Genomic DNA, 57,671 nt, shown 5'->3' with positions numbered 1-57,671 from the left:
GAAAAGTTAAACTTACTTTCGCCAAAAAACCACCTATTGCCGGTCCTATCATGAATCCTAAAGACATCGAGGCACCAAGAAAGCCCATCCCTTTTCCACGTTCTTCAATAGTAGTAATATCGGCTACAAAAGCCATCGTCGCTGGGATTAAAAATGCTCCACCAATACCGCTTATAAATCGTGCGGCATACAACATCCATTCGTGTGTTGCCAAACCGAACCATAATTGGGAAGCAGAAAATACAATTAATCCAACAATAATCATTTTTTTTCGTCCAAATGTATCGGATAGATCACCTGCTAATGGTGAAAATAAAAATTGTCCTAATGCAAATGATGCAATAATGAATCCTAAAGCTTGGCCTGCTACACCAAACGTTTCTAAATACTGTGGCATGACGGGAATAACCAGTCCTATGCCTGCCATCGCGATAAACATATTAAACATTAATATATAAAGAGCAAAATTAGATGATTTTTTCGCCATATGATTCCTGCTTTCTTAAATTACTTAGTATGCGTCTATCGATTCTACCATATTCGGGTGAGAATAAAAACTTTCGGAACACGAATAATTATTAATTGTTAATTTGGAAAACAGGAAATAGAGCCACCTGCAATAGGCGACTCTATTTATTAGTTAGAACTCATTTTAAACTTTAAAAATAACTCGTTATAAACTCCAAGCATTTCAAAACCTAGATTATTGTATACTTCTAAATTATCTCTGACTTCTTCGGAAGGATAAAAACGTTCATCTGATGTTACTTCTTCATCCATTAATTCGATCGCTGCTGCATTTGGAATAGAATATCCAACATAATCCGCATTTTGTGCAGCGACTTCCGCATCTAGCATAAAGTTTATAAAGGCATGCGCTCCATCTACATTCGCTGCGGTTTTTGGAATCACCATATTATCGAAGAAAAAGTTAGAGCCTTCTTCTGGAACAGCATAGTCTAGCTCTTCGTTTTCCCACATCATGTCAGCTGCTTGACCGGACCATGTTAGGGCTACAGGAGCCTCTTCATTGACCATAAGCTGGGTGACTTCATCTCCTATGATTGCTTTGACGTTAGGAGTTAGTTTACTTAACTTAGCAGAAGCTTCGGCTAATTCGTTTTCATTCGTTGAGTTTAATGAATAACCTAAGCTGTTTAAACCCATCCCAATCACTTCGCGGGCACTATCGACTAATAATACCTGTCCTTTTAAAGATGGATCCCAAAGAGCATCCCAGCTTTTGAATGTTTGACCGTCAAGTAAAGAAGGGTTATATACAATTCCTACCGTTCCCCAAAAATACGGAATAGAAAACTCGTTTTTTGGATCAAATGATAAATCTAAAAAGTAAGGGTCGATATTTTCTAAATTTGGAATCTTCGAGTGATCAATTGGTAGGAGTAATTCATTTTCTTTCATTTTTTCAATCGCATACTCAGATGGAACGGCAATATCATACGAAGTTCCACCTTGTTCAATTTTCGTCATCATCGCTTCGTTTGAATCGAATGTTTCGTAGACAACACGATATCCTGATTGTTCTTCAAATTGTGCGAGTAAATCCGGGTCAATATATTCTCCCCAGTTGAAAATTGTTACCGTATCACTACTTGCTTTACCTGAACTTTTATTCAAATAGTCATTTACAAAAAACAAAGCGATACATACCACAATAATTGCAACGGCTGCTCTTATAATGTCTTTCATTTTCTCACCCCCATTCCTACAGGGTTTTTCCCTCTTTGGCTAATAAAGTAATAGCCTACTACAAGAAGCAATGTCACGATAAAGATAATTCCAGATAATGCATTGATCGTTAATGTAATACCAGCACGTGCCATCGAGTAAATTTCCACAGATAACGTACTAAATCCATTTCCTGTTACAAAGAAAGTAACGGCAAAATCATCAAGTGAATACGTAAGTGCCATGAAGAACCCTGCAAAAATCCCAGGTTTAATAAAAGGTATAATGACTCTTCTTAAAATTTCTCCTTTTGTCGCACCAAGATCTGCCGCTGCATCTATTAAAGAGCTATTCATCTCCTGCAACTTCGGCAACACCATTAATACAACAATCGGAATACTAAAGGCAATATGCGAGATCAATACGGATGCAAATCCTAACTTAACACCAATCATTGTAAATAAGATTAAGAACGAAGCCCCAATCACAACATCAGGACTAACGATTAACACATTGTTTAAAGATAATAAAGAATTTCGTATAGACTTGTTGCGCATATACACAATTCCAATCGAACCAAATACTCCGATGATCGTTGCGATTAAAGCAGAGAGAAGTGCAACGATGACAGTGTTGATCAGAATCATGATCAGTCGAGTATCGGAAAATACAGCACTATAATGTTCCCAAGTAAACGATTCAAAATTATTCATGCTGCCACCACTATTGAATGAATAAAAGATCAAATATAATATTGGGGCATATAAGATAATGAAAATAAGGGTTAGATAAATTTTCGCTGCGTTACCAGTTCTTTCCATTAGAAGTAGCCCCCTTATCTCGTTGACCAGTAATGATCATGACAATAATCATAAATATGATTAAGAATACGGCAATGGTTGAACCCATTCCCCAGTTTTGCGTAACTAAAAATTGTTGCTCAATAGCTGTACCTAGGGTAATTACTTTATTCCCAGCGATTAATCGAGTAATCATGAATAAGGAAAGGGAAGGGATAAACACCGCTTGAATCCCAGCTTTTACCCCATTTGTCGTTAATGGAAAAATAACTTTTGTAAAAGTTGTCCAACTAGATGCACCTAAATCTCTACTCGCATCAATTAACGATGGATTCAATTTATCTAGTGCATTAAAGATAGGCAAAATCATAAATGGTATAAAAATATAAACTGAGACAAAAATGAAACTAAAGTCTGTAAATAGAATTTGTGTTTCCCCAAAACCAAACACATTTAAAAAGGCGTTAATCGGACCGTATAACCCAAAAATTCCAATGAATGCATACGTTTTTAACAACAAGTTAATCCACGATGGAATAATGATTAATAACAGCCACAATTGTTTATGCTTTGTTTTTGTCAGCAAATAAGCTGTTGGGTATGCAACAATTAAAGAAAAGACCGTAATAAGAAATGCGTACCAAAAAGAGCTTATTGTTAACTTTAAATAAATAGAAGTGAAGAAGTTTTTATAATTGTCTAGCGTAAAATTTCCGCTTAAATCGAAGAGTGAGTAATAAGCAATCAAAGCAATAGGTGCAATGACAAATAATAAAATCCAAGCAAAATACGGTATTAAATAAAACGTTTTAGTATTTTTAGTTTGCATATGCGTCTTCTCCGTAAGACTCTAGTCGCTTATCAAATTCTTCTTCAGTTTCATTTAGGCGCATAACATGAATTGCTTCTGGATCAAAATCTAGCCCAATAAATGCGCCAACTTCTGCTTTTTTCGTTGAGTGGACTAGCCATTCATTTCCTTCGTCATCGTATGTAGAAAGTTCATAGTGAACACCTCTAAATAATTGAGTATCTACTTTTACTTTCATTTTCCCTTTTTCGACAGAGGTAATTTCTAAATCTTCTGGACGTATCACTATATCGATATTTTCGTTTGGATTTAGCCCTTGGTCGACACATTCAAATTCCTTTCCGCCAATTCGTACGCGGAAATCGGCAACCATCGTGCCAGAAACAATGTTGGATTCTCCAATAAAATCTGCAACAAATCGATTGATCGGTTCATCGTAAATGTCCATTGGTGTTCCACTTTGTTCAATATTACCTGCATTGAGCACGAAAATTTCATCGGACATAGCCAAGGCTTCTTCTTGGTCATGCGTAACAAAGATAAACGTTTTGCCTAATCGTTGTTGAAGCTCACGAAGCTCGTATTGCATTTCCGAACGGAGCTTTAAGTCCAAAGCAGAAAGGGGCTCATCAAGTAAAATAATTTCAGGATCATTAACGATTGCTCGAGCAATTGCTACACGCTGTCTTTGACCACCAGACATTTCCGCTATTTCTCTATTTTCATAACCTGATAAATTTACAAATTTTAGTGCTTCTAATACTTTTTCTTGAATCTCTTTTTTTCCTAGTTTTTTAATACGAAGACCAAAAGCTACATTTTCAAACACATTTAAGTGAGGGAATAGCGCATAGTCTTGGAATACTGTATTTACTTGGCGTTCATTTGCAGGAACATTATTAATTAACTTTCCATTAAAATAAATATTTCCGCCAGAAGGTTGCATAAATCCTGCGATTAATCGTAAAATAGTCGTTTTTCCACAACCAGATGGACCAAGTAGTGTATAGAATTTGCCACGCTCTAATTCAAAGTTAATATCCGTTAATACGGTTGTTTCTGCATCATAATATTTTGTGACATTCTCAAAACGAATGATAGGTGTCTCTAACATAATATACCTCCAATATGTGTATTGTAAGAAAACATTGATACATTACCTAGTATTAGTCTAGTTTTAGTCTTTTGATTGGAGCGGAAGGGCGGCGACTCCAGCGGAGGCCAACAGGATGTTGGTCGCGAAGGCGCCTGTGCCCACAGGATGTGGGTCATGCAATCGTTGCCGCAAAAGTTCTTTTGCGACGAGCTTGCGCGGGAGCAAGGACGTGGCGAACTTAGCCTTCTTTCCTCTGTTGAGACAGATTAGACATCACAACGTATGCGTTAGCGGCGGTGATGGCTCATCGCTCACCCCGCGGAAAGCGTCCGCCCTGTAGCGGAAATCCCAGTGGAATCTTATCGTCTTACTCCTCCGCAGGATTACCACTATGTCGCGAACTTAGACTGTTTACATATGATAGGTACTTTCTGCATTTCTTATAAATAGGAATTTGTTACAACATAGATTACTTGCGTTTCATAGTCTGAAGCATTTTTCAATAGATGATGATCTGCTGCTTCGAAGTAGAGAGATTCTCCCTTTGAAGCAAAGTATTGCTGCTTGCCAAGTATTAATTCGACGCGACCTTGTAAAACATATATAAACGTTTCTGAAAGGGAAGGTTCAAATTGTTTGAATTGACCGTTTTGACCTAGTGTGATGAGGACTGGTTCCATTTCATTTTCATTGGACTCAGAGATGAGCCAGTGTAGTTGATAGTTTTTATCATCGTCTACGTAAATCTTTTGTTCTTCTTTTTCGAAAACGACTTTTGTCCGCACTTGTTCGTCATCAAAAAAGTCTTTAGGTTTAGAACCAAGTACATTTAAAATAGAAAAAAGTGTTTCAATAGAAGGGGAGTTAATATCCCTTTCTAGCTGGGATATAAATCCCTTGCTTAAATCAGTTCTTTCCCCTAATTCTTCTTGTGTTAAACCTTTCTTCAGTCGTAAACGTTTAATCTTTTTTCCGATTTGCAATATTATTCTCCTCCTTCGAGAAAAACAAAGTTTATTTTAACACAACTTTATGTTTACTTTAACAACTTATTTGAATAAATTCAAAAAAAGTTCGTTTTGTCCTTTGCGGTTTTTATAACAATGCATATACTAGCTATGGACAAAAAGGAAAAAGGGGAGGATTATTTGCGATTAAGAGAGGAGTTACCAGAGTTTTCAAGTGACATGGAATGGTTGAACGGAAGTGTAACAAAAGAAAAATTAATTGGGGAAGTACCCTTATTAGTACATTTTTGGTCAGTTAGTTGCCATTTATGTGAGAATACTTACGGGATTATAAATAGATGGAAAAAGACATATGGCGACAAATTTCAGTTAGTTGGGATCCATATGCCAATCACCAAAGAAGATGTTGATAAAACTTTAATAAAGCAGAAAGCTAAACGAATGAATATGACTAATTCAATATACCTAGATCATGATTTAGTTGTATCAGATAGATTCCAAAATAGAATTGTTCCATCTTTTTATCTGTTTGATAAGAAAGGATTGCTTCGCCATATACAATCTGGCGAGAGTGGTTTTAGAATGCTAGAAAAAAGGTTAGTACTTCTAATGAAAGATCAGTAAATGGAATGGGTTATTGAAGTATCTAATTTTTGGAACAGTATGTTAAACTAAGTGCATCCGATTTGTAAGCAGGAGGCACTATTATGCAAAAAGAATTTGTAGTAATTGGTTTAGGACGATTTGGAGGAAGTATCGTTCGAGAGTTAATTGATCAAGGTGCAGATGTAATGGCCATTGATAAAGCATCAGAACGAGTAGACGAATTTGCTACAATTGCAACACAGTCAGTAGTGGCAGATACAACAGATGAAGCAGTGTTAAAATCCCTTGGTATTCGAAATTTTGAGCATGTAATTGTTGCAATTGGTGACGATATCCAATCAAGCATATTAACAACGCTTATGTTAAAAGAAATTGGTGTAAAGAAAATTACTGTAAAAGCACAAAATGATTATCATGAAAAAGTGTTGCGCAAAATTGGTGCAGATCAAGTTGTGCATCCTGAACGAGATATGGGAATTCGTATCGCGAATAATATCCTGTCGCAAAATGTACTTGATTACTTAGAACTTTCTGATGAGCATTCGATTATGGAAATTAAAGTGAACGAAAAGATTGCCGGAAAATCATTAGTTGACTTAGATATTCGAGCAAGATACGGAATTAATATCGTAGCTATTAAACGGGGAAATAATATCAATGTATCACCACCTGCTGATGAGAAGCTTCAGTTAAATGATGTACTTATTATGATTGGTGCAGATGTCGATATTAACCGATTTGAAAAGAAAGTTTTATCATAAAAAATGCCAGAGGGAGCAACTCCCTCTGGCATTTTGTTATGTTTATAAAACGTTTATACTTCCATAATAATCGGTAAGATCATTGGACGACGTTTTGTTTTTTCGTATAAATAAGGGCTTAGAACATCGGTAATTTCATTTTTCAATTCAGCCCACTCCGCTGGTTTATCTTGTAGCGTAAAACGTAAATGTTTGTTTAACATTTGTTGGGCTTCATTTATCATTGTACCAGATTCACGCATGTACACAAATCCACGTGAAATGATATCAGGACCAGAAACAATTTTCTTTCTTTCCATATCTGCACTAACAACGACAATTACTAATCCTTCTTCCGAAAGAATTCGACGATCTCGAAGAACAATATTTCCAATATCTCCAATACCACTACCGTCAATATAAACATCTCCTGATGGAATTCGTCCAGCAACATGAGCTTCATTCGCACTTAAAGCTAGCACATCTCCGTTTTCCATAATGAATGTATGATCAGGATGCACATCACAGTCTACAGCAAGTTCTGTATGGATTTTTAACATACGGTACTCTCCGTGAATCGGCATAAAGAATTTTGGTTTCATTAATCGTAACATCAGTTTTTGTTCTTCTTGAGAACCGTGACCAGATGTATGAATATTATTGAGTGAACCATGAATTACTTCTGCTCCTGCGCGGAATAGTAAGTTAATAGTACGATTGACACTTGCTCTATTTCCTGGAATCGGTGAAGAAGAAAATACTACCGTATCACCAGGTTGAATTTGGATTTGACGATGAGTACCGTTAGCAATTCGTGAAAGAGCTGCCATTGGCTCACCTTGACTGCCTGTACATAATATTAATACTTCATTGGCAGGTAATCGATTTAACGCACTTGCATCAACAAATGTTTCTTTAGGCGCCGTAATATATCCAAGCTCACGACCAATTGTAATCGCGTTATCCATACTTCGACCAAAAACAGCGATTTTGCGGTTGTGTTGTACAGCCGAATCGGTTACTTGTTGTAGTCTATGAATGTTGGATGCAAACGTAGCGAAAATAATGCGACCATTTACTTTACGGAAAATAGAATCCATACTTTCGCCGACTTTACGTTCAGACATTGTGAAATTTGGAATTTCAGCATTTGTACTATCTGATAGTAAGCAAAGAACCCCGTCACGACCGATTTCAGCCATTTTTGTTAAGTTAGCAGGCTCCCCAACTGGTGTAAAATCAAATTTAAAATCACCTGTGTGAACGATGTTACCCGGTGGAGTTTTGACTACGATTCCAAATGCATCCGGAATACTATGTGTAGTTCTGAAAAAACTAACTGCCGTTTTTCTAAATTTTACTACGTCCTCTTCTTCAATCACATGCATTTTTGTTTGACGAAGTAAGCCATGTTCTTCTAACTTATTGCGAAGTAAACCTAATGCAAGTTTTCCACCATATACTGGAACATTCAGTTGTTTCAATAAATAAGGAATACCACCGATATGATCTTCGTGGCCGTGTGTGATAAATAAACCTTTAATCTTATCCACATTTTTCACTAGATACGTGTAATCTGGAATAACATAATCAATACCTAATAGATCATCTTCTGGAAACTTAATCCCTGCGTCTATTAAAATAATCTCATCTTGAAATTGAACGCCGTACGTATTTTTGCCGATTTCACCTAGTCCGCCGAGGGCGAAAACAGCAGTTTGATCATTTTTTACAAATTTCATAAGTTATCTCTTCTCTACTTTATAATTCGGGCTTGCTTGTTCGTACTCTAAGTGATTACCTTCAAGCAATTGAATTAGTTCGATATTATATTTGCGATCTTTTAGAATTGAACGTACTTCACGCTCAGATTCAGCCTCTACATATAAACTCTTTGTGTTTTCGCGAACTGATACTTCTAATGCATTTTCTTGATAATAAACTTTATAAATCATATTATACTCTCCTTTTTCACGTTCAAAATAAATCAATTCTCTTTATATTATCACGCTACTTCTTTAAAATAAAGAAAAGCCCTCCATTTTTAGAAGGGCAAGTAATTTATGCGATCGTTTTATTTCTGAGCATTCCACCGAGTCGTCTTAACCATTTCCTTCTTAGACGTTTCAACATGGTAACTCACTCCTTACAATATATTATATACGAAAAATGGAAATGTGTAAAGGATTCTAACTGAAAAGTCAAATAATTAACATTGCGGATAGGAGTTTTTTTAATGGTAAATAAAGTTTTATTTTTTGATATTGATGGAACAATTTTAGATAGTGATAAAAATATTCCGATAGGTGTTGTTGAAGCTATTCAACAAGCAAGAGAAAATGGACATGAAATTGTTATTTCAACTGGGAGAGCTCCATTTACCGCAAAATCTATTTTAGAGCAACTTAAAATAGATTCGTTCATATGCTACAATGGTCAAATCGTACAGTTCCAAGGTGAGATTATTCATAAAGGAATTATTGATACAATGGAACTACAACATCTCACTGATTTTGCGATGGAAAGAGATCAACCATTAGTTTATATGGATGATGTAGAATTTGTATCGAATGTCCCAGATCACGATGATGTATACGAAAGCATCTCTTCCTTGAAAATTGCCTTGCCTAGAACGGAAGAAAACTTCTTTTTAACAAATGATATTCACCAAGCGCTCATCTTTTGCAATATGGAAGTACAAAAAGAATACGAAAAAGCTTTTCCAAACTTAAAGTTTGTTCGTTGGCATCGCATATCTTGTGATGTCCTTCCACAAGGTGTTTCAAAAGCAAAAGGAATTGAATTATTACTGCGCCATTTGAATAAAACTCCAGACGATGCCATTGCCTTTGGTGACGGTTTTAATGATATAGAGATGCTCGAATATGTAGGTACTGGCGTTGCAATGGGTAACGCGGTAGAAGAATTAAAAAGATGCGCGACATTTGTCACGGAGCATGTTTCAGAAAATGGCTTAGTGAATGCCATGAAAAAATTACAATTAATCTAGAGGAGTTATTATGAACGAATTAACAAAAAAGTTTGTACTGATATATGGAGATGTGTTTGTAGACTATATTGCAGATGATCAAACAAATAAACAATTTACAAAGTATTTAGGTGGGGCGACGGTAAATGTAGCAGCCGGCGTTGCTAGATTAGGGGCGTCTTCCTCTTTTATAACAGTTTCAGGAGACGATGAAACGTCAGAATTTGTAAGAAGTGAGTTAATAGCAGAAGGAGTAGATTTAACTTTCGCTCAAATCGTACCAGAAAAACGGGTAAGTGGAGTGTATGTGCATTTAACGGAAAATAATGACCGGCACTTCCATACATATGTTGATGAAACACCCGATTTACAAGTGAATTTTTCTACATTGAAACAGGAAGTTTTTCAACAAGCTTCTATTTTTCATTTTTGTTCGGGTACATTATTTCATCCCACGGCACGTCAGACGACTCGGGATATAGTAAATCAAATGGAAAAATCTCATGTGCTGTTATCTTTCGATGCAAATATTCGTCCACTAAGATGGGAAAGTGAAGAACTTTGCAGAAAAATCATTAGTTCCTTTTTTCATCAAGTAGATATTTTAAAGTTAACAGAAGAGGAGCTTTTCTTTTTAACTGAAACAAAGACAAGAGAAGAAGGGATTCGCAAACTTCGTGATTTTCAAATTCCAATCGTCCTTATTACAGTTGGAGCAGAAGGTACATATATTGTAATCGATGACGAGACAATCCATGTAGAAGTGAAAAAGGTGATCCCAGTAGATACAACTGGTGCCGGGGATGCTTTTATGGCAGGTATCCTTTCAAAAATAAATATGAATGGAAAACCTAATACAAAAGAAGAGTGGATTGACTATGTCTCATTTGGCAACAGACTCGGAGCAATTTGTGCAACAAAACCGGGAGCTCTTTCTGCAATGCCTAGAGCAGCTGAGTTATAACAAAAAGCCTGTGTTACTTTTTTGAGTAACACAGGCTTTTTGCTTAGGACTTTGCGCTTTTGTTATTACACACGGTCATACGGAACGGAATTTGGTATTTCTGCGTATGGATTTACTTTATTAATATGGTCATAAAACATAATTCCATTTAAATGGTCTAGCTCATGTTGAAATGCAATTGCTACTAAGCCTTTTAACCGTTTTTTAAATGGTGTACCATCTGGATAAAAGCCAGTTACGGTAATTCGTGCGTGTCTTGGAACATAACCCTCAATCACTTCGTCTACAGAAAGACAACCTTCACCAGAATTGATGTAAGTGTTCTCAACCGAATGGCTAATTATTTTTGGGTTAACTGCAACAAAGCTAACGTCCCCATCCTCTGTGTTAGGAATATGGACCGCGAACATCCTCTTTTCGGCGTTCACTTGGGGAGCAGCAAGCCCTATTCCAGGACGTAATTTATACATCTCCACCATTTTATCATCTTGACTATTGATCACATATTCCAATAAATCATTCGCAAGCTGTATATCAACTTCTGATAAAGGAAAAGTCATTTCTGGTGTTTTTTTACGTAGTGCCGGATGACCGTCTCTTACAATATCTTTCATTAAAATCATCTTTATCGTCCTTTCACACTGTACAAGTTTCATCGTTCCTATTCCTATTATATCGAAAAAATCATCATTTGCTAAACAAAAAAGCCATTTGTACGGTTGAATTTAGAGGCTAGAACAATTATAGTGAAATGATTAGAGGAGGTTGCGTGATGAAAAAATGGAAATACGTAATTCCTTTATGCTTTGTATTACTTCTATCTGCGTGTTCTTTTGGTCAAACAACAGAAGATAAATTGTCCAATATCTTAACGGAAATATACAATTTAGAAGCAGATTATAGAGATGTACAAACGCAGTTAGCTGAAACGGAACAAAAAGAACAAGCTAATTTTCAAAGCATGATGGAGTTAACGAAAGACCAAAAAGAAGAGCTTACGAAACAAGTGGAAGAAACAGCTCAACTTTTAGAGGAAAGACTTGTATTAGTGGAAAAAGAAGCAGCTTCTATTAAGAGTGCCTCTGAAAAATTAACAGATATTGATGCGCTTATTTCAGAATCGGACGAAGCATCGGAAAAAGAAAGTATTCAAAAAATCGAGGAAGCATTAAAAAATCGATATACTGCATACAGCGATTTAACAGAACAATATAATGCACTTGCTAGTTTACAAGAGAAGCTTTATAAAATGTTAATTCATGAAGCAGCCGAAGTAACGACAATTCAGGCACAAGTCGATGAAGTAAATAAACAAAACGAAGTAGTTCAACAATCAGTAGAAACATTCAATGAACTTACAGCCGAGCTTAATAAAATAAAAGAAGAAGTATTTACTTCACTTCAAAAAGAAAATTAATAAAGAGAATAGTAGAGCAACAGCAAAAAATAGAGTATGGGAAATTTACGATTGATTCCTATACTCTATTTTTTTATTCTTTTGGAAATATGGTCTGTGGATAATTTCCTCCTTATACCATTAAGGTATGTCACTGTTTAGGGGTAATGCGTCGTCAGCATTCTAAAAAGTGTCCGCTATGATTTTCGCTGCAGGCGGACGTTTTCGCGGGGTGAGTGATGAACCATTATCGACGCTACGCGTACGATGTGATGGCTCCACTGTCTCAACAGAGGAACGAAGGCTAAGTGCGCCAAATCAAAAGGAAGGCAATCTAAGTTCGCCACGTCCTGCTCCTGCGCAAGCTCGTCGCAAAAGAACTTTTGCGGCAACGATTGCATGACCCACATCCCGTGGGCACAGGCGTCTTCGTGACCAACATCCTGTTGGCCTCCGCTGGAGTCGCCGCGCTTCCGCTCCAATCCACTTAAATTGCTAGCAATCAGAGTCACTGTTTTAAATTCAATCTTATGTACTATTTCTTGAAAATAAAATCCAATAATTGGTTAAGTGAGACATAACATGCTGTGAACGCGACAAACTATCTTCCGAACACGACAAAATACATCTCGAAAGCGACAAATACGCCGCTGAACAAGACAAACAGGTCTAGCGGAGATGCTAGTTGGACGTTGATAAATATAATGCTCTATTCAATGTGACTATTAATTAATAGTCACATTGAATAGAGCTTTTTACAACGTATTATCTCTATATTGCGTAAATTATCCTTTGTGAGAAGCGTCGAAAAAAGAGATAAACTTAAAGGCTACGAAGCATTTTATATGTTATTAGAGAAGTGAAAACTAGAGCTTTTGTTTCTTTTTGGACGACCAACAGCTTCTATGAATTTATGAAACTGATATAGTACAGACATAAATACCGACTAATACAGATTGTAATAGATTTAATATTCTATTAAAAAATAATCATTGATTTTAGATGATTGACCGAAGATTTATTCTTGAGTATACTGAAAAGGAAAGATAGTTGTATCACTTATAAAATGAAAAATTTTAATACAGAAGAAAAGGAGAGTTGCTATTATGGCTGCAAACAAGTCGCCGCAGTTAGACCCAATGAAAACGCTTCAAGAAATTGAAGAGAAGTTTGAAATGTTCCAGATTTTAAACGAGGAAGGGAAAATTGTAAACGAAGAAGCAAATCCTAACTTATCAGATGAAGAATTAGTTGAATTAATGAGTCGAATGGTGTTCACACGAATTTTAGACCAACGTTCTATTTCGCTAAACCGCCAAGGCCGTCTCGGATTCTATGCACCTACTGCTGGACAAGAAGCTTCTCAACTTGCATCTCAATTTGCACTAGAAAAAGAAGACTTTATCTTACCAGGTTACCGTGATGTACCTCAAATCGTATGGCATGGCCTACCTTTATGGCAAGCATTCTTATTCTCTCGTGGACATTTCATGGGGAACCAAATTCCAGAAGGCGTAAATGTTTTCCCACCACAAATTATTATTGGTGCACAATTCATCCAAGCAGCTGGGGTAGCACTTGGAATGCAAAAACGCGGGAAGAAAGCGATTGCAATTACGTACACAGGAGACGGTGGTTCATCTCAAGGTGATTTCTACGAAGGTATTAACTTTGCAGGTGCATTCCGTTCGCCAGCAGTATTCATCGTACAAAATAACCAATATGCTATTTCCACACCACGTGAGTTGCAAACGTCTGCAAAAACAATTGCACAAAAAGGAATAGCAGCAGGAATTCCAAGTATCCAAGTAGACGGAATGGATCCACTAGCTGTTTACGTTGCAACAAAAGATGCAAGAGATCGTGCGATTAATGGAGAAGGTCCAAGCTTGATCGAAACAGTATGTTACCGATTTGGTCCTCATACGATGGCTGGGGATGACCCAACTCGTTACCGTACTTCGGATACAGATTCTATTTGGGAAAAGAGAGACCCACTAGTTCGTTTCCGTACGTATCTTGAAGCAAAAGGTATTTGGAATGAAGCAAAAGAAGAAGAAATCATTGAAAAAGCAAAAGAAGAAATAAAAGAAGCGATTAAAAAAGCTGATGCTGCACCAAAACAAAAAGTAACAGACTTGATCAATATTATGTATGAAGAAAATCCATATAATTTAGATGAGCAATTAGCTTACTATACTGAGAAGGAGTCGAAGTAACCGATGGCACAATTAACGATGATTCAAGCAATTACGGAAGCACTCCGTACCGAGCTTAAAAATGATGAAAACGTTCTAGTCTTCGGTGAAGACGTTGGCGTTAACGGAGGAGTATTCCGTGCGACTGAAGGGTTACAAAAAGAATTCGGTGAAGATCGTGTATTTGATACACCGTTAGCTGAATCTGGAATTGGTGGACTTGCAGTAGGATTAGCACTACAAGGATTCCGTCCAGTTCCTGAAATTCAATTCTTTGGTTTTGTATTCGAAGTAATGGACTCTATAAGTGGACAACTTGCTCGTATGCGTTTCCGTACAGGAGGGGCATTTAATGCACCTGTTACAATCCGTTCTCCTTTTGGTGGAGGGGTTCATACACCCGAAATGCATGCCGATAGCTTAGAATTACTAATGACATCGACACCAGGTGTAAAAGTAGTTATACCATCTACGCCATACGATGCAAAAGGTTTATTAATCTCTGCAATTCGCGATAACGATCCTGTCATTTTCTTAGAGCATATGAAATTATATCGTTCTTTCCGTGGAGAAGTTCCGGAAGAGGAATATACAATTCCACTAGGAAAAGCAGATGTAAAACGTGAAGGTACAGATCTAACAATCATTTCCTATGGTGCAATGGTTCATGAAAGTTTAAAAGCTGCTGAAGAGTTAGAAAAAGAAGGACATTCTGTAGAAGTGATTGACTTACGTACAATTCAACCACTTGATATTGAAACAATTATCGCATCTGTTGAAAAAACAAACCGTGCAATCGTTGTTCAAGAAGCACAAAAACAAGCAGGTATTGCTGCCAATGTAGTAGCTGAAATTACGGAAAGAGCTATTTTAAGTTTAGAAGCTCCAGTTTTACGTGTTGCGGCTCCTGATACTGTTTATCCATTCTCTCAAGCAGAAACGGTTTGGTTACCTGGTGTTAAGGATATAGTAGAAACAGCTAAAAAAGTTTTAACATTCTAAACTAAAATTCAAAATAGAAAGGGTGAATACTGTGGGATTTGAATTTCGATTACCAGATATCGGTGAAGGTATACACGAAGGCGAAATCGTAAAATGGTTTGTAAAAGCTGGCGATGAAGTACAAGAAGACGATATTTTATGTGAAGTACAAAATGATAAAGCAGTTGTAGAAATTCCTTCTCCTGTAAAAGGGAAAGTAACAGATGTTTTAGTAAGTGAAGGAACAGTTGCAGTTGTTGGAGATGTACTTATTAAAATTGATGCTCCTGGATATGAGGATCTTCAATTTAAAGGACAGGAAAGCGAATCAAATGAAGCTACTGAAGCACAAGTACAAGCTACTGCTGAAGCCGGTCAAAAAATTGAAAAAGAAACAGTAGAAGCTCCTAAAACTGAAGCATCTACCGAACAACCTAAAGGTGAATCACGTGTAGTTGCGATGCCTTCTGTTCGTAAATTTGCCCGTGATAAAGAAGTAAATATTGCAGATGTAACAGGTTCGGGAAAAAATGGTCGTATCCTAAAAGAAGATATCGAAGCATTTTTAGCAGGAGATCAAAAAACTGCGGAGGTTACTGCTTCAGAAGAAACTTCAGAACTAATCACAACAGAGTCGAAAGCAAATGAAAAAGTTGCTGCTCCTGTAGTGATGGAAGGAGAGTTCCCTGAAACACGCGAGAAACTTTCACCAATGCGTAAAGCAATCGCAAAAGCAATGGTACACTCTAAACATACAGCTCCACATGTAACATTAATGGATGAAGTAGATGTGACAGAACTTGTTGCACATCGTAAAAAATTCAAAGAGATTGCAGCGGAGAAAAATATTAAATTAACTTACTTACCTTATGTAGTAAAAGCACTAGTTAGCACGTTAAGAGAATTCCCGCAACTCAATACATCCTATGATGATGAAACAAATGAAGTTATTCAAAAACATTATTTCAACATCGGTATTGCAGCTGATACGGATAAAGGATTACTCGTACCTGTTATTAAAAACGCAGACCGCAAATCTGTATTTGCTGTTTCAGACGAAATTAATGCACTTGCTACAAAAGCTCGTGACGGTAAATTAGCTGCAGCAGAAATGAAAGGTGCGTCTTGCTCCATTACGAATATTGGTTCTGCAGGAGGACAATGGTTTACGCCAGTAATTAACCATCCGGAGGTTGCAATTCTCGGAATTGGTCGAATTTCAGAAAAACCAATAATAAAAAATAGTGAAATAATAGCCGCTCCTGTGTTAGCATTATCATTGAGCTTTGATCATCGAATGATCGATGGCGCGACTGCGCAACATGCGTTGAACCATATCAAACGTTTGCTTAGCAGTCCAGAACTATTATTAATGGAGGCGTAAAAAATGGTAGTTGGAGATTTCCCGATCGAAACAGATACTTTAGTAATTGGTTCAGGCCCTGGAGGATATGTGGCTGCAATTCGTGCTGCACAAACTGGACAAAAAGTTGTAGTAGTAGAAAAAGAGTATATTGGTGGAGTTTGTCTAAACGTGGGATGTATCCCTTCCAAAGCTTTGATCTCTGTTGGTCACCGTTTTGAGCAAGCGCAACATGCAGATGACATGGGTATTACAGCAACTGACGTGAAAATTGACTTTTCAAAAGCACAAGCTTTCAAAGATGGCGTTGTAAAAAAATTAACTAGCGGTGTTTCAGGATTATTAAAAGGAAACAATATCGACGTAGTTATGGGGGAAGCGTATTTTGTTGATGCAAATACTGTTCGAGTAATGGATGAAAATTCAGCTCAAACGTATAAATTCAAACATGCAATTATTGCAACTGGATCTCGTCCAGTAGAAATTCCTACATTTAAATATTCAAAACGTGTAATTAACTCAACTGGGGCTCTAAGCTTACCTGAAATTCCAGGGAAATTAGTTGTAATCGGTGGAGGATACATTGGTACTGAGCTAGGTTCGGCTTTTGCTAACTTAGGTTCAAATGTAACAATTATCGAAGGCGGCAACGATATTTTAGCTGGATTCGAAAAGCAAATGACAACTATTGTCAAAAAAGGCTTAAAGAAAAAAGGCGTAGAAATTGCAGTTAAAGCTTCTGCAAAAGGCGTAGAAGAATCTGATAATGGCGTAGTAGTTACATATGAAGTTGGCGGAGAAGAGAAGAAAGTGGAAGCTGACTATGTATTAGTAACTGTAGGTCGTCGTCCGAACACGGATGAAATTGGATTAGAAGAACTAGGTATTAAATTTAGTGAACGTGGATTATTAGAAGTAGACAAGCAATGCCGTACAAGCATTGAGAATATCTTTGCTATTGGTGATATTGTTGCGGGTCCGCAACTTGCACATAAAGCTTCATACGAAGGAAAAGTTGCTGCTGAAGTAATTGCAGGTCAAACATCGGTTGTAGATTACTTAGCAATTCCTGCAGTGTGCTTTACAGATCCAGAAATGGCTACAGTTGGTTTAAACGAAGCACAAGCTAAAGAACAAGGCTATGACGTTGCTGCTGGGAAATTCCCATTCGGAGCAAATGGTCGTGCACTTGCACTAAACGCTACAGATGGTTTCGTGAAACTTGTTTCTCGTAAAGAGGACGGTTTACTTCTTGGAGCACAAATCATTGGTCAAGGAGCTTCTGATATGATTGCTGAACTAGGTTTAGCGATTGAAGCTGGTATGACTGTAGAAGATATCGCAATGACTATTCATGCTCACCCAACTTTAGGGGAAATTGCAATGGAAGCTGCGGAAGTAGTAATGGGTCATCCGATTCATATTCTTTCAAAATAAGATAGATAGAGCCTCTCAGAGTTTTATACTTTGAGAGGCTTTTTTGAATGGATTATTCTGGAAGTGGTCAGTAGCAATAAATGAGGGTTAAAAGCTACTAATCTATGCTTAGAGAAGAAGATGAATTGTACATTGTAGGAATAATGCGTAAAAATTAGTTTCCGCTAGGATTTCCGCTGCAGGGCGGACGCTTTCCGCGGGGTGAGCGATGAGCCATCACCGCCGCTTTCGCGTTCGTTGTGATGTCTCATCTTACTCACTTATCCCGCTGGAGTCGCCGCTCTTCCGCTCCAATCAATTTGAATTTCTTGCTAATTTAGCGTCTGCAAATATCAGAGATTTTAATTTATCAGGTCAACTTCACAATAGTAAACCTAATTAGAAAATGCTGTCTCCAAATAAGTGGAGCATTTACTAGGATAAAGTTCGTTTCATTCAATTATTTATTATTAGATTTGAATCCAGAAAATAGATTAAGGCAACAAACCGGTCATGAAAGCAACCAATTGACCTCCTATTTAAAAGATTTTAGTTTAAAAGATTCGACAGATTTTAATTAATTATATAATTCCGCAATTTTTCAATTTATGCATAATTCACATTGATTTGATGTGTTATTTGCTTTGTCTTTTGGTGGAGACTATCTCTATAATTAGCAATAAGAAGTAAAACTTTGTTGGAAAGAAGAATTTTGAGCAGTATTGTTGGTTAGTTAGTGGGGGGAGGAATCTTATAGATTAGCAAAAGCACGATTTATTATAATCAATTACGCCGAGGCGTAATTGATCATTCGTTTTTTCGATTCATTTTTTCGTGATAGGAAAAAATGAAATCTTTAAAGTAGAGAACCGCTTTTGAAATATAGCCTTCTTTTTTATGTATTAAATAAATCGTTCGATCGATATTTACATCTAAAATGGGGATAATTTTTATTCCACTAATATTTTGAATGACAGATTCGGGTACAAGTGCGATACCCATATTGGAAGTAACTAACCCGATGATACTGTTAATTTCTAATCCATCATAGGCAACATGAATATCAATATCGTATTTTAAAAATAGAGAGTCGATTAATCTCCTCAATTCAGTATCGACATTGTAATGAATGAAGTTTTCTTTCTCAATCTCTTCCAGTTTAATATGTTTCATTTCTGAGAACCGATGTTGGCTAGAGGCAATTAACACAATTTTTTCTTTGAAAATTGGATTATAGTCTAAATCGGAAAAGGATTGATATTGCGTTGCAAACCCTAAATCAGTTTCATTTGTTAATAAATTTTTAACGATTAATGGGGCTTTGTCTTCATTTAATGTAATCGTATGACCAGGATTGGCAAGTTGAAATTCCTTTAGTAAAGAAGGAATATAGTTTAATCCTAAGCTATGAACAAATGAAATAGAGATATTTCCAAAATCAGGATGAATGAGTTGAGATAGGTTTGATTTCGAAATTTCTACTTGACCCACAATTTTTTTGGCGTCCTTTAAAAAGACTTTTCCATATCTATTTAACAAGATTTTTCTGTTTTTTCGATCAAATAAAGGTACGCCTAACTCTTTTTCTAGAGATGTAATGGATCGGCTCAAAGCAGATTGTGATAAGTCTAATATTTCTGAAGCTCTTGTCATATGTTCTTGCTCTGCAGCAACGATAAAGTAATGCAATTGCGTTATATCCACATTTGTACCTCCCAATTTGTTGGAATGTATAGTCTAGTTTAGTTTTACACTGTATGTGTACTAACGTCAATTCAATTACCAAAAGAATATTCTTAAAATTTGTTATAAACCTTGAAAATAGTTGATTCTTTTTTAATAACATGAAGGAAGTGAAAAAAATGACCTTTTTAAAAATTAGTAAAGTAGGAACAAATAAGCAAATCGCTGTTATTGAATTAAATCGCCCTGAATCTCGCAACGCCTTTAATACTCAGATGGCAACAGAGATCTTAGAAGCCCTTCAATCTATTTCTAAGTCTGATGCGAGAGTAGTAGTATTATCATCAACCAATCCAAAAGCATTCTGTTCAGGTGCCGATTTAAAAGAACGAAATGGGATGACAGAAGTAGAATGGAAAGCACAACATAAACTTTTTGAAGAAATGTTCTATGCAATTGCTGATTTACCACAACCGGTAATTGCTGCTGTGGATGGCTTTGCACTTGCTGGAGGATTTGAAATCGTTCTGAATTGTGATTTTATCGTTGCTGCTCACACAGCTACATTTGGTCTGCCTGAAGCAACGCGTGGAATAATGCCTGGTGGCGGTGGGACACGACTTCTTCCCAAAAGAGTTGGTGTCCATATTGCAAAAGAGTGGGTATGCACCGGTCGAATGGTATCCGCAGAAGAGGCAGATAAAGCTGGCTTGTTCAATCGATTAACAACTTCCGAAAATTTATTGGAAGAGGCGTATGAGCTTGCGGAAATGTTGGCAAAGAATGCGCCAATTGCTGTTCAAAATTGCAAGAAAGCCGTAGATTCTTTATTTGGAATGGAAGATATGCAAGCAAGGGAAGAGGAACTCGTTTTTTACAATCACTGTGTAAATACGGAGGATCGCTTGGAAGGAGTTTTAGCATTCGTAGAAAAGCGTACTCCTCAATTTGTTGGGAAGTAAAATTTTCATAGAATTCAAAAATAAAAAATGGGGGAATATAAAATGAAAACAACTGAACTGCATATTAGCACACCTGAATTTCAAGAAGAACTTCGCCAGAGTGTAAGAACGATTTGTAAAGACTATCCGGATGAATATTGGAGAAAGTTAGATGAAACGAACTCATACCCTGAAGAATTTGTAGCCGCTTTATCAGAAGCTGGGTTCTTAGCTGCACTCATTCCAGAAGAATATGGAGGGTCTGGATTATCTGTTACGGATGCATCGATTATCATGGAAGAAATTAATCGTTCGGGTGCTAATGCAGGCGCATGTCATGCACAAATGTATACGATGGGAACTTTATTACGTCATGGATCTGAAGTACAGAAGCAAAAATACTTACCAAAAATTGCTGACGGATCCTTAAGACTACAAGCATTCGGTGTTACGGAACCGAATACAGGTTCAGATACAACACAATTAAAAACGGTAGCTGTACGTAAAGGAGATAAATATATCGTAAACGGACAAAAAGTATTTATCTCACGTGCTGAATACTCGGACCTTATGCTTCTACTCGTTCGAACAACGCCAATTGATCAAGTAAAAAAACGGACGGAAGGCTTATCCGTATTATTAGTTGACTTGAATGAAGCTGTTGGAAATGGAATTACCATTAAACCTATTCGGACGATGATGAATCATGCGACAACAGAACTATTCATTGAAGATTTAGAAGTTCCTGTAGAAAATTTGATCGGTGAAGAAGGAAAAGGTTTTTCATATATTTTAGACGGCATGAATGTAGAACGTATTCTAATTGCCGCTGAATGTATAGGGGATGGCTATTGGTTTGTTGATCGTGCGACACAGTATGCTAAAGATCGGGTAGTCTTTAATAGACCAATCGGTCAAAATCAAGGCATTCAGTTTCCGATTGCCAAGTCTTACGTCCATTTAGAAGCAGCAGACTTAATGAGATTCCAAGCAGCTAGATTGTATGATGAAGGAAAAGCGTGTGGGAAAGAAGCCAATATGGCTAAACTACTTTCTGCTGATGCTTCATGGGAAGCAGCAAATGCTTGCCTTCAAACCCACGGAGGTTTTGGATTTGCTGAGGAATATGATGTTGAAAGGAAATTTAGAGAAACAAGATTATATCAAGTAGCACCAATCTCGACAAACTTAATATTATCCTATGTAGCGCAGCATATTTTAGGCATGCCAAGATCTTATTAAAATCGGAGGGTGCACTATGAATATTCCTAAGAAAATAGAATTAATTGAAGTTGGTCCGCGAGATGGGTTACAAAATGAATCAAAACCAATTTCTACAGAATCCAAAAAGGAATTGATTCTTCAACTTGCGGATGCAGGGTTTTCCCGTATGGAAACTGCTGCATTTGTAAGTCCTAAGTGGGTACCACAAATGGCAGATGCAGATGATATTAGTCAGTATTGTAATGAGTTAGGTATTACTTATATAGCATTAACACCTAATTTAAAAGCACTCGAACGAGCTATTCAAGCAAATGTCCCTCAAATTGCAGTATTTATTGGGGCAAGTTCAACTTTCAACCAAAAAAATATAAATAAGACAACTGATGAATCACTTTTAGAAACGGAAAAAATGTTTACGCTAGCTAAAGAACATGGGATTTTCACTAGAGCTTATGTTTCTATGTCGTTTGCTTGTCCATATCAAGGAAAAGTCTCTTTTGAAGAATTAAATTATGTTTGTCAACGTTTTGTGGAACTAGGAGCAGATGAAATCGACATTGGAGATACAAATGGATACGCAAATCCTAAGATAGTTTATGACCGATTCGCAAGACTGAAGGACTTATATCCCGACACGGTTTTTGTAGGACACTTCCACGACACACGAAAAATGGCATTAGCTAATACGCTAGCAGCTATGGAAGCAGGAATCGATAAGTTTGATAGTTCGATCGGAGGGCTAGGTGGTTGTCCATTTTCACCAGGTGCAACCGGGAATTTGGCAACTGAAGAAGTGGCTTTGATGCTCTCAGAAATGGGAGTAGAAACAGGTTTAAAGTTAGAGGAAATTGATAAAATCGTTCCTTTTGCCAAGTCACTTTCTAGTCGTCTACAACCGGTGTTATAGGGATTCTAATATAAAGAAAAGAAAGGGCTAACACCAAGGTCACATATAAAGTGACCTTTGGATGTTAGTCCTTTTACTTATGACCAGTAGAATTAAACATAAATTGTATTTCGGAACAAAATTATACTGATTAGAACATGATGGTAAAGGCACTACCAATAGCAAGTATATATATTATTAACTTCTTCATATAGTAAATTAGCTAATCATTGTAGTTTTTGGTCAGATTATCAAAATAATCCGACATTCGTTGTTATATACAAACTTTGAATCTATAATATAGTTTAAATAGATTATTAAGGGGGAAGTAAGATGGAGTTAGGGTTAAAAGGTAAAGTAGCTGTAATTACGGGATCAAGTAAAGGAATTGGTTTGTATACAGCCTTGCAGTTAGTAAAAGAAGGTGCATCTGTAACGATTTGCGCTCGAGGAAAAGAACAATTGGAAGAGGCTGCACTGTTTATAAAAAATGAAACAGGAAAAGAAGTATTAACAGTCTCTGCTGATATTACTAACGAGCAGGAATGTATAAAAATTATTCAACAAACAATTGGCCATTACGGGAGGTTAGACATTTTAGTAAATAATGCAGGGTCATCATCCGCCAATCCTTTCGAGTCAGTTGATACAGATTTATGGCAAACAGACTTAGATTTAAAGCTCTTCGGTGCCATACATACTTCGAAAGCTGCAATTCCTTATATGCGAAAAGAAGGCGGAGGAGCGATTGTAAACGTGACTGCTGTATTAGCGAAAACACCACCTGCTTCGTCATTACCAACAACCGTAAGTCGAGCTGCTGGTATGGCCCTAACAAAAGCAATGAGCAATGATTTAGGAAAAGATAATATTCGTGTAAATACAGTATGTATCGGATTAATTCGCAGTGATCAAATAGAAAAGCGTTGGTTAAAAGAGACTCCTGAACTTTCCTGGGAAGAATACTCTAAAAATATTATAGGTCCCTCCATTCCACTGGGAAGAATAGGCGAAACAACGGAAGCGGCCAATGTTATTACATTTTTAGTTTCAGATGCAGCATCGTACGTAACCGGTACAGCGGTTAATATTGATGGTGGATCTGGTGGAACACTTTAACTTAATTAGCATTTGTTTCACTGCTACCAATTTGGCTTGGGACCTATTACTTTGCCGGAGCTGAACGAAGAGAAGTGGAATCAAATACGCGAGGCATATTTGACAAAAGAAACCGTGTGGAAATACTCTACACGGCTTTCTTTTGTTCATGTTAAAATAATTATTGAAAGGGAAGTGTATTAAATTGAAAAAAACAACATTGATATTATTTGCAGCAATTATGCTTGTACTTTCAGCATGTGGAGTTTCAGAAGAAAAACCGGTTGCCCAAAAAGAAAGTGAAGTAACAACTGAAGTTAAGAGTGAAGAGCAAGTAGAAGTAACTCAAGAAGTAGTTGAGGAAGAACCTATTGAAGAAACGCAAGAACCATTATATGAATTAAATCCAGCAAATTGGACATTACAACCAATTGGAGATGCCAATCCAAAGGTAGTACTACTTACAATTGATGACGCTCCCGATAAATATGCTGTAGAAATGGCGAAAACTTTGAAAGCATTGAACGCTCCAGCAATCTTTTTCGTAAATGGTCACTTCATCGAAGCAGATGAACAAATAGCGAATATGAAAGAAATCCATGACATGGGCTTTGCAATTGGAAATCATACGCAAACTCATGCGAATTTAAAGGACATTTCTGAGGACCAACAACGAGAAGAGATCTTGAAAGTAAATGAAACAGTAGAAGCTGTGATTGGTGAAAAACCGAAATTCTTCCGTGCACCATTTGGAGTTAATACGGAATTTAGTAAATCACTTGTTCATAGTGAAGGAATGCTTTTGATGAATTGGACATATGGCTATGATTGGGAAAAAGACTATATGGATGCTGCTAGTTTAACAGATATAATGGTGAATACGGAATATTTAACAGATGGAGCAAATTTATTAATGCATGATCGACAATGGACTGCAGAAGCTTTAACTGGCATTGTAGAGGGTTTTCGTAGCAAAGGGTATGATTTTATCGATCCCCATACAATAAAAGGAATTGAATGATAGAGATGAAAAAGTATATTCGCATTGTTCTTCAAATTTGTATATTGTACTTATTTTCCTTATTAGGTTCTTTTATCGTACAAATACTACATATTAAGTTCCCTGGCAGTATCGTAGGGTTACTGTTACTTTTAGGCTGTTTGCATTTGAAAGTAATCCCTGTTCAATTAATTAAAGAAGGAGCAGGTTTTTTATTGGGATTACTTGCTTTATTTTTTGTTCCTTCCACTGTCGGGGTAATGAATTATCCAGAATTACTTTCTATAAACGGAGTACTTCTTATTTCTTCGGTAATAGTAAGTACGGTGCTTACCGTTATTATTACTGGAAGGATATGTCAGTATTTAGAAGGTCGGAAAACAAGAGAGGAAGAAGTACAATGATTGCAATTAGTATGATTATCGGGACGATTATTATTTTTGTTCTCATGAAAAAATTAAATGCAAGATTTTCAACACCTCTCTTATTTCCAGTGGTGACAGCAACTATTTTAATTATAATTCTATTAAAATCTTTCTCTATCTCTTATGATACATATATGATTGGGGCAAAATGGATAGATGCAATGCTAGGGCCAGCTGTAGTTAGTATGGCTTATCCGTTATATACGCAACGAAATATTATTAAACAAAACTTGTTTTCTATTTTAACAAGTGTTGTTGTTGCTATGCTCTCAGGATTAATAAGTATAATTGTTTTTGCTAAACTACTAAATTTAAGTAATGATTATATTTTGTCTTTATTGCCAAAATCGATTACGACTCCTGTAGCAATGCAGATTAGCGGAGCTATTGGAGGTTTTCCTTCACTTACAGCTGTTTTTGTCATTATTGCGGGTTTAACCGGTGCACTACTGGGACCATTTATTTTTAAAATATGTCGTATTGAGAAATCGGTTAGCAGGGGAATATCTATGGGAAGTGCTTCGCATGGTTTTGGAGTATCCAAGCTTACGGAATACGGAGAGCGAGCTTTGTCTATGGGCTCAGTTTCGATGACTTTAAGTGCAATAATAGGCGCGTTTATATGTCCGCTATTTGCGTTGTTTTTTCAATAAAAAGGAGAGATCAATTGTTGATCTCTCCTTAATTTTGCTATTAAAAGATAGCTTGATGTTCTTTTATTACATGGATCATTTCTAAAGTATCATCTTCTGGACCTTGCACAGGGAGACCAGCTTTTATATTCATCACTATATAGTCAATATTCCCTTGTGTAATTATTTCCCCGGGAATAAAAATGGGGATTCCAGGAGGATATACCATGACGAACTCAGCAGAAATACGTCCGCTTGCTTCTTTTAATGGAATTTGCTCAGTAGCTGCATAAAATGCATCTCGTGGCGACATAGCGAGTCCAGGAATATCTGGTAATGTGACAGATGGCTCTATTACTACTGCCTCTGATTCATGCGCTTCCACCATACGAGAAAGGGCATTAATAAGTAAGTTTGTTTCTTTTTTCGTATCTCCGATTGTAATTAAGCAAAGAATATTATATAAATCGGAAAGCTCCACTTCGATATTCGCTTTTTCTCTAAGCCAAATCTCCGCTTCATATCCAGTCATACCTAAGTTTTTCACACTTATTAATAACTTTGTAGGATCCATATCAAACGTTGCGGATGTTTGTAGAATCTCTTCTCCAACGCAGTAGATATGCGGAATCGCGTTAATGCGTTTACGTGCATCTTTTGCAATTCTAATAGCCTCTCCGATCAAATCTTCCCCATGAATAGCTAATTGTCTTCTAGCGGTATCTAATGATGCTAGAAGAGGATAAGAGGTAGATGTAGTCGTAAGCATAGACAATATCGATTGCACGCGCTTAGTAGAAACGAGTCCTTCACGCACATTTAAAATGGAACTTTGTGTCATTGATCCGCCTAATTTATGAACTGATGTTGCTGCCATATCTGCACCTGCTTCCATAGCGGAAATAGGGAGCGATTTATGGAAGTGAATATGCACGCCATGTGCTTCATCTACTACTACTGGAATTCCTCTTTCGTGCGCTATATCTACGATTTTTTTAAGATCTGCAGCTAATCCAAAATAGGTAGGATTAATAACGAGCAACCCTTTTGCATCAGGATGTACATCCAAGGCTCTTTCAACGGATTCAACGGAAATTCCGTGTGAAATACCAAGTTCTTTATCAACTTCCGGGTGGATGAAGATAGGAATTGCACCTGCGAAAACAATTGCAGACATAATAGATTTATGAACATTTCGTGGAACTAGTATTTTGTCTCCGGGACCACAAATTGTAAGAATCATGGTCATAATGGCACCGCTTGTACCTTGGACGGAGAAAAATGTTTCATCTGCTCCAAATGCTTCCGCTGCTAAACTCTGTGCTTTTTTTATCGCACCTTTAGGAGAATGTAAATCATCTAAAGGGGCAATATTAATCAAATCTATAGAAAGTATATTATCTCCAACAAACTCTCGAAATGCAGGGTCCATCCCTTTCCCTTTTTTATGTCCAGGAATATGAAACTGGATAGGATGACGATTTCGATGCTTTAGTAAAGCGTCGAATAAAGGAGTTTCTAATTGTGACAACGTTCATACCACCTCTAGCTAGAATTATTTTTGTCCAGCTCCAGCGCCTTAGCCCTCGGGAACAAATGTGAAAAACTGTAGCGGCTGGAGAGCTGCCATCCCTTCACATTTGCCTGTCGGAGGCCCGCACTAAGCGGGTTATACAGTCATTTCGACACAATGTCGCGAACTAAGACTGTACTCCATCAATATAGGCGCTTGCGCTTTTCTTAAAACAAATGAATTATAGCACTTTCACCCTTTCATGACTATAAAAAATATTTGTTCATTGAATCGGTTGGGAATTTCTTTTACACTTAGAGGTAGGAGGGGTAAAAAAATGAATTTTCAGACAAAGGTAACGGATCTATTAGGGATAAATTATCCAATCATTCAAGGGGGACTTGCTTACTTGGCTTATTCCGATCTTTGTGCAGCTGTATCTAATGCGGGAGGTCTTGGTCAAGTTACGGCAATGAGCCTAAAAACGCCGGAAGAATTGAGAGAGGAGATTCGGAAGGTAAGACAGTTAACAGATAAGCCATTTGGAGTTAACTTCGCTATTGGGCAAATGGGAAGACCTTATGAACATATGCTACAAGTGGCAATAGACGAAGAGGTACCGGCTATTTCTATGACTGGAGGAAATCCAGCGCCTATTTTAGAAAAACTTGCAAATACCTCCATAAAAAAGTTAGTGCTCGTTGCCGCTAAACGCCAAGCTCAAAAGGCGGAACAGCTTGGAGCAGATGCTGTGATGGTTGTAGGTCAAGAAGGTGGTGGGCATTTAGGAAGGGACGATATTGGAACGATCGTTTTAATCCCGCAAGTAGTAGATGCCGTATCGATTCCCGTGATTGCTTCTGGTGGAATTGCAGATGGTAGAGGTTGGATGGCTGCACATGCGCTTGGTGCAGAAGGTATTGAAATGGGTACTCGATTCATCGCAACAAAGGAATGTGTACATGCCTCAGAAGCATATAAACAAGCATTGATCGCTAGCAAGGAAACGGATACTACCGTTATTAAACGATCTATTGGTGCACCAGCCAGAGCGATTAATAATGAATGGACAAAAGAAATTTTACGTATTGAATCCGAAAATCCAACATATGATGCATTAAAAGAGTACGTTAGCGGCGAAGCAAATAAACAATTTATTTATGAGGGTAAGGAAGATAAAGGGTTTGGTTGGGCTGGTCAGTCAATTGGGTTAATACATGATGTGCCGTCAACTGAGGAACTAATTCAACGAATGGTAAAAGAAGCAATAGAAATAAGGAAAAAATGGCAACAGTAGGAGGAGAATCATGGAATACACATATCCGTTTTCTTTAGATTGGTCCACAGAAGAAATAGTGGAAGTCGTCCAATTTTTTGAAGCAATTGAAAAAGCGTATGAAAAGGGCGTAAAACGAGAAGAATTATTAATGAAATACAGACGCTTTAAAGAAATTGTACCTTCTATCGCAGAAGAAAAAACATATTTTCGGCAATTTGAAAAAGAAAGCGGTTACGCAAGTTATCCAATTGTAAAAATGATGAAAGAAAAAGGGGATAACACAGTTATTAAAGGGTGAAACTTACCTCCTATAGCTTAAACAGTTATAGGAGGTAGTTTCTACTTCATATTAATCATCGTTTTATAAATAGGTAATAGGTAATCAAATGTTTCATCAACAAAGTGGAAGAATTCGTCTTCGGAGAATTTAACAGCATTTTCTCTAGAGATATGCCGACCTACTAAAAATTCAGCCTTTTTCACATCGTGTAATCGTATTAATAAGTCTTTCAATTCTCCTTTCTTGGCTTTTTTCAAAGGAATAGCATCTGGTTTCATATGATCTCCGGAAACAATGAAATCATCCGGTAACTTATTGAATAAGCTTTTCTTCTTTAATAGATGCTCGGCTATAGCTACTTTATCAGGCGCTTCGTAAATGACTGCTACAATGATAAATAAGTGGCTTCCCCATAGCCCAATTTGAAAATGAGGTAATGCTTTATATCCTCTTTTATATGGTGAAAATGCAACCCAACTATCGTTAGGGGGATTGACGGAGCGTCTAGCATGTTTTGCTACATGAGGAAAGTACTCGTCCCCTAAAGTGCTCGAAAAATAGTGACTATAATGCATGCCAAGTTTTTCGAATTTGGGACGAACGTTTTCAATAAGAGCATTCATTCTATTTTCTAAACCATCCACTTTAAATACATCAAAGTCTTTGGCTTCCCAAAATGTTTTAATCATTTGTAAACTCCTTTCGTATTTCATGTTTATTTTATAGGAAATATGGGTAAAAATCATGTAAGTAGTATTCCTTCAGTTGACAATATTTCATTATCAGCATAAAATATTAAAAATCTTCTGAAAATTACGGAATAATAAAAAGAAGGGGTGTTAGTTATGAGACAGGTAGTGCACATTATTCGTAAAAATGATATGGAAAAAGAAAAAATTCAAACGCTAAAATTGGAACTGGATTATCAGCTTGCTACTTTATATGATGCCTTGAGTAACCAAGATGAAAAAGAAATAACTGAAGCAAAAATGCAATTGACTGAAATTCACCGGCTTTTAAAAGAACTAGATGCACTTGATTGATGCTTTACTTTTGAGGAATCCATAAAAACACCTGCTAATCGCAAGACAGCCGGTGTTTTTTTCTTTATACTATAGAAAAGCGGAAGCGCCTATGTTTGCCACGACAGGCAAATGGGGAAAAACGAGGAGGCAGTTCTTCAGCCACCGCAGCTTTTTCACATTTGACCCCGAGGGGCAACGTTCTTCTGCGACGAGCTGTGCGCAGGAGCAAGGCGCTGTAGCTAGACAGTAGTAAAGTGGATTAGGGGAAATTAGGCAAAGAGAGGGATGTTGAAGTGAATATACATAAATTAGACAAAGTCGCGAAATCATTAATTAAAGAAGCGGCGGGAAGAATTAGAGCTTCTTTCACAACAGAGCTAATCATTGAAACGAAATCGGAAGCAAATGACTTAGTGACCAATATTGATAAAGAAACAGAACAATTTTTCATACAAAATATAAAACGAAACTTTCCAGATCACCGCATTTTAGGTGAGGAAGGATTTGGTGATGATATACAAGATTTAAGTGGTTATGTTTGGATACTCGACCCAGTTGATGGAACGATGAATTTTATTCATCAAAAAAAGAATTTTGCAATCTCTTTAGGTATTTTCAAAGATGGTGAAGGTATACTTGGGTATATATATGATGTGATGGCAGATGATTTACTTTCTGGCGCTTTAGGCGAAGGGGCGTTTTTCAATGATCAGCGCATTCCACGAGTAGAACATGCAAATGTTGAACAATCTATTATTAGTATTAATGCAAGTTGGGTAGTGCCGAATAAATACATTGAGCATGAAGGAATGATCGAACTTATAAATAAAGTCCGAGGAACGAGATCATATGGATCTGCTGCAATTGAAATATTGTACGTCGTAATGGGAAGACTAGATGCATATGTTTCTATGCGATTATCGCCATGGGATATTGCAGGAGGAACAGTAATTGCAAAAGAGGTCGGGGCTATCGTAACTACGCTTGCAAATGAGCCCATCAATTTATTGGGACAAAATACGTTTATCGTCTCGAAACCAGGTTTACATCGTGATATTGTGGGGAATTATATTAAACTAAAGTAAAAGATCGGCAAGAGAAGTCTTGCCAATCATAAATTACAAAAGTCCTTGGTCCCGCATTTTTTTCTTTGTTTTGAAACCAAAACCCATTACGACAAAAAGTAAAACAAGAAATAGGAAAACGAGTGGAATATTTCGAAGTGCAACAGCTATTCCGATTAGTGCCATTGATAAAATTGCGCCGAAAGAATACAGAACAAAAATCCATTTGATATTGCCCAATACAATTACCCCCCAAAAATGATAAAAAAATAATATTACTTTAGTTTCACTTGTGATATAATAACACAGTTATGGACTCGAAAAAAAGAATATGGAGTGGAAATATGACAAATATACGTCAAGATTTACGAAACATTGCAATTATAGCACACGTTGACCATGGAAAAACGACATTAGTCGACCAATTATTGAAGCAATCGGGAACTTTCCGTTCAAATGAGCATGTAGATGAAAGAGCGATGGACTCTGGAGACATTGAACGTGAACGCGGAATTACGATTTTAGCTAAAAATACAGCGGTAGATTATAACGGTACTCGCATTAACATCCTTGATACGCCTGGACATGCCGATTTCGGTGGAGAAGTAGAACGTATTTTGAAAATGGTTGATGGAGTTGTACTAGTTGTCGATGCATATGAAGGGTGTATGCCACAAACGCGTTTCGTATTGAAAAAGGCGTTAGAACAAAGAATAACGCCAATCGTAGTAGTTAACAAAGTAGATAAAGATTCAGCTCGTCCACTAGAAGTAGTAGATGAAGTTTTAGAATTGTTCATTGAATTAGGTGCAGATGAAGACCAACTAGAATTCCCAGTTGTTTATGCTTCAGGTGTAAACGGAACTGCTTCTTTAAATGAAGATCCTGCTAAACAAGAAGAAAACATGAATTCTCTTTTCGAAATGATTATCTCAGCAATTCCAGCACCAATTGACAACTCAGAAGAACCATTACAATTCCAAGTAGCATTACTTGATTATAATGATTATGTAGGTCGTATCGGAATTGGTCGAGTATTCCGCGGTACAATTGAAGTAGGCCAACAAATTTCATTGATGAAACTTGATGGCACTGTTAAAAATTACCGAGTAACAAAATTATTTGGTTTCTTCGGTTTAAAACGTGAAGAAATTCAAACAGCTAAAGCTGGGGATTTAATCGCTGTTTCTGGTATGGAAGATATTAACGTAGGGGAAACAGTATGTCCTACAAACCATCAAGAAGCTTTAGTTCCATTACGCATTGATGAGCCAACATTACAAATGACTTTCTTAACAAACAACTCACCTTTCGTTGGACGTGAAGGCAAATGGATTACTTCAAGTAAAATTGAAGAGCGTCTACGTTCTCAATTAGAAACGGACGTATCTTTACGTGTTGAGGATACTGATTCTCCTGATGCTTGGACAGTTTCAGGTCGCGGAGAGCTTCATTTGTCGATATTAATCGAAAATATGCGTCGTGAAGGCTTTGAATTACAAGTATCAAAACCACAAGTAATTATTCGTGAAATTGATGGGAAAAAGTGTGAGCCAATCGAACGCGTTCAAATCGATGTACCAGAAGATAGTGTAGGTTCAATTATCGAATCTATGGGTACTCGTAAAGGCGAAATGATTGATATGGTCAACAATGGTAGCGGACAAGTTCGTTTAATCTTTATGGTTCCTGCTCGTGGGTTAATCGGTTATACAACTGAATTCATGTCACTTACTAAAGGTTACGGTATCATCAACCATACATTCGATAGCTATCAACCAGTAGTTTCTGGTAAAGTTGGTGGACGTCACCAAGGTGTGCTTGTTTCTATGGAAACAGGTAAATCAACAACTTACGGTATGATGGGTATTGAAGACCGTGGTACTTTATTCGTTGAACCAGGTACTGATATCTATGAAGGTATGATCGTTGGAGAAAATAATCGTGATGCTGATATCACTGTAAATATTACAAAAGCAAAACAAAAAACAAATATTCGTTCAGCTAACAAAGACCAAACGAACGTGATTAAAAGACCTCGTATTTTAACGCTGGAAGAAGCAATTGAGTTTTTAGGTGATGATGAGTACCTTGAAGTAACACCTGTCTCAATTCGCTTACGCAAAAAGATTCTGGAGAAAAGTGAACGTGAACGTGTAACGAAGAAACAGAAAAATGCAGAACTTGAATAGGAACTGAAAGGGTGAATAACCTTGGAAGAACAGCAATTCGTATTTGGTAGAATGTCTAGTATATCAAAGTTTATATATCAGATAACGCCATCTTACGACATAGCGGGTTATGTATTATTTATAACAATTTTTTTGCTCTCGGTGCTTGTGTACAAGCTAGGATTTGCAAAAAAATTGCGTTTGGGACAAAATGTAGTCATTTACCTATTCTTATTTTTAGGATGCCTGATGTTAACGTTTTTAGCGTTTTTCCTTCCTGTGGTCGAAGGACTAATCGTTGCAGCGCTCATCTTAATTATTTATAAGATTCGTTTACGACTCGAAAAAAAACAAAGCTCAACTACGTAAAAGTAGCTGAGCTTTGTTTTTTATATAGATTAGAACTAGTCCGCAACAATTAGTTTCCGCTAGGATATTGGCTGCAGGGCGGACGCTTTCCGCCGGGTGATCGGTGAACCATCACCACAGCTCTCGCGTACGTTACGATGTCTCATCTTTCTCAACAGAGGAACGAAGGCTAAGTGCGCAACATCAAAAGGAAGGCAATCTAAGTTCGCCGCGTCCTGCGGCAACGATTGCATGACCCACATCCTGTGGGCACAGGCGCCTTCGTGACCAACATCCTGTTGGCCTGAGGAGGCTGAAGCCATGCCCGCGGAAAGCGCCCGCCTGGAGCGGAAATCCTAGTGGACGCTAAATAGAGTTACTTAAGAGCGCATTATTATTACTAAGATTAATCTAAGATGAAAATAGGACACTTTCTGTTAAATTTCAACAGAAAGTGTCCTATTATTTGTTTATACTAAAACTCATTATCGATTAGTTTGGACGTTTTGTAGAAAATGAACTTGCCGGTAGCTAAACGAGCATTTGTTTTTTCTTCGATACGATCATGACAAACCGGACACATGTATGTGTGGATCAGCCGATTTCTTAACTTTTTCGCTAATGGCAGATCATCGGAGAGTATGTCTATTCGTTCACACATGACACATTGTACTTTCATAAAGTCAACTCCTATTCAATACGAAATGCTGTAACAAATTTGATCGGATTATTTATATTAGAACCATCTTTTTTAATAACATGCACAGGGCCATCCTCACGAAGTGGTTTCCCTTTATGACTAAATTTTAGTAATAAAGTATCTAATTCGTTTAATGTGAAGCTGTGCTCACCCTCTATTGTTTCAATAATTAACTTCGAAGCTTCTGGTAGCGGTTCTGCGTTAAGGATAAACGATTTAAGTTCCACACCATATGAGCTAGTTAATACTTTTGTACGCTCATACTTTTTCTCTGATTGTAAAGTAGGAGGAACAGTAGAGCCTTCTATAATTTCACGTGACCAATGGGCAGACGTCACTTTTGTATATTCCTCTAACTCATCTTTATATTCATATTCTCCTGAGAAAAATTCATCTAAATCAATTTTCCGATCATCAAAAATCCAAACAGTTGGATCAAGCGTAATAGTAAATTTAACTGCACCTATAATAGGGATAATAAATTCCAATGAAATTGCCTCCTCTAATCTCTCTAATCTAACTTAGTATATCGCTAAAATGAAAATATCTAAAGAATATTTCACTTTTTTAAAACTATGATGAGAGAACACTTGCATTTTTTCTCTTCAAAAGATACACTTTAGGGAGGTAAATAAGTAGAAATCAGAATAATGGGGGCGTCCTCATGGATACTAAGATACAGCTTTCCTATCAAGAAAAAGCATTAGAACTTTTAAAAAAAGATGCGGAAAAGATTGCACAACTAATAAAAGTTCAAATGGACAACTTAACGATGCCTCAATGTCCACTTTACGAAGAGGTTTTGGATACACAAATGTTTGGACTATCGCGCGAAATCGATTTTGCGGTCAAACTTGGACTTTTAGAGAAAAGTGAAGGAAAAGAAATTATTGCCTCACTAGAACAAGAGTTATCCGTTTTACATGATATCCATACAGAAAAATAATAATAAAACTCAAACGAAGTTTACTGTTTGAGTTTTTTTTTCTAACGGAGAAATAGAGGTTTTGACATGATTCCATATTTGAAGAGATTTTTTAGAAACTTTGATTACCCGCTGTTTTTTGTATACTTAGCATTATGTTTGTTTGGATTAGTAATGATTTATAGTGCTAGTATGGGTTGGTCGGTCCTTAATTATGGCTGGGAGCCTGATTATTTTTTTGACAAACAAAAGAAAAACTTAGCATTAGCATTACCGGTATTTTTTTTAACTGCCTTTTTTCCATATAAACACTATAAAAGACGCTTTATGATGCAATTGATGCTTTTTGTTATGTTTACATTATTAATACTTGTGCATTTTATAGGAACTGGAGGAGCCAGTGGATCTCAAAGTTGGATCCATTTAGGATTCGGTAATGTGCAACCTTCAGAAATTGCAAAAATAGTAATTGTTTTATATTTTGCTGGGATTTTCACGAAAAAATATGAAAATGGTACGCTGAATAAACTAAATGAATCGGTAGGACCTCCAATAATAGTATTATTATTTGTTTTTGTACTTATCATGATGGAGACAGATGTTGGAAATACATTGATTATTAGTTTTGTAGCGATTTCAGTTATAGCAGCTAGTGGAATAAAAATAAAATCTTTTTCCAAACTTGTTGGATTAATTGGTATAGTTATAACAATGGGATTATTCGCGATATATATCATGAAGGATACCTTTATAACTCCACGCAGACTTGGACGATTAGAAGCATTTTTTAATCCGTTTGAGTACGAGCTGGATTATGGTTTTCAAATTGTGAACGGATATATCGCGATAGGCTCAGGTGGTTTAAAGGGATTAGGGTTAGGAAATTCCAATCAGAAGTTTGGATACTTGCCTGAACCTCATACAGATTTTATAATGGCTATTATAGCAGAAGAGCTTGGACTTATTGGGGTATTAATAGTCTTATGCGGATTGTTTTTTATTGTATTGAAGGGAATCATGATTGCCTTATCTACAAGAGATCCACAAGCTCGTATGATTGCTGCTGGTATGTCTAGTATTATCGGATTTCAAACATTCGTAAACTTAGGGGGAATGTTAGGGATAATCCCACTTACAGGAGTTCCACTTCCTTTTATAAGTTACGGAGGAACTTCTATCATAATATTATCCGCTGCAATTGGGATATTGATGAATGTATCTATGTTTGTTAAGCATGAAAAAACAAAAGTATAAGGGGTGCCAATGGATGGAGAACATTAAAAAAATTGTCGTTGCAAATAGAGGGGAAATTGCTATTCGAATCTTCCGTGCCTGTACGGAATTAAACTTGCGAACTGTAGCGATTTATTCGAGGGAAGATAGTGGTTCTTTTCACCGTTTTAAATCAGATGAATCCTATTTGGTTGGGGAAGGCAAAAAACCGATTGATGCATATTTAGATATCGAGGATATTATCCGCATCGCTAAGAAGAGTAATGCGGATGCTATTCATCCCGGTTATGGATTTTTGTCAGAAAATTTGGAATTTGCAAAACGTTGTGAGGAAGAAGGAATTATATTTATCGGACCTACTTCCAAACATTTAGATATGTTCGGAGATAAAGTGAAGGCTCGTGAGCAAGCGGTGAAAGCAGGTATTCCAGTTATACCAGGTAGTGATGGACCCGTTGAAAGTTTAGAAGATGTACGTGCATTTGGAGAAAGTCATGGTTATCCGCTGATGATTAAAGCCTCACTAGGCGGTGGTGGTCGTGGTATGCGTGTCGTTCAAACAAAAGATGATCTAGAAAGTGCGTACGAACGCGCTAAATCAGAGGCAAAAGCTGCTTTTGGTTCGGACGAAGTATATGTAGAACGATTTATTTTTCAACCAAAGCATATTGAAGTTCAAATATTAGGAGACAAACATGGTAATTTAATTCATCTTTATGAACGAGATTGTTCTATTCAAAGAAGACACCAAAAAGTAGTGGAAATTGCACCCTCTAATTCATTAAGTCCTGAATTACGCGACAAAATTTGTCAAGCTGCTGTTCAATTAATGCAAAATGTTTCGTACATAAATGCTGGAACTGTAGAGTTTTTAGTAACAGAAGATGAATTCTTCTTTATCGAAGTAAACCCGCGTATTCAAGTAGAACATACGATTACTGAAATGATTACAGGTGTAGACATTGTACATGCCCAGATTAAAATTGCTGATGGTTTAGCGCTAACAAGTGAAGAGATGGGGATTCCGAGTCAAGAGAATATACCTCTTTTTGGATACGCTATACAATCGCGTGTAACAACAGAAGATCCATTAAATAATTTCATGCCAGATACAGGAAAATTAATGGTATATCGTTCAGGTGGAGGATTTGGGGTTCGTTTAGATGCAGGTAATGGATTCCAAGGAGCCGTTATCACACCATATTATGATTCATTGTTAGTTAAAGTTTCTACTTGGGGTATGTCTTTTAAAGAAGCAGCGGCTAAAATGAACAGAAACTTGCAGGAGTTTAGAATTCGTGGGATTAAAACAAATATTCCATTCCTGGAGAAAGTTGTAAAACACCCAAGTTTTATTTCAGGAAAGTTTAATACAAGTTTTATTGATTCAACACCTGAATTGTTTATGTTTCCAAATAGAAAAGATCGCGGAACAAAATTATTAAATTATATTGGGAATGTTACGGTGAACGGATTCCCAGGTGTTCAGCAACAAACGAAGCCGGTATTTGGAGTACCAAGAAAACCGACATTAGATATTTCACAAGCACCACCAACTGGAACAAAACAAATCCTAGAAGAACAAGGCGTTGATGGGGTTATAAAGTGGGTGAAAGAGCAACAAGGCGTACTTTTAACAGACACAACTTTCCGCGATGCTCACCAGTCTTTACTTGCAACTCGCGTGCGCTCTCATGATATGTTTGGGATAGCGAAAGAATCTGCACAGGGAATGCATGATCTCTTCTCATTTGAAATGTGGGGAGGTGCAACTTTTGACGTTGCATATCGTTTCTTAAAAGAAAGCCCATGGGATCGACTGCTTAAAATGCGCGAAATGATTCCGAATGTGTTGTTCCAAATGCTTTTCCGTGGAGCGAATGCGGTTGGATATAAAAACTATCCGGATAACGTAATTCGTGAATTTATCCAAAAGTCTGCAGACGCCGGGATTGACGTATTCCGAATTTTCGACAGCTTAAACTGGATAAAAGGAATGGAAGTTGCCATAGATGCAACGAGACAATCTGGAAAAATAGCAGAAGCAGCTATTTGTTACACTGGTGACATTTTAGATGATTCTAGAGCCAAATATACAGTTCAGTACTATAAAGACATGGCAAAAGAGTTAGAGGCTGCAGGAGCACATATTTTAGCGATTAAGGATATGGCAGGCTTACTAAAACCAGAAGCTGCATATCGATTGATCAGCGAGCTTAAGAGCACGGTCGATTTGCCAATCCATTTACATTCCCATGATACGAGCGGAAACGGCATTTATATGTATGCAAGAGCAATAGAAGCTGGCGTTGACATTGTAGATACAGCATTAGGCTCGATGGCTGGATTGACTTCACAACCAAGTGCAAGTAGCTTAAGTTATGCGATGAAAGGTTCTAACAGAGAAGTCATTGGGGATATCGACGCTTTTGAAAATATATCTTATTACTGGGAAGACGTACGTAAATATTACCAAGATTTTGAAAGTGGTATGATGAGTCCACATACAGAAATCTATGTGCATGAAATGCCAGGTGGCCAGTATAGTAATCTTCAGCAACAAGCAAAAGGAGTAGGACTTGGGGAAAGATGGGAAGAAGTAAAAGAAATGTATTCTCGTGTGAACTTACTATTCGGTGATGTTGTAAAAGTTACACCTTCATCTAAAATAGTAGGGGATATGGCTTTGTTCATGGTCCAAAACAATTTAGATGAAATATCAGTCATTACAAGAGGAAAAACAATAGACTTCCCAGATTCAGTAATCGAGTTTTTTGAAGGATATATTGGACAGCCATATGGCGGTTTCCCGGAAGAACTCCAAAAAGTAATATTAAAAGACCGACAAGCAATTACTGTTCGTCCTGGAGAGTTACTAGAACCTATAGATTTTAATGCTGTAAGAGAGCTGTTATTTAATCAATTAGGTCGTCCAGTAACTAGTCAAGAAATATTAGCGTATACTTTGTATCCGAAAGTATTTGAAGAATATAGTGCAACAGAAAAGAATTTTGGAGATGTATCTGTTTTAGATACACCTACTTTCTTGTATGGTTTACGTCTTGGTGAAGAGGTTGAAGTAGAGATAGAAGTTGGAAAAACGTTAATCATTAAATTGGTTTCTATCGGTGAACCGACACAAGATGGTAATCGTGTAATCTATTTTGAGTTAAATGGACAGCCTCGTGAAGTTATCATTCAAGATATGAATATTGAAGTTAGTCATTTAGCTAAACAAAAAGCAGATGTAACTAATGAAAATCATATCGGGGCAACTATGCCAGGTACAGTATTAAAAGTTGCAATAGATATTGGTAGCAAAGTAAAAAGAGGCCAACACTTGCTTATCACAGAAGCAATGAAAATGGAAACGACAGTTCAAGCACCATACAATGGGGTTATTAAAGAAATCCATGTTGTAGCAGGAGAAGCAATAGCAACTGGTGATTTGTTAATCGTAATGGATAAGGAATAGAAAAAAGGCTGTTTGACAAAATACATGTCAAACAGCCTTTTTCTTTATGCTTGAAGTTTAGTAGTACATTCTATTAAGATGCTTTTTATGAATAATGCGTCAAAGGAATCTACCGCTAGGATTTCCGCCGGGTGAGCGATGAGCCATCGCCGACGCTGCGCGTCCGCCTGCAGCGGAAATCATAGCGGACACTTAATCGAGCTTTTTGGTGGGCATTATTCCTATATCACAAAGAAAAGCATAAAAAAAGGACACATCTTGTTCAATTTGAAACAAGAAGCGTCCTATTATTTGTTTATTCATTTGTTAAAGAGGGAACTGGAAACAAAGATGTACTAATTTTCTCCTCTACTTCTCGATAACAATAGAATCATATAACAAAGTAATCCAAAAAGTAAGGATATGAACAATGAATGCAATAGCGCAATATACAAATTTAACCTAGTTAGTATAACGAACATCCCGGAAAGTACTTGAGATGTTACTAATATAAGTGCAATGATCCAACTCCAGTAGATTGTCCGTTGAGATTTGTAGTTTTTAATAACATGGATTGCCGCGATAATTATCCAAACAAAAATCAATCCTGCTGCTAAACGGTGTCCCATTTGAACCCACTCATATAAGTTAGTAGGCAATGAGAATTCGTTATTCCTACATAATGGCCAATCCCGGCAAACTAAGCTAGACTCCGTATGTCGAACAAGTGCACCTGTATAAATGACTACATACGAATAAAGCGTAATACCAATTGTATGAAATCTCAGCGTTTTACCTATCCTAATTTTATCCGTGTCGAATTTTCGGTCAACTTCAAAAACTAGTAAAGTTAATAATAAAACGGCAGCAAATGATATTAGGGAAATACCAAAATGCAGTGCTAGAATAAAATCTCCTTGTCCCCATTTTACTTGTGCAGCACCAATAAGCGCCTGTAATACTAAGAAAAAGATAGCCATGAAAGATAAGAATTTTGTTTCACGAACATGCCCTAAAGAACGCCATGCCCAGATTGCTAAAGCAACAATAAAAATGCCGACAGCTCCTGTAACAAGACGATGAGAAAATTCTATTAATACTTCTGTTGTTATTACATCTGGAATAAGTTGTCCATTACAACCAGGCCAATGTCGTCCACAGCCCATGCCGCTATCAGTTTTCGTAACTAGTGCTCCACCTAAAAGGATAAGTAACATACCAACTGTAGAAACAATAGCGAGGCCTTTTAAATATTTATTAATGTGCAATGCGCCACCTACTTTATGTATCTTGTTCGTCCGTTTAAGACTATATCTGCTACTAGATAATATCGAAACATGAGAAAAATTACAATGTATATACTTTGAACACATGGAAACGAAAATAGCATTTCACAAATTGTTCATAAATTCGTGCTCGAACCTTCACAAATAGTGACAAAAAATGATTTACTATGGATATGTCCTATCGAAATTTACATTTTTATAGAACTTATTATACGAAAATCTTTATTCACTATAGAAATTGAGGAAGATTTTCGCTATAGTAAAAGGTAGCGGAATATGCTTACAACTTTGAAAGGAGGGGCAGCATGTCAAATGGACATTCAATAACCGCTACTACCGAAGCAGAAACAGACCCAGTTACAAATTCATTTCTTAAGGATTTTCTTTCGCTAATTAAAATCGGAATAGTTAATTCTAATTTAGTTACGACTTTTACTGGTTTGTGGCTCGCTTTTCAAATTACTAACCGAAACTTTCTACATGAGTTAGATTTGTTATTTTATACGCTTTTTGGTGCAGCACTTATAATTGCAGGATCTGCAGCGATGAATAACTATATCGATCGTGATATTGACCCTGTCATGAAAAGTAAGAAAGGTAGACCTACAGTTACTGGAAGATTCACACCATCAGCCGTGCTGATAACTTCCTTTTCATTTTTAATTGTAGGTGAAATCTTGTTATTTATGGCTTCAACTTCTGCGGGAGTTTGGGGACTGGCGGGTATTATCAGTTACGTTGTTTTATACTCTATGTGGTCAAAAAGAAAACATGTTAGTAATACGGTAGTAGGTAGTATTTCAGGTGCTATACCTCCAGTAATCGGATGGGCAGCAGTAGAACCAGGATTAAGTTTTGGTGCACTAGCATTATTCTTAATAATGTTTGCTTGGCAACCACCGCATTTCTATGCGCTTGCAATGAAGCGGACGGAAGAATATAGAGCAGCCAACATTCCAATGTTACCTGTTGTAAAGGGTTTCAAACGCACAAAGGTATCTATGCTTCTATGGATTTTACTTTTGTTCCCATTACCCTTTTTATTAATGGATCTAGGAATAATTTTTGTTATATTAGCAACAGTGCTTAATATTGGTTGGTTATTGTTCTCTATAAAAGGCTTTCGTGCGGAAGATGATATTAAATGGGCAACTGGTATGTTTATCTATTCCCTAAACTATATGACAATCCTATTTGTATCAATGATTATCTTTTCTATCTTTATCTAACTAGGGAATTCTTTCTTAAAGTCCATAAGAATTCATATAAAACAGAACGACCGTCCTAATGCACATGAATACAACTATGAAAGAGGGGTTTGATTTAGCTATGATGAAAGGGCTTAAAAAATGGCGACTTTTTTCACTGTTAGCAGCTCTAACGATTTTCCTATCGGGTTGTGGCGAGGAATATTTATCAACGCTTACACCTGCTGGACAAGTCGGAAGAGATCAATTTAATTTACTACTTTTAGCATCTGCTATTATGACATTAGTTGTTATTGTAGTAGTAATTATCTATGTAGTTGCAATAGTGAAGTTCCGACGCAAAAAAGTTGGAGAAAATGTGATTCCTAAACAAGTAGAAGGAAGTCATACACTAGAAGTAATTTGGACAGTTATTCCAATTCTTCTATTAATCGTACTTGCTATCCCAACCGTAATCTATACGTACAAACACGCGGATGTATCGGCAATGGATCATGTAGATGCAGATGGTAACAAAACAGCTGTTACAGTTAATGTAACTGCAAAACTTTATTGGTGGGAGTTTGAATATCCAGATTTAGGAGTTGTAACTGCACAAGAACTTGTAGTTCCTACAGGGGAAAAAGTTTACTTTAACTTAAAGGCAGCGGATGTAAAACACTCATTCTGGATCCCAGCAGCTGGTGGTAAATTGGATACAAACGTAGAGAACGTCAATCAATTCTATTTAGAATTCGATAATGAATCTGCTGGATTAAAAGATGGCGTATTTTATGGTAAATGTGCGGAGCTTTGTGGTCCATCACATGCTTTAATGGATTTCAAAGTGAAAACATTAAATCGTGACGACTTTAATGCTTGGGTAGAATCAGCGAAAACAACAGAAGCTGTTGCAGATGGTGACCTTGCTACTCAAGGGGAAGAAATTTTTAATACAAGCTGTATCGCATGTCATGCAACTTCGGCTGCAGGAACTGCTGGTGGTGTTGGTCCTAACTTAGCAGCATTTGGAGATCGTAACCGTGTTGCAGGATTCATGGAACACTCAGAAGAAAATCTTAAAAACTGGATTAATGATCCACAGAAATACAAACCAGGCAACTTAATGCCTCAGCCAGAACAACTTAACAATGGCGAAAAATTTAGTGAAGAGCAATTAGATGCTCTTGCAGAATATTTAATGGGACTATCTATTGAAAAATAATTTTCATAGATAATTATGAGGGAGGTTAAAGTTGTGAGTTCTATCGCACAGAAAAAGGGCTTTGGCGCAACTTTGTGGGACTATTTAACAACAGTCGACCATAAAAAAATCGCTGTCATGTACCTCATTGCTGGTGGTTTATTTTTCGTAATCGGTGGTATTGAGGCAATGCTAATCCGTATTCAATTAGCGAAGCCAGATAACGATTTTGTAAGTGCAGGTCTGTTTAATGAAATTATTACAATGCACGGAACAACGATGATTTTCCTTGCGGCCATGCCGTTACTATTTGCATTTATGAACGCTGTCATGCCACTTCAAATTGGTGCACGTGACGTTGCGTTCCCATTTCTAAATTCACTAGGTTTTTGGTTATTCCTTTTTGGTGGTGTTTTCCTTAACCTTTCTTGGTTTATGGGTGGTGCACCTGACGCAGGGTGGACTTCTTATGCATCATTATCTCTAGCGTCACCAGGTCATGGGATTGACTTTTATGCAATCGGACTTCAGATAGCTGGTGCTGGTACTTATATTGCTGGTATTAACTTCCTTGTAACGATTATTAATATGCGTGCACCAGGTATGACATATATGCGTATGCCATTAATGACATGGACAACATTTGTTGCGAGTGCGTTAATATTATTTGCTTTCCCACCACTTACAATCGGATTATTCTTCTTAATCCTTGACCGTATGTTCGGAGGGAACTTCTTTGATCATACAATGGGTGGTAATACAATTATTTGGGAGCATTTATTCTGGATTTTCGGGCATCCTGAAGTATACATCTTAATATTACCTGCTTTCGGTATTTTCTCAGAAATCTTTGCAATATTTGCACGTAAACGTTTATTTGGTTATTCATCCATGGTATTTGCAACTGTATTAATCGGTTTCTTAGGATTCATGGTTTGGGCTCACCATATGTTTACAGTTGGTTTAGGACCTACAGCAAACGCTATTTTCGCTGTTGCTACAATGGCAATCGCTGTTCCTACTGGTATGAAAATCTTTAACTGGTTGCTTACGATTTGGGGAGGAAGTATTAAAGTTACGACTCCAATGCTGTATGCTTTAGGATTTATACCTTCTTTCGTAGCAGGTGGGGTAACAGGTGTTATGCAAGGGGCTGCACCTCTTGACTATCAATTACATGATTCGTACTTTATCGTTGCCCATTTCCACTATGTAATCGTTGGTGGAGTAGTTTTAGCAATTTTAGCGGCATTACATCTATGGTGGCCATTAATGTTTAACCAAATGCTAAGTGAAACACTAGGTAAATGGACTTTCTGGTTCTTCTTTATCGGTTTCCATTTAACGTTCTTCATTCAGCATTTCTTAGGACTAATGGGGATGCCTCGTCGTGTATTTACGTTCGGAGCAAACCAAGGTTGGGATTTATTCAACTTAATCAGTTCAATCGGTGCCATTTTCATGGCAATTGGTGTTGTAATTCTTGTTGTTAACATCATTATTACTGTTGTTAAAAACGTACCAGTTGGAAATGACCCTTGGGGAGATGGACGTACGTTAGAGTGGGCTATTCCACAACCAGTACCATTTTACAACTTTAAACAAACTCCACTTGTTCGTGGACTTGACACATTCTGGATTGAAAAACAAGAAGGAAATAAAGAAGGGATGACATATGCAGAACCAATTTCTGATATCCATATGCCAAACAACTCATTTGTTCCTTTCGTTATGACATTAGGTTTATTTATAGCTGGATTCGGAGCTTTATATAATGGTGAAAAAGATTGGGCAGTACCAGTATTAGTACTTGGATTAGCTATTACATTCGCTTCTATGGCTGTTCGTTCTATCAAAGATGATCACGGTTACCATATTCACAAAGAAGATTTGATGAATGAAAAAGGGGGTAAATAATAATGGACTTAGATAAAAAGTACACCCCACAAACTTGGCCAGATCACCCAGAACAGGTAACAATGGAAGGTAAGAATAAATTTCTAGGTTTCTGGCTGTTTCTAGGTGGAGAAACTGTACTGTTTGCGAGTTTATTTGCTACTTATTTAGCGCTTAAAAATAAAGGACCAAGTGGTATGGAGTTTTCTACTCAAACATTATTTGAATTGCCACTAGTGTTTGTTATGACAATGATACTTCTTACTTCTTCATTAACAAGTGTGTATGCAATGTATCATATGAAAAACCATAATTTTAAAGGTATGCAACTTTGGTTAGGAATTACAGTTGCTCTAGGTCTTTCATTCTTAGCTTTAGAGATTTATGAGTTTAATCATTATGTACATTTAGGATTTAATTATAGTCAAAGTGCGTTTTCATCCGCTTTCTTTACGTTAGTTGGAACGCATGGTATACACGTTGTAGTAGGTTTAGTATGGTTTATTCTATTAATCGTACGTAATGCGAAGCGTGGATTTAGCTTGTATAATGCACCAAAATACTATACTGCTTCTTTATACTGGCACTTCATCGACGTTGTGTGGGTATTCATCTTTACAGTAGTATACTTGATGGGAGTTGTTGGTTAATATGTCTCACGACGCTCAAGTTTATGTTAAATCTGACACTGAATTTAATTATATTAAGCAAAAGAGAAAGCAAGATATGCGTGGCCAAATAACAACTTTTGCAATTATGATTTTCTTAACTCTAATTGCGTTTGCTGCTGTTGCTGCTGACTTCTCTAAATACTTAATAGCACCCGTAATTTTATTACTTGCTGCAGTTCAAGTTGTATTACAACTTTATTATTTCATGCATGCAAAAGAAAAAAATCATAATGTTGCGATGTTTTTCTTGATTTTTGGAGCATTCCTCGCATTTGTTTTCATCCTTACTTTTTTAACGATTATCTGGTGGGGATAATACAAACGCAAAAGTCGAGACTAAGAATTTTCTTAGTCTCGGCTTTTTTCATTTGTCATAGTTCGTTCATTGAAGTTATTGTATATGCGCTTTATAATGGAGTTAGTAGTAAAAAAAGGAGAGAGGTTACGTATGCCTTTAAGTATATTTGGTTTTCAAGCTAATTGGAGTCCTGTCTTAATCGGATTATTAGTGTTTATAACTATTTTATATTTTTTAATAACAGTCAAATGGCGAAAAGACTTTAAAGTTTCAGAACCCTTAACAAAAAAAGAAGTTGCTTATTTTTTAACAAGTATAGTACTTGTTTACATCGTTAAAGGATCACCAGTAGATTTGATGGCTCATATTATGTTCTCCTATCATATGGTACAAATGGCTATATTACTGCTCTTAATCCCGCCTTTATTATTGAAGGGGATTCCATGGTGGGTTTGGAAAGTTATCATTGAATTACCTGTAGTACGAAAGGTATTCCCCTTATTAACAAAACCATTATTTTCGTTAATTATATTTTCTGGTTTGTTTTCGCTTTACCATATACCATTAATTCTTGATTATATTAAAATGGACGAGGTATTGCATGGAACATATACGTTTATATTATTTATTTCAGCAATCTTAATGTGGTGGTCAATCGTCGATATTATTAAAGGTGAAAAAGGTTTGCACGGTTTAAAGAAAATTGGTTTTATAATAGGTAGTGCCATATTAATAACACCAGCTTGTGCCTTGATCATTTTCTCAGGATCTGCAAATTACGTTACGTATACCGATGGTGAGGCATGGCTTAAAGCAATGGAATTATGTGTACCTTCTAGTACATTATCTGGTCTGTCACTTTCTGGACCTGAATTATTCTCTAATATGTCACCTGAAGCAGATCAGCAACTTGGTGGAATTCTCATGAAAATTATTCAAGAGATTATATATGCTGTAGTATTAGCGTCTATATTCTTTAAATGGTTTAAAAATGAACAAGAAACCGCAGATGAAATTACACAGAAAGCATTAGATGATTTAAAATTACAAGCAAATTATAATAACAAATTTTAAGTATTCAAGGAGAAATGATGATGAGTTTACCTGTATTACCAACTATTAGTACCTTTTTCATCGTATTGAGTGCAATATTAGTTGCAATTGGATGGGTATTAGTATCGCAAAGAAAAATAGAAGCACATAAGAAGACAATGATTGCTGCAGCCATTTCTGCTTTGATTTTTTTCATCATTTATGCTTCGCGAACGATTTTTATCGGAAATACCGCATTTGGTGGACCAGATGATATAAAAATTTACTATACAGTATTTTTAATCTTCCATATTGTACTTGCTACTACTGGTGCTGTATTTGGAATTGTCACGATTGTTTTAGGATTTAAGAATAATATTGCAAGGCATCGTAAAATTGGTCCAATTACAAGTATCATTTGGTTTTTCGTTGCAATCACAGGAGTAGCTGTGTATTTGTTACTGTACGTATTTTATAGCGGAGGAGAAACAACTTCCGTTATTAAAGCGATAATAGGTGGTTAAATTAAAAAGTAGGATGTGGAAATAAGTGAAATTCCCACATCCTACTTTTTGCTTTCTATTCTAAAAGATTTGTTATAATTTAAAGTTAAGCTTTATCATCCCAGCTTCTTTTGCGGTTATAAATAGAATGACGAAGAGCGGTCCGATTAAAAATCCAAGAAAACCAAATAATTTTGCACCGATGAACATGGCGATTAAGATTGCTAAAGGTGATATTCCCATTTGGGAACCCATTAATTTCGGCTCAACGGCTCTCCGTATTATTAAAAGAATAATAGCTAAAACCGTAAGTTTAGTACCTAGAACAATATCGCCAGTAATATATTCATAAATGGCCCATGGCGCTAAAATAGCAATCGAACCTAAAATAGGAATTATATCGACAATCCATATGATTAGTGCCATTATGATTGCATATTTTGGCGAAAGGACAAATAATAATCCGATAAGCGATGCACCTAAAATAATAAAGCTTGCAAAAATTTGCGCTTTCATAAATCCAATCATTACTTTTTTTACACTTGTGCTCATCACACGTACTTTCTCGGCAGTATCATCGGATAAGTAACGAAAAAATTTAGTTCGCAACCTTTCCAAATCTAACATAAATAAGAAAAGAGCAATTATAAATACGATAAAATTGATTAAAAAGTTTGGAATATCAGTGAGAAGTGCGGTTATATTAGAGTAGCTAAGCAAATCGAGTAAAGCATCTTTCATGCTCATTAAAGTAGAATCGAATTTACCTTGTATGGATTCGACAACCTCTTTAGGCAGGCCTTCTGTGTATTTAAACAAGTTATTTTGCACGTTTATCCAAATGCCTGTTGCACTATTTAAATGAAAAGGAATTACTTTAGATGTATAAATGAGCTGGCTTATTAGCTTCGTTATTACAAAGTATATGAAGGCTGAAATAATAATGATTAAGAAAAAGAAATTTGTCATAACTGCTAGTTTTCGATTCCATTTAAATGTTCTTTGAGTTAACTTTACAAGAGGTTCGATAATGATTGCAGTAATCAAAGCTAAAATGATTGGTAATGATACTGGAATGATGAAGATAGCAATTAGTAAAAGGAAGAGCCATGTAATTATATATTTCACATACTCTTTTTTAAAGAGTTTTAACACGATTGGTTATACTCCTTTCTTCAGCGTTTCACCTAGTATAGACAACATATCTATTTTTGAACAGATTAAAAACGCTAGAGAAATTATTCTCTAGCGTTTTATGCAGTCATCATTATGCTTGTATTTCAAATGCACTTAAGTCTTTTTTTAGAGCAGTTAGTACTTGTTCACATGATTTTACTAAGTGGTTAGGGAATACTTCATTTTCCCCATATTCAACACCATGTGGATAATAATGTTTGCCAACTACTGGTTTTAATAAAGTAATGTTTGCATCATGTGCACCTACATCACCGTCTTTTGTAAAACCAAATACTCGAAGATAAAATGTTCCTTCTTTTATTTCATACTTTTTGTCATAAGTTACACGTTCATAATCCCATTGACCTTCGCGGATTAATCCGTTCTTTTTCATAAGATCATCTAATAAATTTAGATCAATGACAGTGTTTTCTATACCTGTGTTTTCGAAATACATTGAATTGTCCTCCTTCACGTTCGAATTGCCATAGAATACGTTCTCATTAATATTAATTCAAATTTGAAAATGTTGCAATGGCAACATTGTGTCTTTCGGTGTAAGCTTGATATACTAGTGAAAACGAAGTAATCGTTAAGGAGAAAAATGAGATGAAAAATCTATTTCGCATATTAATAGCCGTTACTATTGTACTGGTAATTTTTATATATTTTGATAATCCTGTAAAAGAAAATGAACTTATAAGGGGATCTAACAACTCTGGTCAGTTAATACCGCAACAATTAACAGAAGTTACCGAGCCTGCTAACATTTTTGATAGACCAAAGGAAGGAATATCTACTTTAATAGGAGAGTCTTCCCAAAAGCTAATTGATTTGTATGGTAAGCCAACAAGAATCGAACCATCTGGATTTGATTATGAGTGGTGGGTGTATAATGATTCTTTTACTACTTATAGACTGTTTGGTGTATCAGATGATCTAGTCTCACAATCATTTGCAATCGGTGGTGATCTAGATGTCACTCCATACAAAATAGGGCAATCGCTAACAGATATTTATCGATTTACGCTTGTGCAATCAGAAATCACCATGTCTATTGATTCGAATACTTATACTTTTTCATTAACAGAAGAAGATATTAATACCCGAATTTTAGTACAATTCGATGATTTGTTTGCAATCTTGTATATAGATATGGAAGACCAACAGTTAGAAGCAGTTCGATTTACAGATGCTAATACGCTAGTAAAACTGAGACCGTATGATATTTTATACAATGGAACGATGATAGATGTGGAAACTCCAGCTTCTTCCTTGCAAGCTGCGATCGATAGGGCGAATGAGCGACAGGTTGTAGAAATGACAAATGTAATCCGTCACAGGAACGGTTTACAAGTTTTGGATTCCAATTATGCATTGCAACAAATAGCAAGAGAACATAGTGAAGAAATGGCGAAAAATAACATTGTTATTAATGAGACATTTGAAATTCCTAAATTTAGCGATAAGTTAAAAGAGTCATCCATTCATTTTGTACGTGCAGCCGGGAACACAGCCGCTTTTTACTTTGATGCAGGTGAAGCAGTTAATGGTTGGTTAAATTCGAGAGATCATCGTGCCACATTACTAGGTGAATGGTATACACACACGGGGGTAGGAGTCTACAGTAACTACTACACCCAAAACTTAATTGAACAACATACGGTGAAAGAAAGAAAAAATGACACAAGTGATTAACCAAAAGTGCCTAGCAAATTGATTATTAATAAATACACTGGGTACTCTATGTATATTTAGGAGTGTTTTGAACAGAAACATGTTATACACCATAAATATTTTGATGTGAAAGGGATGCGAATTATCGTATCCCTTTCACTTTTTTACGGTAATTTTATGGTAATCATTCGTTTCTTGCTCTTTCGTAAGCACAAATAATTGAAGTTCCAAAGCCTTTAGGTAAAAAAATAGCCACTTTCCTATGTAAATAAAAAGTAGCTAAATATGCTATTGCCTGCTATGGCTCTCTATCGTATTTCCACCTATTTGATTTGCAGAAAGTGTTCTTCTTATAGCACATATTGCAAAGCATTCACTTTGCAAAAGTAAGCAAGGAACGCATGAAAGGAATCGATAGAGCGCAAGAAATAGTATCCTCGATCACTTTCACAATGATTAGTAAGATAGCTTTCTCTAACTTTTCAAATCAATGACCACTTTCATTTCACGTTGTAGGTACGTAGCGGAGAAATATCCGCAACAAGGGTACCAAAAATGATGTAGCAGGAAGAATTGCATCACTTCCTGCTAAACTTAGCCCTCGGTTATAATGTAGTAATTATTTCGTCCAATGCGAAAAGAGAACGTACAAGTAAAAAATGTGATACTTTTTCATTTAATTTCTTGTGAAGGTGTAACTTGACTCAGCAAATAATAATTGTTGATTAAAGGGATCTTGACTAAAACCGACGCATCTTTGTGACAATTTTGTGACAATGGCTAACTGAACTGCGTCACGCATCCTAAGTGCAATTCAAAAATTGTGCGCAACTCAAATAATTAATTAAAAACGAATGTACCTTCTTTATCTTCATAAAGTGAGCGGATATGCAAAGGAACATTATGGAGAGCAGCAAATTTGGCTGCTCTTTTTTGTATGACTTCTACAGGTCCATTTATTTTGTGTTGTAATTCTTCATAAGTCATAGAAGAAATCAATTCAACGTTTTTATTTCTAAAAGGATCGGAAGTCATAACACCGGGAACATTTTTATAGAATTCCACTACATCTGCATTCAAATAATGTCCATAAACGACTGCAGTTAGATCACTACCACCTCTGCCGAGAGTAGTGAAAGTTTGCGCTTCTTCTGAAATACCTTGAAAACCTGGTACTACAATACAATTGACATGTTGGAAGGCGGCTGTTATCGATGTTGTATCTACTTTCTCTATCTGAGCATCTCCGTAAGCATCATTTGTTATAATTCCCGCACTTTTCCCGTATAAAAGAGTTGCCAAGATTCCTTCATTTTTTAACTCTGCACATAATACTGATGCAGATATTAGTTCACCACATGCCGAAAGTAAATCTGTTTCAACACTGCTAGCGGAGTTTGGTATTAAATCTAATAATGTGTCCGTTGCATAGTGCTGACCGCTTCTTCCCATAGCTGATACAACTACCAATACTTGTGGGTGCATACTAATTGCTTTCTTAATCCTTGCTAATACCAATTTCCTGTTCTGATGATCTTGCATTGCGATCCCACCAAATTTTTGCACAATCATATTTTCAACCACTCTACTCGTGACATTTCAAACACTCCGTTCATACGATACAAGGAATTCATTTTACTTTATGCGAACTCACAAGAATGGTGTAGGGAGTGTGTTACTATTTTTCCTTTAAAAGAACTATTAGATTGTTTGGAATACAAGGTTAAAGGTGATTTGAAGGACTTTATGATAAACAGATTTATCGATCACTCGAAGCAAATTAGAGAAGGGGATATGTTCGTTTCTGAAACAGGTAATCGAGTATTTATAGAAGAAGCGATACAAAAAGGTGCGAAAGCAATACTCACCGAATATTTCATCCATGACTGTAGCGTACCACAGGTTATTTTACCGAAAGATATGCATCTGTTAAAAGAGAGAATTTCCAGTATGGCATATGAATTGTATGGAAAAGAAATAAAGACAATTGGGATAACTGGAACAAATGGAAAAACAACGGTTGCATCGTTTATAGGACAATTATTAATGCAACAACAAAAAACTGTTTGTGTTATTGGTACACTAGGCGTTTATATTAACGGTCAAAAACTGGATCTTCCATTTAGAAGTAACACAACATTGCCATTTTATGATTTTCTACAAGTAGTAAAATATTGTTTCGAGCATAAAGTTGAATACATTGTATTAGAAGCTTCTTCTCAAGGATTATTGGACAATCGATTAGGTATGTATCCAATTGATTTAGGTGTATTTTTGAATATAGGAAAGGATCACCTAGAATTTCACGGTGGAATGGTTCCTTATAAGAAGTCAAAAGAGTTACTTGTTACGCTGTCTAAACATATAGTTATTAATGATGACGATGATTGGTGTAAATCAATTGCTGAAAAGACTGAGCTACCGGTTACCCGTTTCGGTGAACAATATACGAATGAAGTTATTTTGCAAAAAGTCGACTACTCAACTGAAATAGTTCATTATAAATTTTTAGTCAGAGATAAAGAAGTGCAACTGCAGATGAAAAACAGCGGTTATTATAATGGAATGAACATAGCGGCAGCAATAGCAAGTTTAACTGCACTAAATATTCCTTTTGGAGAAATAAAAGCTCTTACACTACCTAAAGGGAGGTTAGAGCAGATTCTAAATAGTAAAGGCATAGAGGTGCTAATTGACTATGCTCATACACCTGACGCATTGGAGGCTTGTTTATCTACAATTACATCCTATGTAAAAAATGATATCTATGTTGTGTTTGGTTGCGGAGGAAATCGAGACAAACAAAAGAGAAAAGGTATGGGAGAAGTTGCGTCAAAATTTGCGACAAAAGTAATAATAACTTCTGATAATCCAAGAAATGAACGTCCAGAAGACATTATTGCGGAAATTGTAAGTGGTGTGAATCTTAGCGAAGTAATGATTGAACCAGATCGTGAAAAAGCGATTAATTTGGCATTACGATCTGCCCGAAAAGGAGATGTCATTTTAATAGCAGGAAAGGGACATGAGCAAGAACAAATTGCTAATGATCTTGTAGTCCCTTTTTCTGACCATCAAGTTGTACGAAACTATTTTGAAGAACCAGATGGGTTAATAACAAAAAATGATCCAGTAGCATGAGCAATTCTTTTACCGTCTGGTTGAGTGACTGTACATTCTAACACTAATGTTTGTCGACCTCTATGTAGGTAAGACGCTGTAGCGATCAACGAATCTTGTGTTGCTGCTTTCACATAATGGATGTTCATATTTGTCGTTACAGCCCCTTTTCCTTCCGGCCGTAAATCTTTGTTTACAAGATACCCCATCGCATTATCCATAAGTGTTGCGATAATCCCTCCGTGTGGCTTATCAAACGTATTAAAGGAAAGTGGAGTAATGGGAAATGAAACGATACATGTATCATGATCAAATTGTATGTCCATTTGTAAAACTGCATTTAAATAAGTGGTAGAAGTATTTTGTTGTTTCATTTGGATCCCTATAAGAAATTCTTTTAGAAGGGTCATATCAGCTTCTGATGCATTCTCTGTTACTTGGTGAAGTAAAGATTGTAATTCATTCATGTTTTTTTCTCCTAACAGTAAGTAAATAATTTAGCATTTGTTTCTCCATTTCTGTTATGATATAACAGATTGGAGGTTTTATAATTGATAATGACCAATGAATGGGCCACTATAATGGACCAATCAGATCTGCTATGTACAATGGTTCTTTCCTCTGAACAATTTTATCATTATTTAGATGCACATCGTGCTGTATATACAAATTCGAATCTAGTTCGTGAAATTAATCATTTTACGAAACTTAAAGACCAGTATGAAGAGGTTCAACGATTCGGAAAATACCATCCTGATTATTCGAAAGTTATGAAAGATATTCGAGTAACTAAACGAAAATTGGATATGGTAGATGAAGTTGCAACATTAAAGGTTGCAGAGAATGAATTGCAAGATTTGCTCGATGAAGTCAGTTTGCTAATCGGTAAATCAGTTTCAGAAGGTGTTAAAGTTCCTGTGAGCAACCCATTTTTTGCATCCAGCGGCTCGAGCTGTGGAAGTGGCTGCGGTACAGGCGGGGCTTGCTCTTGCTCTGCATAAGAACTATGAAGGATGTGTGCATTTATTTGCACACATCCTTTTTTTGATAGATAAGAAAGTATTTGCTTTATACTCGTTATCGATCCAGCTCCATCGCCTTGCTCCTGCGCACAGCTCGTCGCAAACAAAAGCGCTTGTGGTGGCTGAAGAGCTGCCTCCTGGGCCCGCACGATGCGGGTCATGTCTGCTTTGCCACAGGATGTGGTGCACTTTGCAGACCTACCCCATCCCCATTTGCCTGTCGGAGGCCTGCACGAAGCAGGTCATACAGTCGTTGCGAAATGTTTTTTTATTTTGCGACGAGCTTTGCGCAGGAGCACCACGATGTCGCGAATTTAGACTGTATTCCTCTAAAATAGGCACTTGCGCTTTACTAGTCTAGCTTCAATGCTTCGATCGCTAAATCAGGCCGGTCGGTTATGATTCCTTTTGCTCCGTTTTTAATCAATTTCCTCATCGCTACTGGATCATCGATAGTCCAATAGTGAACAGGAATGTTCAAGGAAGTGATAAATTTGATAAACCCTGCACTATCAAGGGGAAATAAGTTGGATTTCACTGGTATTTGAAATACATCTGCCTTTGGATGATATAAATGTCTAAATTGGCTAGTGTATGCAGTATATGCTTTTTTTACTTCTTTTTCACCAGCACCTAAAGCAACTGTATTTTGTGCATACAAGTTAAAACGATCTATTTGTTCGTCATAATAACTAGTAACCACAACGCGTTTGAAAGCTTGTTTTTCTTCTAATAGTCTCCAAAGCTTGGAAGGCATTAAACTACCTTCATAGGTTTGGGGAGCATCTTTAATATCCATATTTATAAGCATTTGGGGATATGTATCGAGAAGCTCACCTAAAGTGATTATTTGTTCACCGCAACCCCTATATGAATAAGAGCCTTCTAAATCGACAAAGTGGTGACCTAAGTCAGCTTCTTTTAATTGTGCAAATGTATAATCCGCTACTTTGCCACTTAGATTTGTAACTCTATCTAAGTCTTCATCGTGAAAAACGATAATCTCTTCATCTTTTGTTAATCGTATATCTATTTCAAATCCATGAACTCCTAATTTTGCTGCATTTTCAAAAGCGGCAAGCGAACATTCTGGAGCAAGTGCCGCTCCACCTCGATGCGCAAGAATGATTGGTTGCTCGTATTCAAGTGCTTCTTTTGGAGTACGACTTTGTGGTTTAGAAATAGCTTTTGTACTGGCCCAGGCTGCTCCTGCAGCTGCAGCAATAGCGAACACAACATTAGTCTTTTTTCCCATTAATCGATTTTTCCTCCTTTTTAACAGTTAGCTTCTTTCAAAAGAAAAGAAACTATAAACTATTTTACTCAGTATCGATCCAGCTCCCGTGCCTTGCCCAATTCGCCTGTCTGAGGCCTCTATTGGATGAAGGTCATGCAGTTGTTGCGACACGATGTTGCGAATTTAGATTGTATTCTTCTAATCATAGGCGCGTGCGCTTTTCTAATTATAACTTTTGAACGTACAACTGTCAGCTAGTTGTTGTTGCTATCATTTTCCCGGATATGTTATCCTAAAGAGGAAGAAATGAGGGGAAAAAGTATGACAGAAAGACAAGGATTAATTGTCTATGTGCATCATTTAAAACAAGCGAAATCATTAAGAAAATATGGCCATGTCCACTATATTTCGAAAAAGTTGAAATATGTCGTGTTATATTGTGATCAAGATCAAATTGAGACCGCCAAACAAAAGATGAACAAACTTCCTTTTGTAAAAGAAATTCTAGAATCATATCGCCCATTCTTAAAAACAGAGTTTGAAAATAGTAAGCCGGATAAAGCGAAAGAATACGATTATAAAATTGGATTGTAATTTCTGCTCTCGATTACTGTAATGGTGGTATTAAGTTATTTAATCGTAAAACACCGATTACATATTGATAAAATAAATTTGTGTCTACAAATGTGGAAGAATGTTTCATGTCGATTTGGATTGGTTTGATTTGTAGCTCTTCTAGCGTCTCTTTAAATGCTGAAATCCTTTTAGGTACCATTTCCGAATTGGGTATACCTTCTCGACAAATATATATTGGGAAAAAGTTTGCGTTATTAATTGGCTTTAGAGCAACTGCAATGGAAAAGTACTCTTTATCTACTTTTTTAGACGTGAATATGAATGCATGATGTATGCGATTTCTATTTAAACGAGCGAGTTCACAAAGCTCGAATACATCTCCGTAGCCTTCACCTAGTTCTATAAAACGTTGAATCAATGGTAACACTTCCTTTCCAGTCCATCTTACCACTTTGTTGGAGGAAAATTCTATGAAATTTGTTATAAGTTTTTTGACTATGTTGCTTGTTGTGACAAATAGCGTTTTACTTTTATTTCAATATCAAGTCTACTCCTCTAGTTTGGAAGAAGAGGAAAAATCTTTTTATTATGAACAAGAAATTGAAATGAAGTTTAAAAGTGACAAAGTCATTGTTAAGCAACATTTTAATCATTTGCCACATGAACAATTGACCATTACATGGCCAATTACGAGTGAAAATAGAAGCTGTGATTTGAGTACTAGTGATAGTTGTAGTCGATTATCGGATGATTTAACATTCTTTGAGGAAGGTGAGTCTGCTAAACAGAGCATCTCGTATGAAATTCCATTAGTAGATGGATTAACAGATGGAATTTTATTTTCTGGATTTTTAGCGAAAATCGAAAAGGGTGGAGTCTCTTATACAA

The 57,671-nt window shown here is 36.6% G+C and carries 60 protein-coding genes (2 of these 60 running past the window's edge); 38 read left to right on the top strand and 22 right to left on the bottom strand.

The window, feature by feature from the left end; all coding sequences use genetic code 11:
* The 6 genes from BMZ04_RS01715 to BMZ04_RS01690 form a co-directional block, all read right to left on the bottom strand.
* Positions 1 to 487: the start of an MFS transporter gene (locus tag BMZ04_RS01715; RefSeq protein WP_093264218.1), read on the bottom strand. It extends 701 nt beyond the left edge of the window; the window shows 487 of its 1,188 coding nt (coding positions 1–487); it begins with the start codon at positions 485 to 487; the stop codon falls past the left edge of the window.
* A gap of 149 nt (positions 488 to 636) precedes the next feature.
* Positions 637 to 1,710: an ABC transporter substrate-binding protein gene (locus BMZ04_RS01710; RefSeq protein ID WP_093264214.1), complete on the bottom strand. Its 1,074-nt coding sequence runs from the start codon at positions 1,708 to 1,710 to the stop codon at positions 637 to 639.
* On the bottom strand, positions 1,707 to 2,510 hold the full coding sequence (locus BMZ04_RS01705; RefSeq protein WP_093264211.1) for an ABC transporter permease: 804 nt from the start codon (positions 2,508 to 2,510) through the stop codon (positions 1,707 to 1,709). Before BMZ04_RS01705 ends, BMZ04_RS01710 begins: the two co-directional genes overlap by 4 nt.
* Positions 2,494 to 3,318, bottom strand: a complete 825-nt coding sequence (locus BMZ04_RS01700) for an ABC transporter permease (RefSeq protein WP_093264208.1) — start codon at positions 3,316 to 3,318, stop codon at positions 2,494 to 2,496. Before BMZ04_RS01700 ends, BMZ04_RS01705 begins: the two co-directional genes overlap by 17 nt.
* Entirely contained in the window at positions 3,308 to 4,414 is a 1,107-nt protein-coding gene (locus tag BMZ04_RS01695) for an ABC transporter ATP-binding protein (protein ID WP_093264204.1), read from the bottom strand. Before BMZ04_RS01695 ends, BMZ04_RS01700 begins: the two co-directional genes overlap by 11 nt.
* Positions 4,415 to 4,836: 422 nt before the next feature.
* A complete protein-coding gene (locus tag BMZ04_RS01690; protein WP_093264200.1) occupies positions 4,837 to 5,379 on the bottom strand; it encodes a helix-turn-helix domain-containing protein in 543 nt (180 codons plus the stop codon).
* Positions 5,380 to 5,499: 120 nt separating this feature from the next.
* Between BMZ04_RS01690 and BMZ04_RS01685 the strand changes: the two genes are divergently transcribed.
* Both BMZ04_RS01685 and BMZ04_RS01680 read left to right on the top strand, forming a co-directional pair.
* Positions 5,500 to 5,988, top strand: a complete 489-nt coding sequence (locus BMZ04_RS01685) for a TlpA family protein disulfide reductase (protein ID WP_143128254.1) — start codon at positions 5,500 to 5,502, stop codon at positions 5,986 to 5,988.
* An 83-nt stretch (positions 5,989 to 6,071) separates the two neighbouring features.
* Complete coding sequence (locus BMZ04_RS01680; RefSeq protein WP_093264192.1) at positions 6,072 to 6,731, top strand: potassium channel family protein; 660 nt, start codon at positions 6,072 to 6,074, stop codon at positions 6,729 to 6,731.
* Positions 6,732 to 6,784: 53 nt separating this feature from the next.
* Here BMZ04_RS01680 and rnjA read toward each other — a convergent pair whose 3' ends face one another.
* Both rnjA and BMZ04_RS01670 read right to left on the bottom strand, forming a co-directional pair.
* The gene (rnjA, locus tag BMZ04_RS01675) at positions 6,785 to 8,452 is read right to left on the bottom strand and encodes a ribonuclease J1 (protein WP_093264189.1); all 1,668 of its coding nucleotides are present in this window, start codon (positions 8,450 to 8,452) and stop codon (positions 6,785 to 6,787) included.
* 3 nt (positions 8,453 to 8,455) lie between these two features.
* A complete protein-coding gene (locus BMZ04_RS01670; RefSeq protein WP_093264186.1) occupies positions 8,456 to 8,665 on the bottom strand; it encodes a DNA-dependent RNA polymerase subunit epsilon in 210 nt (69 codons plus the stop codon).
* Between the two features lie 281 nt (positions 8,666 to 8,946).
* On the opposite strand from BMZ04_RS01670, the gene BMZ04_RS01665 reads away from it, so the two are divergent.
* The gene (locus tag BMZ04_RS01665) at positions 8,947 to 9,720 is read left to right on the top strand and encodes a Cof-type HAD-IIB family hydrolase (protein ID WP_093264183.1); all 774 of its coding nucleotides are present in this window, start codon (positions 8,947 to 8,949) and stop codon (positions 9,718 to 9,720) included.
* A 10-nt stretch (positions 9,721 to 9,730) separates the two neighbouring features.
* Positions 9,731 to 10,663, top strand: a complete 933-nt coding sequence (locus tag BMZ04_RS01660; RefSeq protein WP_093264180.1) for a carbohydrate kinase family protein — start codon at positions 9,731 to 9,733, stop codon at positions 10,661 to 10,663.
* A gap of 65 nt (positions 10,664 to 10,728) precedes the next feature.
* Here the strand turns inward: BMZ04_RS01660 and def are convergent, their stop codons facing one another.
* A complete protein-coding gene (gene def / locus BMZ04_RS01655) occupies positions 10,729 to 11,286 on the bottom strand; it encodes a peptide deformylase (RefSeq protein WP_093264177.1) in 558 nt (185 codons plus the stop codon).
* A 149-nt stretch (positions 11,287 to 11,435) separates the two neighbouring features.
* Between def and BMZ04_RS01650 the strand changes: the two genes are divergently transcribed.
* The 6 genes from BMZ04_RS01650 to lpdA all read left to right on the top strand — a co-directional run bounded on the left by BMZ04_RS01650 (position 11,436) and on the right by lpdA (position 18,038).
* Positions 11,436 to 12,080 carry a YkyA family protein gene (locus BMZ04_RS01650; protein ID WP_177184278.1) on the top strand — a complete coding sequence of 215 codons (645 nt, stop codon included), beginning with the start codon at positions 11,436 to 11,438 and terminating at the stop codon, positions 12,078 to 12,080.
* A 178-nt stretch (positions 12,081 to 12,258) separates the two neighbouring features.
* Positions 12,259 to 12,462: a hypothetical protein gene (locus BMZ04_RS01645; RefSeq protein WP_093264171.1), complete on the top strand. Its 204-nt coding sequence runs from the start codon at positions 12,259 to 12,261 to the stop codon at positions 12,460 to 12,462.
* 703 nt (positions 12,463 to 13,165) lie between these two features.
* Entirely contained in the window at positions 13,166 to 14,278 is a 1,113-nt protein-coding gene (pdhA, locus tag BMZ04_RS01640) for a pyruvate dehydrogenase (acetyl-transferring) E1 component subunit alpha (protein ID WP_093264168.1), read from the top strand.
* A gap of 3 nt (positions 14,279 to 14,281) precedes the next feature.
* Positions 14,282 to 15,259 (top strand): alpha-ketoacid dehydrogenase subunit beta, encoded by a 978-nt coding sequence (locus BMZ04_RS01635; protein WP_093264164.1) that lies wholly within the window; start codon positions 14,282 to 14,284, stop codon positions 15,257 to 15,259.
* 31 nt (positions 15,260 to 15,290) lie between these two features.
* The gene (locus BMZ04_RS01630; RefSeq protein ID WP_093264156.1) at positions 15,291 to 16,622 is read left to right on the top strand and encodes a dihydrolipoamide acetyltransferase family protein; all 1,332 of its coding nucleotides are present in this window, start codon (positions 15,291 to 15,293) and stop codon (positions 16,620 to 16,622) included.
* Between the two features lie 3 nt (positions 16,623 to 16,625).
* Positions 16,626 to 18,038 carry a dihydrolipoyl dehydrogenase gene (lpdA, locus tag BMZ04_RS01625; RefSeq protein ID WP_093264151.1) on the top strand — a complete coding sequence of 471 codons (1,413 nt, stop codon included), beginning with the start codon at positions 16,626 to 16,628 and terminating at the stop codon, positions 18,036 to 18,038.
* A gap of 786 nt (positions 18,039 to 18,824) precedes the next feature.
* Here lpdA and BMZ04_RS01620 read toward each other — a convergent pair.
* Positions 18,825 to 19,721, bottom strand: coding sequence for a LysR family transcriptional regulator (locus BMZ04_RS01620; protein ID WP_093264147.1), 897 nt, complete (start codon positions 19,719 to 19,721; stop codon positions 18,825 to 18,827).
* 158 nt (positions 19,722 to 19,879) lie between these two features.
* On the opposite strand from BMZ04_RS01620, the gene BMZ04_RS01615 reads away from it, so the two are divergent.
* The 7 genes from BMZ04_RS01615 to BMZ04_RS01585 all read left to right on the top strand — a co-directional run bounded on the left by BMZ04_RS01615 (position 19,880) and on the right by BMZ04_RS01585 (position 25,927).
* Positions 19,880 to 20,662, top strand: coding sequence for an enoyl-CoA hydratase/isomerase family protein (locus BMZ04_RS01615; RefSeq protein ID WP_093264143.1), 783 nt, complete (start codon positions 19,880 to 19,882; stop codon positions 20,660 to 20,662).
* 42 nt (positions 20,663 to 20,704) lie between these two features.
* Positions 20,705 to 21,883, top strand: a complete 1,179-nt coding sequence (locus BMZ04_RS01610) for an acyl-CoA dehydrogenase family protein (RefSeq protein WP_093264140.1) — start codon at positions 20,705 to 20,707, stop codon at positions 21,881 to 21,883.
* A 16-nt stretch (positions 21,884 to 21,899) separates the two neighbouring features.
* Positions 21,900 to 22,772, top strand: a complete 873-nt coding sequence (locus tag BMZ04_RS01605; RefSeq protein WP_093264137.1) for a hydroxymethylglutaryl-CoA lyase — start codon at positions 21,900 to 21,902, stop codon at positions 22,770 to 22,772.
* A 312-nt stretch (positions 22,773 to 23,084) separates the two neighbouring features.
* The gene (locus tag BMZ04_RS01600; RefSeq protein WP_093264132.1) at positions 23,085 to 23,870 is read left to right on the top strand and encodes an SDR family NAD(P)-dependent oxidoreductase; all 786 of its coding nucleotides are present in this window, start codon (positions 23,085 to 23,087) and stop codon (positions 23,868 to 23,870) included.
* A 184-nt stretch (positions 23,871 to 24,054) separates the two neighbouring features.
* A complete protein-coding gene (locus tag BMZ04_RS01595) occupies positions 24,055 to 24,870 on the top strand; it encodes a polysaccharide deacetylase family protein (protein ID WP_255367752.1) in 816 nt (271 codons plus the stop codon).
* Between the two features lie 5 nt (positions 24,871 to 24,875).
* Complete coding sequence (locus tag BMZ04_RS01590; protein WP_093265445.1) at positions 24,876 to 25,253, top strand: CidA/LrgA family holin-like protein; 378 nt, start codon at positions 24,876 to 24,878, stop codon at positions 25,251 to 25,253.
* The gene (locus BMZ04_RS01585) at positions 25,250 to 25,927 is read left to right on the top strand and encodes an LrgB family protein (RefSeq protein WP_093264127.1); all 678 of its coding nucleotides are present in this window, start codon (positions 25,250 to 25,252) and stop codon (positions 25,925 to 25,927) included. Before BMZ04_RS01590 ends, BMZ04_RS01585 begins: the two co-directional genes overlap by 4 nt.
* A 40-nt stretch (positions 25,928 to 25,967) precedes the next feature.
* On the opposite strand, the gene BMZ04_RS01580 is transcribed toward BMZ04_RS01585, so the two are convergent.
* Positions 25,968 to 27,437: an aminotransferase class I/II-fold pyridoxal phosphate-dependent enzyme gene (locus BMZ04_RS01580; protein ID WP_093264122.1), complete on the bottom strand. Its 1,470-nt coding sequence runs from the start codon at positions 27,435 to 27,437 to the stop codon at positions 25,968 to 25,970.
* A gap of 319 nt (positions 27,438 to 27,756) precedes the next feature.
* On the opposite strand from BMZ04_RS01580, the gene BMZ04_RS01575 reads away from it, so the two are divergent.
* Positions 27,757 to 28,716 carry an NAD(P)H-dependent flavin oxidoreductase gene (locus BMZ04_RS01575; RefSeq protein WP_093264118.1) on the top strand — a complete coding sequence of 320 codons (960 nt, stop codon included), beginning with the start codon at positions 27,757 to 27,759 and terminating at the stop codon, positions 28,714 to 28,716.
* 10 nt (positions 28,717 to 28,726) lie between these two features.
* Positions 28,727 to 28,996 (top strand): UPF0223 family protein, encoded by a 270-nt coding sequence (locus BMZ04_RS01570; protein WP_093264113.1) that lies wholly within the window; start codon positions 28,727 to 28,729, stop codon positions 28,994 to 28,996.
* 41 nt (positions 28,997 to 29,037) lie between these two features.
* Here the strand turns inward: BMZ04_RS01570 and BMZ04_RS01565 are convergent, their stop codons facing one another.
* A complete protein-coding gene (locus BMZ04_RS01565) occupies positions 29,038 to 29,667 on the bottom strand; it encodes a YktB family protein (protein WP_093264108.1) in 630 nt (209 codons plus the stop codon).
* A 156-nt stretch (positions 29,668 to 29,823) separates the two neighbouring features.
* Between BMZ04_RS01565 and BMZ04_RS01560 the strand changes: the two genes are divergently transcribed.
* Positions 29,824 to 30,021, top strand: coding sequence for a hypothetical protein (locus tag BMZ04_RS01560; protein ID WP_093264104.1), 198 nt, complete (start codon positions 29,824 to 29,826; stop codon positions 30,019 to 30,021).
* A 275-nt stretch (positions 30,022 to 30,296) separates the two neighbouring features.
* A complete protein-coding gene (locus BMZ04_RS01555) occupies positions 30,297 to 31,088 on the top strand; it encodes an inositol monophosphatase family protein (protein WP_093264099.1) in 792 nt (263 codons plus the stop codon).
* 33 nt (positions 31,089 to 31,121) lie between these two features.
* On the opposite strand, the gene BMZ04_RS01550 is transcribed toward BMZ04_RS01555, so the two are convergent.
* Positions 31,122 to 31,307 (bottom strand): YlaF family protein, encoded by a 186-nt coding sequence (locus tag BMZ04_RS01550; protein WP_093264094.1) that lies wholly within the window; start codon positions 31,305 to 31,307, stop codon positions 31,122 to 31,124.
* Positions 31,308 to 31,411: 104 nt separating this feature from the next.
* On the opposite strand from BMZ04_RS01550, the gene typA reads away from it, so the two are divergent.
* Both typA and BMZ04_RS01540 read left to right on the top strand, forming a co-directional pair.
* Positions 31,412 to 33,259: a translational GTPase TypA gene (gene typA / locus BMZ04_RS01545; RefSeq protein WP_093264089.1), complete on the top strand. Its 1,848-nt coding sequence runs from the start codon at positions 31,412 to 31,414 to the stop codon at positions 33,257 to 33,259.
* Between the two features lie 21 nt (positions 33,260 to 33,280).
* A complete protein-coding gene (locus tag BMZ04_RS01540) occupies positions 33,281 to 33,607 on the top strand; it encodes a YlaH-like family protein (RefSeq protein WP_255367751.1) in 327 nt (108 codons plus the stop codon).
* A gap of 454 nt (positions 33,608 to 34,061) precedes the next feature.
* Here the strand turns inward: BMZ04_RS01540 and BMZ04_RS01535 are convergent, their stop codons facing one another.
* Both BMZ04_RS01535 and BMZ04_RS01530 read right to left on the bottom strand, forming a co-directional pair.
* The gene (locus BMZ04_RS01535; RefSeq protein WP_093264085.1) at positions 34,062 to 34,265 is read right to left on the bottom strand and encodes a YlaI family protein; all 204 of its coding nucleotides are present in this window, start codon (positions 34,263 to 34,265) and stop codon (positions 34,062 to 34,064) included.
* An 11-nt stretch (positions 34,266 to 34,276) separates the two neighbouring features.
* Positions 34,277 to 34,774 carry a hypothetical protein gene (locus BMZ04_RS01530; RefSeq protein ID WP_093264080.1) on the bottom strand — a complete coding sequence of 166 codons (498 nt, stop codon included), beginning with the start codon at positions 34,772 to 34,774 and terminating at the stop codon, positions 34,277 to 34,279.
* A gap of 176 nt (positions 34,775 to 34,950) precedes the next feature.
* Between BMZ04_RS01530 and BMZ04_RS01525 the strand changes: the two genes are divergently transcribed.
* The 3 genes from BMZ04_RS01525 (at position 34,951) to pyc (ending at position 39,919) form a co-directional block, all read left to right on the top strand.
* Positions 34,951 to 35,232, top strand: coding sequence for an Fpa/YlaN family protein (locus BMZ04_RS01525; RefSeq protein WP_093264074.1), 282 nt, complete (start codon positions 34,951 to 34,953; stop codon positions 35,230 to 35,232).
* A gap of 66 nt (positions 35,233 to 35,298) precedes the next feature.
* The gene (locus BMZ04_RS01520) at positions 35,299 to 36,465 is read left to right on the top strand and encodes an FtsW/RodA/SpoVE family cell cycle protein (RefSeq protein ID WP_093264071.1); all 1,167 of its coding nucleotides are present in this window, start codon (positions 35,299 to 35,301) and stop codon (positions 36,463 to 36,465) included.
* 13 nt (positions 36,466 to 36,478) lie between these two features.
* Positions 36,479 to 39,919, top strand: a complete 3,441-nt coding sequence (gene pyc, locus BMZ04_RS01515; RefSeq protein ID WP_093264067.1) for a pyruvate carboxylase — start codon at positions 36,479 to 36,481, stop codon at positions 39,917 to 39,919.
* A 335-nt stretch (positions 39,920 to 40,254) separates the two neighbouring features.
* Here the strand turns inward: pyc and BMZ04_RS01510 are convergent, their stop codons facing one another.
* On the bottom strand, positions 40,255 to 41,166 hold the full coding sequence (locus tag BMZ04_RS01510; protein ID WP_304442092.1) for a COX15/CtaA family protein: 912 nt from the start codon (positions 41,164 to 41,166) through the stop codon (positions 40,255 to 40,257).
* Between the two features lie 323 nt (positions 41,167 to 41,489).
* Here BMZ04_RS01510 and cyoE point away from each other — a divergent pair, with 323 nt between their 5' ends.
* The 7 genes from cyoE (at position 41,490) to BMZ04_RS01475 (ending at position 47,996) form a co-directional block, all read left to right on the top strand.
* Positions 41,490 to 42,413: a heme o synthase gene (gene cyoE, locus BMZ04_RS01505; protein WP_093264060.1), complete on the top strand. Its 924-nt coding sequence runs from the start codon at positions 41,490 to 41,492 to the stop codon at positions 42,411 to 42,413.
* A 100-nt stretch (positions 42,414 to 42,513) separates the two neighbouring features.
* Positions 42,514 to 43,596 carry a cytochrome c oxidase subunit II gene (coxB, locus tag BMZ04_RS01500; RefSeq protein ID WP_093264056.1) on the top strand — a complete coding sequence of 361 codons (1,083 nt, stop codon included), beginning with the start codon at positions 42,514 to 42,516 and terminating at the stop codon, positions 43,594 to 43,596.
* A 33-nt stretch (positions 43,597 to 43,629) separates the two neighbouring features.
* Positions 43,630 to 45,492 carry a cytochrome c oxidase subunit I gene (locus BMZ04_RS01495; RefSeq protein WP_093264053.1) on the top strand — a complete coding sequence of 621 codons (1,863 nt, stop codon included), beginning with the start codon at positions 43,630 to 43,632 and terminating at the stop codon, positions 45,490 to 45,492.
* A gap of 2 nt (positions 45,493 to 45,494) precedes the next feature.
* Positions 45,495 to 46,121: a cytochrome (ubi)quinol oxidase subunit III gene (locus tag BMZ04_RS01490; RefSeq protein WP_093264049.1), complete on the top strand. Its 627-nt coding sequence runs from the start codon at positions 45,495 to 45,497 to the stop codon at positions 46,119 to 46,121.
* 1 nt (position 46,122) lies between these two features.
* Complete coding sequence (locus BMZ04_RS01485) at positions 46,123 to 46,458, top strand: cytochrome C oxidase subunit IV family protein (protein ID WP_093264045.1); 336 nt, start codon at positions 46,123 to 46,125, stop codon at positions 46,456 to 46,458.
* A 132-nt stretch (positions 46,459 to 46,590) separates the two neighbouring features.
* Positions 46,591 to 47,514, top strand: a complete 924-nt coding sequence (gene ctaG / locus BMZ04_RS01480; RefSeq protein ID WP_093264042.1) for a cytochrome c oxidase assembly factor CtaG — start codon at positions 46,591 to 46,593, stop codon at positions 47,512 to 47,514.
* A gap of 20 nt (positions 47,515 to 47,534) precedes the next feature.
* Positions 47,535 to 47,996: a DUF420 domain-containing protein gene (locus BMZ04_RS01475; RefSeq protein WP_177184277.1), complete on the top strand. Its 462-nt coding sequence runs from the start codon at positions 47,535 to 47,537 to the stop codon at positions 47,994 to 47,996.
* 72 nt (positions 47,997 to 48,068) lie between these two features.
* On the opposite strand, the gene ytvI is transcribed toward BMZ04_RS01475, so the two are convergent.
* Positions 48,069 to 49,130, bottom strand: coding sequence for a sporulation integral membrane protein YtvI (gene ytvI / locus BMZ04_RS01470; RefSeq protein WP_093264035.1), 1,062 nt, complete (start codon positions 49,128 to 49,130; stop codon positions 48,069 to 48,071).
* A 112-nt stretch (positions 49,131 to 49,242) separates the two neighbouring features.
* The gene (locus tag BMZ04_RS01465; RefSeq protein WP_093264032.1) at positions 49,243 to 49,608 is read right to left on the bottom strand and encodes a YugN family protein; all 366 of its coding nucleotides are present in this window, start codon (positions 49,606 to 49,608) and stop codon (positions 49,243 to 49,245) included.
* A 152-nt stretch (positions 49,609 to 49,760) separates the two neighbouring features.
* On the opposite strand from BMZ04_RS01465, the gene BMZ04_RS01460 reads away from it, so the two are divergent.
* Positions 49,761 to 50,849 carry a CAP domain-containing protein gene (locus BMZ04_RS01460; RefSeq protein ID WP_093264029.1) on the top strand — a complete coding sequence of 363 codons (1,089 nt, stop codon included), beginning with the start codon at positions 49,761 to 49,763 and terminating at the stop codon, positions 50,847 to 50,849.
* Positions 50,850 to 51,668: 819 nt separating this feature from the next.
* Here BMZ04_RS01460 and BMZ04_RS01455 read toward each other — a convergent pair.
* Positions 51,669 to 52,400, bottom strand: coding sequence for an amino acid kinase family protein (locus BMZ04_RS01455; protein WP_093264026.1), 732 nt, complete (start codon positions 52,398 to 52,400; stop codon positions 51,669 to 51,671).
* A 174-nt stretch (positions 52,401 to 52,574) separates the two neighbouring features.
* Here BMZ04_RS01455 and BMZ04_RS01450 point away from each other — a divergent pair, with 174 nt between their 5' ends.
* A complete protein-coding gene (locus BMZ04_RS01450) occupies positions 52,575 to 53,969 on the top strand; it encodes a UDP-N-acetylmuramoyl-L-alanyl-D-glutamate--2,6-diaminopimelate ligase (RefSeq protein WP_255367750.1) in 1,395 nt (464 codons plus the stop codon).
* Here the strand turns inward: BMZ04_RS01450 and BMZ04_RS01445 are convergent.
* Positions 53,918 to 54,415 carry a PaaI family thioesterase gene (locus BMZ04_RS01445; protein WP_093264020.1) on the bottom strand — a complete coding sequence of 166 codons (498 nt, stop codon included), beginning with the start codon at positions 54,413 to 54,415 and terminating at the stop codon, positions 53,918 to 53,920. The two genes, BMZ04_RS01450 and BMZ04_RS01445, sit on opposite strands and share 52 nt — an antisense overlap.
* 84 nt (positions 54,416 to 54,499) lie before the next feature.
* Here BMZ04_RS01445 and BMZ04_RS01440 point away from each other — a divergent pair, with 84 nt between their 5' ends.
* Positions 54,500 to 54,949: a YlbF/YmcA family competence regulator gene (locus BMZ04_RS01440; RefSeq protein ID WP_093264010.1), complete on the top strand. Its 450-nt coding sequence runs from the start codon at positions 54,500 to 54,502 to the stop codon at positions 54,947 to 54,949.
* Positions 54,950 to 55,322: 373 nt separating this feature from the next.
* On the opposite strand, the gene BMZ04_RS01435 is transcribed toward BMZ04_RS01440, so the two are convergent.
* Positions 55,323 to 56,225, bottom strand: coding sequence for a glycerophosphodiester phosphodiesterase (locus BMZ04_RS01435; RefSeq protein ID WP_093264005.1), 903 nt, complete (start codon positions 56,223 to 56,225; stop codon positions 55,323 to 55,325).
* 303 nt (positions 56,226 to 56,528) lie between these two features.
* Here BMZ04_RS01435 and BMZ04_RS01430 point away from each other — a divergent pair, with 303 nt between their 5' ends.
* The gene (locus tag BMZ04_RS01430; protein WP_093263995.1) at positions 56,529 to 56,801 is read left to right on the top strand and encodes a YlbG family protein; all 273 of its coding nucleotides are present in this window, start codon (positions 56,529 to 56,531) and stop codon (positions 56,799 to 56,801) included.
* 13 nt (positions 56,802 to 56,814) lie between these two features.
* Here BMZ04_RS01430 and BMZ04_RS01425 read toward each other — a convergent pair whose 3' ends face one another.
* Entirely contained in the window at positions 56,815 to 57,210 is a 396-nt protein-coding gene (locus BMZ04_RS01425) for a DUF7147 family protein (protein ID WP_369802618.1), read from the bottom strand.
* 43 nt (positions 57,211 to 57,253) lie between these two features.
* Here BMZ04_RS01425 and BMZ04_RS01420 point away from each other — a divergent pair, with 43 nt between their 5' ends.
* Positions 57,254 to 57,671 carry the 5' portion of a hypothetical protein gene (locus BMZ04_RS01420; protein ID WP_093263986.1) on the top strand. It continues 1,001 nt past the right edge of the window, so only the first 418 of its 1,419 coding nucleotides appear in the window; the start codon lies at positions 57,254 to 57,256; the stop codon falls past the right edge of the window.

It is taken from the genome of Psychrobacillus sp. OK032, from assembly GCF_900111345.1.
GTDB lineage: Bacteria > Bacillota > Bacilli > Bacillales_A > Planococcaceae > Psychrobacillus.
The sequence above is the reverse complement of the archived record's forward strand: the minus strand, read 5'-3'. Positions and strand labels throughout refer to the sequence as shown.

Bases quoted from the DNA above. Each gene is read 5' to 3' on its own strand.
- BMZ04_RS01430 (WP_093263995.1), top strand. From the start codon at position 56,529: ATGACAGAAAGACAAGGATTAATTGTCTATGTGCATCATTTAAAACAA.
- BMZ04_RS01585 (WP_093264127.1), top strand. From the start codon at position 25,250: ATGATTGCAATTAGTATGATTATCGGGACGATTATTATTTTTGTTCTC.
- BMZ04_RS01560 (WP_093264104.1), top strand. From the start codon at position 29,824: ATGAGACAGGTAGTGCACATTATTCGTAAAAATGATATGGAAAAAGAA.
- BMZ04_RS01570 (WP_093264113.1), top strand. From the start codon at position 28,727: ATGGAATACACATATCCGTTTTCTTTAGATTGGTCCACAGAAGAAATA.
- BMZ04_RS01665 (WP_093264183.1), top strand. From the start codon at position 8,947: ATGGTAAATAAAGTTTTATTTTTTGATATTGATGGAACAATTTTAGAT.
- BMZ04_RS01705 (WP_093264211.1), bottom strand. From the start codon at position 2,510: ATGGAAAGAACTGGTAACGCAGCGAAAATTTATCTAACCCTTATTTTC.
- BMZ04_RS01565 (WP_093264108.1), bottom strand. From the start codon at position 29,667: ATGATTAAAACATTTTGGGAAGCCAAAGACTTTGATGTATTTAAAGTG.
- ctaG (WP_093264042.1), top strand. From the start codon at position 46,591: ATGCCTTTAAGTATATTTGGTTTTCAAGCTAATTGGAGTCCTGTCTTA.
- lpdA (WP_093264151.1), top strand. From the start codon at position 16,626: ATGGTAGTTGGAGATTTCCCGATCGAAACAGATACTTTAGTAATTGGT.
- BMZ04_RS01590 (WP_093265445.1), top strand. From the start codon at position 24,876: ATGAAAAAGTATATTCGCATTGTTCTTCAAATTTGTATATTGTACTTA.
- coxB (WP_093264056.1), top strand. From the start codon at position 42,514: ATGATGAAAGGGCTTAAAAAATGGCGACTTTTTTCACTGTTAGCAGCT.
- BMZ04_RS01475 (WP_177184277.1), top strand. From the start codon at position 47,535: ATGAGTTTACCTGTATTACCAACTATTAGTACCTTTTTCATCGTATTG.
- rnjA (WP_093264189.1), bottom strand. From the start codon at position 8,452: ATGAAATTTGTAAAAAATGATCAAACTGCTGTTTTCGCCCTCGGCGGA.
- BMZ04_RS01465 (WP_093264032.1), bottom strand. From the start codon at position 49,608: ATGTATTTCGAAAACACAGGTATAGAAAACACTGTCATTGATCTAAAT.
- BMZ04_RS01700 (WP_093264208.1), bottom strand. From the start codon at position 3,318: ATGCAAACTAAAAATACTAAAACGTTTTATTTAATACCGTATTTTGCT.
- BMZ04_RS01605 (WP_093264137.1), top strand. From the start codon at position 21,900: ATGAATATTCCTAAGAAAATAGAATTAATTGAAGTTGGTCCGCGAGAT.
- BMZ04_RS01600 (WP_093264132.1), top strand. From the start codon at position 23,085: ATGGAGTTAGGGTTAAAAGGTAAAGTAGCTGTAATTACGGGATCAAGT.
- pyc (WP_093264067.1), top strand. From the start codon at position 36,479: ATGGAGAACATTAAAAAAATTGTCGTTGCAAATAGAGGGGAAATTGCT.
- BMZ04_RS01485 (WP_093264045.1), top strand. From the start codon at position 46,123: ATGTCTCACGACGCTCAAGTTTATGTTAAATCTGACACTGAATTTAAT.
- BMZ04_RS01460 (WP_093264029.1), top strand. From the start codon at position 49,761: ATGAAAAATCTATTTCGCATATTAATAGCCGTTACTATTGTACTGGTA.
- BMZ04_RS01535 (WP_093264085.1), bottom strand. From the start codon at position 34,265: ATGAAAGTACAATGTGTCATGTGTGAACGAATAGACATACTCTCCGAT.
- BMZ04_RS01650 (WP_177184278.1), top strand. From the start codon at position 11,436: ATGAAAAAATGGAAATACGTAATTCCTTTATGCTTTGTATTACTTCTA.
- BMZ04_RS01610 (WP_093264140.1), top strand. From the start codon at position 20,705: ATGAAAACAACTGAACTGCATATTAGCACACCTGAATTTCAAGAAGAA.
- BMZ04_RS01660 (WP_093264180.1), top strand. From the start codon at position 9,731: ATGAACGAATTAACAAAAAAGTTTGTACTGATATATGGAGATGTGTTT.
- cyoE (WP_093264060.1), top strand. From the start codon at position 41,490: ATGTCAAATGGACATTCAATAACCGCTACTACCGAAGCAGAAACAGAC.
- BMZ04_RS01445 (WP_093264020.1), bottom strand. From the start codon at position 54,415: ATGAATGAATTACAATCTTTACTTCACCAAGTAACAGAGAATGCATCA.
- BMZ04_RS01670 (WP_093264186.1), bottom strand. From the start codon at position 8,665: ATGATTTATAAAGTTTATTATCAAGAAAATGCATTAGAAGTATCAGTT.
- BMZ04_RS01680 (WP_093264192.1), top strand. From the start codon at position 6,072: ATGCAAAAAGAATTTGTAGTAATTGGTTTAGGACGATTTGGAGGAAGT.
- BMZ04_RS01490 (WP_093264049.1), top strand. From the start codon at position 45,495: ATGGACTTAGATAAAAAGTACACCCCACAAACTTGGCCAGATCACCCA.
- BMZ04_RS01525 (WP_093264074.1), top strand. From the start codon at position 34,951: ATGGATACTAAGATACAGCTTTCCTATCAAGAAAAAGCATTAGAACTT.
- typA (WP_093264089.1), top strand. From the start codon at position 31,412: ATGACAAATATACGTCAAGATTTACGAAACATTGCAATTATAGCACAC.
- BMZ04_RS01435 (WP_093264005.1), bottom strand. From the start codon at position 56,225: ATGGGAAAAAAGACTAATGTTGTGTTCGCTATTGCTGCAGCTGCAGGA.
- BMZ04_RS01455 (WP_093264026.1), bottom strand. From the start codon at position 52,400: ATGATTGTGCAAAAATTTGGTGGGATCGCAATGCAAGATCATCAGAAC.
- pdhA (WP_093264168.1), top strand. From the start codon at position 13,166: ATGGCTGCAAACAAGTCGCCGCAGTTAGACCCAATGAAAACGCTTCAA.
- BMZ04_RS01520 (WP_093264071.1), top strand. From the start codon at position 35,299: ATGATTCCATATTTGAAGAGATTTTTTAGAAACTTTGATTACCCGCTG.
- BMZ04_RS01575 (WP_093264118.1), top strand. From the start codon at position 27,757: ATGAATTTTCAGACAAAGGTAACGGATCTATTAGGGATAAATTATCCA.
- BMZ04_RS01645 (WP_093264171.1), top strand. From the start codon at position 12,259: ATGATTTTCGCTGCAGGCGGACGTTTTCGCGGGGTGAGTGATGAACCA.
- BMZ04_RS01615 (WP_093264143.1), top strand. From the start codon at position 19,880: ATGACCTTTTTAAAAATTAGTAAAGTAGGAACAAATAAGCAAATCGCT.
- BMZ04_RS01685 (WP_143128254.1), top strand. From the start codon at position 5,500: ATGCATATACTAGCTATGGACAAAAAGGAAAAAGGGGAGGATTATTTG.
- BMZ04_RS01450 (WP_255367750.1), top strand. From the start codon at position 52,575: ATGATAAACAGATTTATCGATCACTCGAAGCAAATTAGAGAAGGGGAT.
- BMZ04_RS01635 (WP_093264164.1), top strand. From the start codon at position 14,282: ATGGCACAATTAACGATGATTCAAGCAATTACGGAAGCACTCCGTACC.
- BMZ04_RS01710 (WP_093264214.1), bottom strand. From the start codon at position 1,710: ATGAAAGACATTATAAGAGCAGCCGTTGCAATTATTGTGGTATGTATC.
- def (WP_093264177.1), bottom strand. From the start codon at position 11,286: ATGATTTTAATGAAAGATATTGTAAGAGACGGTCATCCGGCACTACGT.
- BMZ04_RS01695 (WP_093264204.1), bottom strand. From the start codon at position 4,414: ATGTTAGAGACACCTATCATTCGTTTTGAGAATGTCACAAAATATTAT.